The sequence below is a fragment of the Rhodococcus cercidiphylli genome, from assembly GCF_033042225.1.
GTDB lineage: Bacteria > Actinomycetota > Actinomycetes > Mycobacteriales > Mycobacteriaceae > Rhodococcoides.
In genome coordinates this window covers 461,374-519,044 of sequence record NZ_JAWLKE010000001.1, presented here as the reverse complement: position 1 = coordinate 519,044, position 57,671 = coordinate 461,374, and the positions used below count along the sequence as shown (strand labels likewise).

The window sequence follows — 57,671 nt, the reverse complement described above, 5'->3', positions numbered from 1 at the left end:
TAGGGCGAGGGTCGGTAACAAACTCCTGAGAGGTCGTTACAATGGTGTGTGCCGGTACGCAGCCGGCCGAATCCGAAGACCTCTCCGCCGGAAACAACTCTGGCGTGACGCCGCACGACTTCGTCACGAAAGGGCGTACGTGGCAGCCACCGATATCCGTCAGACCGTAGATTCCGAAACCGAGTCTGCGACACCTGCACCTGCTGTCAAGGCACCCGCTGCGAAGGCACCGGCAAAGAAGGCACCGGCCAAGCGTGCCGCAGCCAAGAAGGCCCCGGCGAAGAAGGCCGCAGCGAAGAAGACAGCAGCTGCTCCGGCTTCCGACGACGCCGACGAGAGCACTCCCGGGATCGAGGACATCGACATCTCCGAGGGCGACCTCGCCGCTGCCGCCAACGATGTCGTCGAGGTGGTCGCCGCCGGTGACGACACCGAGGAAGACGCCACCGCCGAGCCGACTGCCGAGGACAAGGCGTCCGGCGACTTCGTCTGGGACGAAGAGGAATCCGAGGCGCTGCGTCAGGCCCGCAAGGACGCCGAGCTCACCGCGTCCGCCGACTCCGTCCGCGCGTACCTCAAGCAGATCGGTAAGGTCGCCCTCCTCAACGCCGAAGAGGAAGTCGAACTGGCCAAGCGTATCGAGGCAGGCCTGTTCGCGGTCGAGAAGATGCGTGAGTCCGCGGAGAAGGGCGAGAAGCTCCCCGTTGCGCAGCGTCGCGACATGACGTGGATCTGCCGTGACGGCAACCGCGCCAAGAACCACCTCCTCGAGGCGAACCTTCGACTCGTCGTCTCCCTGGCCAAGCGCTACACCGGCCGTGGCATGGCGTTCCTCGACCTCATCCAGGAGGGCAACCTCGGTCTGATTCGCGCGGTCGAGAAGTTCGACTACACCAAGGGCTACAAGTTCTCCACGTACGCCACGTGGTGGATCCGTCAGGCCATCACCCGGGCCATGGCGGACCAGGCCCGCACCATCCGCATTCCGGTGCACATGGTCGAGGTCATCAACAAGCTCGGACGCATCCAGCGTGAGCTCCTCCAGGATCTGGGTCGCGAACCCACTCCCGAAGAGCTCGCGAAGGAAATGGACATCACGCCGGAGAAGGTGCTGGAAATCCAGCAGTACGCGCGTGAGCCCATCTCGCTCGACCAGACGATCGGTGACGAAGGCGACAGCCAGCTCGGTGACTTCATCGAGGACTCCGAAGCCGTCGTTGCCGTGGACGCCGTGTCGTTCACGCTGCTCCAGGATCAGCTGCAGTCTGTCCTGGAGACTCTGTCCGAGCGCGAGGCAGGCGTCGTTCGTCTGCGATTCGGCCTGACGGACGGTCAACCCCGCACCCTCGACGAGATCGGACAGGTCTACGGCGTCACGCGCGAGCGGATCCGTCAGATCGAGTCCAAGACCATGTCCAAGCTGCGTCACCCGTCGCGTTCGCAGGTACTGCGCGACTACCTGGACTGATTCGTTCGATCCACCTGGAACAACGACCGCCGATCATTCCGATCGGCGGTCGTTGCTTTTTGCGGCGTGGATGCCGTCACACCTGCGGCACCCCGAACGTTCCGTCCGGCCCCGGCCGATAGTCGACGACCGCAGTCACGGCCGCGATCGGTAGCGGTCCGTACAGGTGCGGGAAGACCATCGACTCCGGATCTGTCGGTACCCCCGGTTCCCACCGAACGGGTGCCGTCAGACGAGCCGGATCGATGCGCAGCAGAACCAGATCCGTGCGCCCGGAGAAGAGCCGATTCGCCGGCAGGTGCACTTGTTCGGGTGTGGACAGGTGCACGAACCCGACGGAATCGTACGAGTCCGGGGTGTAGTCGGCCCGACCGCGCATCGCGAGCCACTCCCCTGCCGTGCAGATGTGAACGAGGTCGTCTTGCTTGCTGGTCACCGTTCCATTCTGCAGTGTCGAGTGCGGCTCAGGGCGGTGGAATGTCGGCAACGCCACGATCTCTGCGGGCCGGCAGGCCACCGACGACGACGGCAGTGATGACAGCCACGATTCCCAGAGCCTCGAGAGCCGTCGGAATCTGGGTCAGCACCACGGCACCGACCACCGTCGCCGTCGCCGGAAGCAGCGCCAGCAACAATGCGAAGCGCGCCCGGCCCACTCGCACCAGGACGTACTGATCGAGCACGTAGGGAACCACACTCGACAGCAGCCCGACGCCCAATCCGAGAACCCAGATCCGCCAGTCTCCCAACGCATCCGAGTGCGCGGCCGCGAACGGTCCGAACAACGGCACGGCCAGGAGTACGGATGCGATTCCGAACCCGGCAGCCATGTCGTCGAGTCCCTGGCCTGCGTCGGCAACCGACTTGCCCAGCACGATGTAGGCAGCCCACAGGGCCGCCGAGCCCAGCGCGAACGCGATCCCGACCAGCCCCACCTCGCCGCCCTCGAACTGCGCGGAAGCGATGGCCCCGACACCGGCCACCACCAGGAGCAACGCGTACACATCGGCAGGCCTTCTCGACCCGGCAGCAGCGACCGCGATCGGCCCGAGAAACTCGATGGCCACCGCCGCGCCGAGGGGAAGCCGGGCGATCGCCTCGTAGAACATTGCGTTCATGCCGATCGTCGCACCGCCGAACGCGGCGGCCGTGATCGCCCGACGCACGGTCCACGCCCCGCCGGTGCCCGCCCTACGCCGCCACGGCCGTCGCCAGAGCACCAGCACCAGCGCCGCACCGAAGCCGCGCAGCCACGCCACCGCGGCCGGATCGACGACGTCGAACAGGAACACACCGATCGCCGCACCGACGTACATACACACCGCGCCGATGACGAACAGGGATGGAATACCGAGCTTCGATGCACCGGAGAGCGAAGTGGAAGTCGAAGACACATCGGCGACCCTACTGCCGTGGCTCGCGTGAACCGGTATCAGCTCTCAGCGAACACTCTGGGAGATGTTCCTGCTCGTGGGACATGTTTCGTGTTAGTGACAACACAAAGAAACGCGCTCGGGAACAACGCGTGACCGCCATACGTCTGACAGAGTGAACGAACCGCGCCATACCGACGCGGCGGACCGGCCCCAGGCGAACGGGACAACCCGCAAGCCAGTACGGAGGAGTCATGCCCGGAACATTGACCAGCCCACAATTGACAGCAGCGGACCGGTGCGACCGGTGCGGTGCAGGGGCTCGCGCGCGTGTCGTGCTCTCGACCGGTGGAGAACTTCTCTTCTGCGGTCACCACGCCACCGAGCACGAAGCCCGTTTGCGTGAAGTGAACGCAACGGTGATGACCGAATCGGACTCCACGGTGTAACCCACCTTTTGTGTCGGGGGAAACAGGTTCGCCACGATCGACGAACACGAAGAAGACGGACGGTCACCAGACCGTCCGTCTTTTTCGTGCCCGGTTCCGCCCGTGGCCCTACATCTTCCGCAACTGCGCGATTCGCTCGCCCAACTGATCGGCCGACGCCATCGCCGTCGGCGGGCCGCCGCAGATACGGCGCAGATCGCCGTGAATCACCCCGTGCGGCTTCCCGGTGCGGTGGTGGTACACCGCGACCAAACTGTTCAATTCACGCCGCAGGCCGGCCAACTGGCCCGCACTGGTGGCCCTGTCGTTGACGACGGCAGGAGCCGGCACCGCAGGGCCCGCAGCAGGCTTGTCGATCTGCGCTTGCTGACGCTGACGCAACAGGTCGCGCATCTGCTTAGCGTCGAGCAAGCCGGGCAGACCCAGATAGTCGGCTTCCTCGTCGCTGCCCGAGAACGTCGCGGTACCGAACGAGGAGCCGTCGTAGATCACCTGGTCCAGTTCCGCATCCGCACCCAGCGAGGTGTACGCCTTCTCTTCCTCGCCCAGTTCGTCCTTCTGCTTGTTGGCGTCGGCCAACAGCTCGTCGTCGAAAACGTCTTTCTCCCGGTGCGGTTTTCCGAGAATGTGATCGCGCTGCGCCTCGAGCTGAGACGCGAGATCCAACAGCACCGGTACCGACGGCAGGAAGACGCTCGCGGTCTCCCCCTTGCGCCGAGACCGCACGAAGCGGCCGATGGCCTGCGCGAAATACAGCGGGGTCGACGCGCTCGTCGCGTAGACACCGACGGCCAGTCGCGGAACGTCGACGCCCTCGGACACCATGCGAACCGCGACCATCCAACGCTGATCGCTCTTTCCGAACTCGGCGATGCGAGCCGAGGACGTGGGGTCGTCGGACAGCACGATCGCCGGTGTCTCCCCTGTGATCACCTCGATCAGCTTCGCGTAGGCCCGCGCCACCGTCTGATCGGTCGCGATCACCAGACCGCCTGCATCGGGCATGCCGCCTGCCCGCAGTTGCGCGAGACGCGTGTTCGCCGCCAGCAGCACGGCCGGCATCCAGTCGCCCTGCGGATCCAGTGCGGTGCGCCATGCCCTCGCGGTCTGTTCGGCATTGAGCGGCTCACCGAGCCGGGCGGTGTACTCCTCACCGGCACTGTCCCGCCAGCGCGCTTCTCCGGAGTACGCGAGAAACACGACCGGGCGGACGACGCCGTCCGCAAGGGCATCGGAGTAGCCGTACGCGTGATCGGCCTTGGACCGCATCAGGCCGTCCTGATCCGGTTCGTAGTTGACGAACGGAATGGGACTGTCGTCGCTGCGGAACGGCGTACCGGTCAGTGCGAGCCGTCGGGTCGCGTCTCCGAACGCTTCGCGAATGCCTTCACCCCAGCTCTTCGCGTCGCCGCCGTGGTGAATCTCGTCGAGAATCACGAGAGTCTTACGCGATTCGGTGCGCACCCGATGCTTGAACGGGTGCGATGCGATCTGCGCGTACGTCACGACCACGCCGTGATAGTCGCTCGAGGTCTGCCCGGTCGAGTTCGAGAAGCGCGAGTCCAATGCGATGCCGACCCTGGCCGCCGACTCCGCCCACTGGTGCTTGAGGTGTTCGGTGGGCGCGACGACGGTGACCTGATCGACGGTGCGATGGGCCAGCAGTTCGGCAGCCACACGGAGGGCGAACGTCGTCTTGCCTGCGCCGGGCGTTGCGACCGCGAGAAAGTCCTTGGGCGAGGCGACTAGGTACTTCGTCAGCGCCCGTCGCTGCCACGCGCGCAGCGGTGCTCCCCCGCTCGTGGGAGCGGCAGGCTGCTCGGTCGATGGTGGTGTCGGATCGAACATGTCAGCGCTCACTGGCCGCCGGTTCCTGGCATCGATGTAAATTCCTCGCGCTCTCGGTAGCCCTGCAGTGTCCGCCGAGGAGCCTATCGCTCCGCACCGACCGATCCCGCATCGCTGGGGCGAGTCGGATGCGACACGGCGAGTCGGCTGTTAGGCGAAGACGCCTTTCGTCAGGAATGCTGGAGGAACCATGAGCGAGTCTGCAGGCGGAACTCCACCACCGGAACGATTGTCGGCGAGAAAACCGCTACACGCGGTGTGGAAAGTGACTGTGCGCACTCTGAGCAAAGCGTGGGACGATTCGATCTTCAGCAAGGCTGCAACGGCCGCGTTCTGGCAGACGCTGTCACTGCCGCCGCTGCTGCTCGGTGTGCTGGGCAGCCTGGGACTCGTCGGCGGATGGTTCGGACCCAACACCGTCGAGATCATCGAGTCCAAGATCATCACGTTCAGCAACACCCTGTTCAGCGGCAGCGTCGTGGACCAGATCATCGCTCCGACGGTCAAGGACGTCCTCGCTCAGGGCAGCGGAGAGATCGTGTCCGTCGGCTTTCTGCTCTCGTTGTGGGCCGGGTCGTCGGCAATCTCGACGTTCGTCGATTCCATCGTGGAAGCGCACGGCCAGGCCGACGCGCGAAACCCCGTCTGGCAGCGGTTCTTCGCGCTACTTCTCTACGTGGGTTTCCTGGTGATCGCGGTCTTCGTGCTTCCGCTCGTCGCCCTCGGACCGGTGTACGTGCAGCAGATCCTGCCGGATTCGTGGATCACGGTGGGCAGCGAGCTCGTCGACTTCTTCTACTACCCGGCCGTCGGTCTACTGCTGATCATGGGTTTGACGACGCTGTACAAGGTTGCTCTGCACACCTCGCTGCCGTGGCATCGTCTCCTCGGCGGCGCTCTGCTGGCCGGGGTGTTCTTCATGATCGCGAGCGCGGTCCTGCGTCGATACCTCGGCTGGGTGACGAGCACCGGGTACACCTACGGCGCCCTGGCGACACCCATCGCGTTTCTGCTGTTCACGTTCTTCCTCGGCTTCGCCGTCGTGCTCGGGGCCGAGTTCAACGCGACGATCCAGGAGTTCTCGCCTGCACGGGCAACACGAATGGACCAGATGCGCGAGTGGATCGCAGCGCAGACCGCAACCGACGACAAGCCGTCGGGGCCGGTGACCGCTGTCGCCCGACGGCTGGCCACGGGGCCGATCAAACTGTCCGGCGACCGCGCCCGCTCGGGGCGTCCCGAGCCGACCCCCGACCGACACCCGGGAGACGGTGCTCAGTCGCCTTTCTTCAGGCCCTCGTAGACCTTCTTGCAGTCCGGGCACACCGGTGATCCGGGCTTCGCCGACTTGGTGACGGGAAACACCTCACCGCACAGCGCGACGACGTGCGTACCCATCACCGCGCTCTCGGCAATCTTGTTCTTCTTCACGTAATGAAAGAACTTCGGCCGGTCGTCTTCCGTGGTTTCGTCCGGTGCGATATCGGGACGGTCCTTCGTCTGAGTGCTCATGAACACAGATTAATCCGTGGATCCCCATCGAGGGGTAACCGGTTGCACAAGCTCGTTGCAAGCATTCTGTGAGCAGTAGTGCCACAGTGGAGGTATGACGAGAACCCCAGGGTTCGACGGAAGCGCGTACAGCGACTCGCCGGATGGGCCCGTCCTTATCACCGAGGCGCAGCAGTCGGTCGAGGAGCAGCACAAAGCTCGCGTCCGCAAATACATGTTCATCATGTCCTTCCGCATCCCGGCGTTGGTGTTGGCTGCCATCGCGTACGGGATGTGGATGAACCCGTGGATCTCCATGGCGATAGTCGGAGCGTCCATTCCTCTGCCGTGGATGGCTGTGCTGATCGCCAACGATCGGCCGCCCCGCACCAAGGACGAGATGAGCCGGTACGACTACCGGACCGTCGACCGGCCGCAACTGGAATCGAGCAACCACCGGGTGATCGAAGCGGGCGACGACTGACGCACCGGCTCTCGCCGATGCGACACTTGCGTCGTGACTGCACCGAACTCCACGTCCCCGCTCGTCCTCGCCTGCGCCGATCTTCGTGATGCCTTCGAGCGGGCGGGGTACGACGCCGACGGCGTGCTGACGCTGCTCGGGGACGACGCCCATGCTGCCCTCGGTCGCAGCGAACCGGTGCCGGTGCGCAACGCCAGTCGGGACGGCGGCGCGCTGGGTGTTCTGGTACGCCTGTTCCTGCTCGTCGACGACTGCGCCGAGTCCGACGTCGCCGACGCCATCGCGCCGTTGACGGTCGACGACGCCGTCTCGGCCGGGATCCTGACCCGTTCCGGGTCCACGGTGCGGACGCTGCTCGACATTCGACCGCTCGACGCCGGACACGGAACCCGATGGATCGTCTCCGATCCGGACGGCAGCATGCGCGTCGCGGAGACTGCTCGCGACCACGTGCTCGGCGTCGGCCAGGCCTCGTTGTCGCTGCTGAGGGGAACCCCCACGTCCCCCGTGACCAGTGTTCTCGACGTCGGTACCGGCTGCGGCGTCCAGGCCGTCCACGCCTGCGACTATGCGGCGCAGGTGACCGCAACGGACATCAGTCCGCGGTCGATGGACCTCGCGGCGGCGACGATGGCGCTCAACGGCCTCGACGTCGAGTTTCTGCACGGTTCGTGGTTCGAGCCGGTTACCGGGCGTCGATTCGATCGCATCGTCGCCAACCCGCCGTTCGTCGTCGGCCGCGCCGAAGTGCTGCATTCGTACCGCGATTCCGGCCTCGATCTCGACGGCGCGAGCGCTCTGATGATCGGCCGGGCCCCGGACCATCTGACGCTCGGTGGTACCGCTGCCATCCTGGCCTCGTGGGTGCACGTCCGCGGCGAGGACTGGCGTGCTCGCGTGGCGTCGTGGCTTCCCGCGCACGGGATCGACGCCTGGGTCGTCGAGCGTGACGTCGCCGATCCCGCGCTGTACGTGGGCACGTGGATGCGCGACGGCGGACTCGATCCCCGCGATCCCGACGCGGCCGCGGTGGCACAGTCCTGGCTCGATCACTTCGCTGCCGCCGACGTGGAAGGAATCGGTTTCGGGTTCGTCTATCTCCGCAGTACCGATGCGCCGACCGACCTTCTGGCCGAGGAGCTCACGCACGGCTTCTCCGACCCGCTGGGCAACGAAGCGATCGAGTACTTCGCGCGGCTGGACTGGCTGCGAGAGCACGACATCCTCGACTCGGTGCTGACTCTGGAACCGAACACCGCACTCGAACGGGTATATCTCCCCGGCGACGAGGGCTGGGCTCCGGTAGCGGTGCGAGTCCATCGCGGAAACGGCCCGCAGTGGCAGCACGACGTCGACGAACTCGGTGCGGCTCTGCTCGCCGGGCTGCGACCCGATGGCCTACCGGTCGGTGAACTGGTGGAGTTGCTCGCTGCTGCGCACGACGAGGACGCAGAGGAACTGGCACAGCATGCGGTGACGATGATGCAGGGGCTCGTCCGGCACGGCCTGGTTCTGCCGGCCCGATGAGTCCCGGACGTCACCCCACGAGAGCGACCGTTCCCGGCGGTTTCACTTCTCAGCAACTTCTCAGGACGAACATGACGTAATCCCTGGTCACGCGGGTATCCACCGGATCGGCGTGGGAACTTATCGGAGTCTCCCGAGCGTTGAACCCTGTGAGACACCACCGACCAGGAGGCAAGTCATGACCAGCCCCAGCACCACGATTCGTCCACGGCCGACCGACGCCGATCTGGACGCCCAGAGCCCAGCAGCCGATCTCGTTCGCGTGTACCTCAACGGAATCGGCCGCACCGCGTTGCTGACGGCTGCCGAGGAAGTAGATCTGGCCAAGAGGATCGAGGCTGGTCTGTATGCGAAGCAGGTTCTCGAGAACACGAAGAGGTTGAGCGCGGTCAAGAAGCGCAACCTCGCCATCATCGTTCGCGACGGCAGTGCCGCCCGCAGCCATCTCCTCGAAGCGAACCTTCGCCTGGTCGTGTCTCTTGCCAAGCGCTACACCGGACGCGGTATGCCCTTGCTCGACCTGATCCAGGAGGGCAACCTCGGACTCATCCGCGCGATGGAGAAGTTCGACTACGCCAAGGGCTTCAAGTTCTCGACCTACGCGACCTGGTGGATTCGTCAGGCCATCACCCGCGGAATGGCAGATCAGAGCCGCACGATCCGGCTGCCTGTCCACCTGGTCGAACAGGTCAACAAGCTGGCCAGGATCAAGCGTGAACTGCATCAGCAGCTCGGCCGCGAGGCAACGGACGAGGAGCTGTCGAGCGAATCGGGTATCGCGGTGGAGAAGATCGCCGACCTGCTCGACCACAGTCGCGACCCGGTGAGCCTGGACATGCCGGTGGGCAGCGACGAGGAAGCACCCCTCGGCGACTTCATCGAGGACTCCGAGGCGACGTCCGCGGAGAATGCCGTCATCGCCGGACTGTTGCACAGCGACGTTCGCGTCGTTCTCGGCACTCTCGACGAGCGGGAGCAGCAGGTCATCCGTCTCCGTTACGGCCTGGACGACGGACAGCCCCGCACCCTCGATCAGATCGGCAAGCTCTTCGGCCTCTCCCGTGAGCGTGTCCGTCAGATCGAGCGCGAGGTGATGGTGAAGCTTCGGCAGGGCGACCGCGCCGAGAAGCTGCGGTCCTACGCCAGCTGAACGTCACCACCGACCGGTGGCGCAGCGGTGATCATCCCCGCTCGCGTCACCTCGTGCGGTAGCCGAGTCGACGTCCTCTCCCCCTGGGACGTCGACTCGGCTTCTGCCTTTTCGAAGCCGGTCTCGGTCAGCGCAATCGACGCGGGCCCAGATCGGCCTTGGTCGGTTCCGGACCGATGCGGACGCGAGCATCGGTGATCTGTGCGCCGTCGGCGGACGCCAGAACCGGCTCGCAGGAGATCTCACGAATGTCGGCGATGTCTTCTGCCAGTGCAGATATTCGCTGTACGAGGTCGATCAATGCGTTCTTGTTGACGGGCACCGCATTGCGATATCCGGACAGCAGCGGAGCCGCCTTGGGCGCGTCGATCAGCTGCGCGGCCTCGTCCTCGGTCAGCGGAAGTACCCGATAGGCACGGTCGCCCAGCAGGTCCGAGATGACGCCGGCCAGACCGAACGAGATGAGCGATCCGAACGACGGGTCGTCCTGTACGCGTACGACGCAGCCGATTCCCTTGACCGCCATGCGCTGGACGTGCAACAACGGCTCGCCCGAGTCTGCCGCCAGATTGCGATACGCCACCCGCACCGCGGACGCGTCCGCCATGTCCAGTCGCACTCCGCCGAGATCCGGCCGGTGCCGCCACCGTTCACCGGTCGCCTTGACCGCCACCGGGTAGCCGAGTTCGTCTGCCGCTGCGACGGCCTCGTCCTCGTCGGTCACCGTCCTGAAAGCAACGACGTCGAGGCCGTAGCAGCCCAACAACTCGGCGGTTTCGAAATCGGAGAGCCACCGTCCGTGACTGCCTGCCGAACGCCAGCCCTCGACCAGCTGCTTGGCGCGTTCGGAATCGATGCTCTTGGGGCGGACCAGGTTCGACACCGGTCGCGACCGCCACGCGGAGTAGCGCCACGCGGCGGCGAGGGCAGCAACCGCTCGCTCCGGGCTCGAGTACGAGGGCACCGAACCGCGGATGGGGTATCCACCCGGCCCGCGGACCGCCAGGACGTCCGGAATGCCCTCGGTAGCGAGGAACGTCGAGAGTACGGGCTTGTCGGATCCACGGACGGCGTTGCCGAGCGCGGTCGCGAACGGCTCGACCTCCACCGCCACCGGGGGTACGAACACGACGATGACAGCGTCGATGTCCGACGCGGCCAGTGCCGACGACACCGCCGCGGCGAAATCCTCGGGACCGGCCTGCGGACCGACATCGATCGGGCTGCTCGCATGCAAGCCCTTGGCCCGCGCAGCATCGACCGCCAACACGCCGAGCGCAGTCGAGTTTCCCACTACGGCAACCCTCGGTCCGACGGGCAGCGGCTGGTTTCCGAAGAGCACCGCGCAATCGAAGAGTTCCGAGATGGTGTCGACCTGGATGACTCCGGCCTGAGCGAACAGTGCGCGCACGATCGAGTCGTCGATGTCGGCACCGATCGCGTGTGCGGGCGGCACGGCCCCGCGTCCGCTCTTGACCGCGATGATGGGCTTGCTGCGCGCCACCCGTCGGGCGATCCTGGTGAACTTCCTGGGATTACCGAAGCTCTCGAGGTACAGCAGGATCACCTCGGTGGCCGGGTCCGAATCCCAGTACTGCAATAGATCGTTACCGGACACATCGGCGCGGTTTCCGGCCGAGACGAAGGTCGACAGTCCGAGCCTGCGGTTGGCGGCCTCGTCCAGAATCGCGATGCCGAGGGCACCGGACTGACAGAAGAACCCGACGTTGCCCGGAGTGGGCAGATGCGGAGCCAGAGTGGCGTTCAGACCGAACTCGGGATCGGTGTTCGCCACACCGAGCGCGTTGGGCCCGATCAACCGCATTCCGTGCGCCCTCGCCGCGAGCACCAGCCGTCGCTCGCTCTCCTGCCCCGCAGGTCCGGTCTCACCGAATCCACCCGACACCACCAGCAACGCTTTGACGCCCTTGTCGAGGCAGTCGTCGAGTACCGCGTCGATCGCATCGGCCGGTACCGCGGCGATCGCAAGATCGACCGGATCCGGGATGTCGTGCACCGTGGCGTAGGCGCGGACCCCGCGAACCGAACGATGGTCGGCGTTGACGGGATAGACGGGCCCGGTGAAGTTGCCCGCCAGCAGATTCGCGAGAACGGCGTTGCCCACCTTCGAGCTGTCCGTCGACGCTCCGATCACGGCCACCGATCGTGGGCTCAGTACGTTGCGCACACTGCGGGCCTCGGCGGCACGCTCACGGGAATTGCGCACCGACAGCAGAGCTTCGCTGGGGTCGATGGCGAACTCCAGTCGCAGCACACCACCCTCGAAGGACCTGCTGACCTGGTACCCCGCCTCCCGGAAGACGGTGACCATGTTCCGGTTCTCGGCGAGCACCTCGGCGACGAACATGTTCACCCCGTTCTCGGCGGCCGCTCCCGCGAGGTGTTCGAGCAGGATCGGACCCAGCCCGCGGCCCTGGTGCGCGTCGGCGACGACGAAAGCCACCTCGGCGGAGTTGCCGTCCCCCTCGGGCAGTCGCTCGTAGCGGCCGACCGCAATGATGTCGTCACCGAGCACTGCGACGAACGCCACCCGGTCGTGGTGATCGACCGTGGTGAAGTTGAGCACGTCACGCTGCGGCATCGTGGGGTACGGGCCGAAATACCGCAGGTATCTCGTCCGCTCGGACAACCGGCCGTGGAATGCGACGATCCGTTCGGAGTCCGACGGGACGATGGGACGCAGGTGCACCACACCGCCGTCGGAGGTCAGGACGTCGGCAACCCAGTGCCGCGGAAAGGATGTTTCCGCTCGCTCCCTGGCCAGGTCCTTGTCGCTCGGTTCCTGGTCGCTCGGTTCCTGGTCACGCGGTTCCTTGTCACTCGGGTCCGACGCCGCAACGGCCGGCTCCTCGTCCGAGGGGCTGTCGGTCGGATCAGTCACGCGGGTCCTCCGGATCGAGTCCGAGCAGTGGAAACACTGCTCGACGGGTGGCGATGATGGCCGAGTCGACGCGTTCGAGCGCCCTGTCGGTGCCGTCGGTCCCGGCGAGGGATCCCCCGGGTCCGTCCCAGGCGGGATAGTCGACGTCTCCCCCGTCACCCATCGTCTGCGGGAGGTCGACACTCGGTGCCATGGTCCGTACTCGCTCCCGCCACGTGTCCGGCAACGCCGACATCGGGTCGATGTCGCGACCGAGCGCGGCAGCGATGAGGTAGGTCCAGGCCCGTGGAACGACGCGCACCAAGCCGTACCCTCCGCCGCCGACGGCCAACCACCGACCCTCGGAATGTTTGTCCGCCAGATCACGCATGGCCAGGAATGCCGCATTCTGGCCGTCGACGGTCAGGGCCAGGTCCGCGAGGGGATCCTCGCGGTGGCTGTCGACACCGCACTGGCTGACGATGATCTGAGGCGCGAACGCGGCGATCGCACCCGGCACGATCGCGTGGAACGCGCGCAGCCACAACCGATCCGCGGTGCCGGGCAACAATGGAACGTTGATCGAGGTTCCCTCACCGCGTTCGGCTCCCACCTCGGTCGACCATCCGGTGTTCGGCCACAGCGTCGCCGGATGTTGGTGCAACGAGACGGTGAGCACCCGCGGGTCACCGAGGAATGCCGCCTGAACGCCGTCCCCGTGATGAGCGTCGACGTCGATGTAGGCGATCCGGTCGAACCCGTTGTCCAGCAACCACGAGATGGCGATCGCGGCGTCGTTGTAGACGCAGAAGCCGGAGGCCCAGTCGGCCATCGCGTGGTGCATGCCGCCGCCGATGCTCACCGCGCGTCGAGCACGTCCCGACGCGATTTCGCGGGCGGCGGCCAGAGAGCCACCGGCGAGCATTGCGCTCGCCTCGTGCATCTGCGGAAACACCGGGTTGTCGTCGGAACCCAGTCCGTGGACGACGTCGTCGGGATCACGCAGAGCCGGGCCCTGCGACGGTGCCTGTTTGACGGCCTCGATGTAGGCGCTGGTGTGAAATCGGAGGAGCTCGGAATCCGGCGCGGCAGTGGGCTCGACGAGTTCGACGCCCGCGAGCAGGCCGATGTCGGTGGCGAGTGCCATTGTCAGATCGAGTCGAGTCGGATTCATCGGGTGGTCGTCGCTCCACCGGTAGCCGAGGTAATCCGCGCTCCACACGACGATGTCCTCGGGGCGGTTCGGGATGGACGCGGCGGCGCGTGTCGCCTGATCAGACATACGGACAAAACTACGTTGTCGGACGGGATGGTGTTGCCGGGTTCCGGTGTTGTCCCCACAGTCCCCTTGTGAGAAGCCATGGGAAACGGCGTACGCCGTTGTGGTGCGCCGCGCCCGCTGCGGCTGGGTGCAGCGCTCATTTCGGGGCGCTGACGGTAGGATCGAGCCCGACGAAGGGGTTGAGTGTGAAGGATCTGGTCGACACCACGGAGATGTACCTCCGGACGATCTACGATTTGGAAGAAGAGGGCGTGATTCCGCTCCGCGCGAGAATCGCCGAACGGCTCGAACAGAGTGGTCCCACCGTCAGCCAAACCGTTGCTCGGATGGAGCGAGACGGGCTGTTGTCCGTCGCAGGCGATCGACACCTCGAGCTGACCGAGAAGGGCCGAAGCCTGGCGGTCGCAGTCATGCGCAAACACCGTCTGGCCGAGCGTCTGCTCGTGGACATCATCGGTCTGCGCTGGGAAGACGTGCACGCCGAGGCGTGCCGTTGGGAACACGTGATGAGCGAGGAGGTCGAGCGACGTCTGGTCACCGTCCTGAACAACCCGACCACTTCGCCGTACGGCAACCCGATCCCCGGTCTGGAGGAACTCGGTCTCGGCCAGTCGACTCTGGCACCGGAAGCTCTCATCCGCCTCACGGATATGCCCGTCGGCCAGCCGACCGCTGTCGTCGTGCGACGCCTCGCCGAGCACGTTCAGTCCGACCCGGAGGTCATCGCTCAGCTTCGCGAAGCAGGCGTGGTCCCCGATGCTCGGGTTACAGTCGAAGCCAAGCCCGGGTCGGTCACGATCACGGTGCCAGGACACAGTGGTGTCGACATATCCGAGGAAATGGCGCACGCCGTCCAGGTGAAGAAGGTCTGACCTCACACCGACGACGGCTTCGGACGCGTGTGAGGGAGAACGAACAGTGAAGCTTCTGGTTACCGGTGGTGCCGGTTACGTCGGCAGCGTCTGCGCGGCTGTGCTCGTCGAGCGCGGTCATGAGGTCGTGGTCGTGGACAACCTGTCCACCGGTAACCGGGAAGCCGTGCCCGGTGGTGCCACATTCGTGGAAGGCGACATCAAGGACGTCGCTGCGGACGTACTGATCGGCGGTGAGTTCGACGCTGTCCTGCACTTCGCCGCGCAATCTCTCGTCGGCGAGTCGGTGGTCTCGCCCGACAAGTACTGGAGCGGAAACGTCGTCACCTCGCTGGCGTTGCTCGATGCCATTCGAGCATCCGGTACCGCGAAGCTGGTGTTCTCCTCGACCGCCGCCACGTACGGCGAGCCCGAGAAGACCCCCATCACCGAGGACGCACCCACCCGCCCCACCAACCCTTACGGTGCCACCAAACTCGCGATAGATCACGCGATCACGTCGTACGCCGCGGCCTACGGCCTCGCCGCCACGAGCCTTCGGTACTTCAACGTCGCCGGTGCCTACAACGGTTTCGGAGAGAATCGCGTCGTCGAGACCCACCTGATTCCGCTCGTGCTCCAGGTCGCACTCGGGCAGCGCGAGAAGATCTCGGTGTTCGGCACCGACTGGCCCACTCCGGACGGTACGGCTGTTCGCGACTACATCCACGTTGCCGATCTCGCCGAGGCGCACATACTCGCTGTCGATGCCGCACAACCGGGCGAGCACACCATCTACAACCTCGGCAGCGGCACCGGATTCTCCGTGCACGAGGTCATCTCGTCCTGCGAGCGCGTCACCGGTCTGCCCATCGCCGTCGAACATGCTCCCCGTCGTGCCGGTGACCCTGCCGTCTTGATCGCCTCGAGCTCGCGCGCAGTCGAGGAGTTGAAGTGGACGCCGGAGCTGACCGATCTCGATCGGATCGTGGCCGATGCGTGGACATTCCTGCAACAGCTCGGCGATCGGTCGCACGCGGCGCGCTGACCCACTCGCCTGCCGATCGTCGATGTGCTCGACTGCTGTCACCGTCGCCCGAAGGGGTCGCCGGGGAGCCGAACTCCGCAGGCGCGAGCACACGCGAAGCCGCTCTCGGCCACTTCCCGAACGAGCTCGGGACCTGCGCCGGCGCTGAGCGACCGGTCCAACAGTCGCGCCAGCGAGTAGTTCTCGTCGGCTTCCAGTGCCGCATCGATCGCGATGCGGGCCATCGGTCCGTCTCCGCGGACGTACGCGCTGAAGGCCAGAAGTGTTGCGGCGATGGCTCGTTCGGCCTTCGGCAGGACGCAGGACATCCTCGCCCAGAACTCTTCGACGAATCCCGCGTCGTCACCGAGAGTCAGGGCCAGCAGTGCGTCTCGCACCTGGACATGACCGATCGCGAGTGCGATCCGAGCGATGTCGGTCGGATCCAATTCGCTGTCGTACGGCGCTCGCGCGACGTACGACAGCACCGACGTCAGCTCGTCGGTACGAGATCGAACCCCGTCCCGTCGTTGTCGCGCGATCTCGGCGGCAACGGCCCGCACGGTCGCGTCGGGGCCCGGCACGATGGTCTCGGCCAGCTCGGACCTGGATCGTCGGACGGAGTAGCCGTCGAGCACGCGGGCCACGGTCATCGGCGACGCCGACGGATCGGACATCAGGCCGTGCCGCTGTGGTCCGCGCAACGTCCACCAGTCGGCGGATTCCGCGATCTCCGACGCCGCAAGGGCCTCACCGAGCTGCACTCCGAACGAAGCGAGTGTGGCGTCGAGTTCGGTCACCAACGCTTCCACGTCGAGTAGATGCGGTGTCCGGACGGTTCGATCGAGTCTGTCGTCGACGAACACCGCCATCACGGCGGGAATGTTCTCCATCGCGCAGTAGCCGGCCAGGTAGGCGATGACGTCGAGCATCTCCGGGGTCGCGCGAGTGTGACTGCCCGCGCGCCGATCGATGTGATCGCCGGCCAGGACGAGGTCGTGACGCATCGTGGGTCCGACGCTCGCACCGCCGTCCTTGACCGCGATGAGCACCATCGATCGGTGCGGGTGGAACCCGAGCATGGCCGGTACCGCTGTGATCAGGTCGCTCGGGTGACCGAGCCGTACGCGATGGCGGGAGTCGAAGTTGCCGTGAGAGTTCGTCGGTGTGTACATACCGGAGAATCCTGGCCGGGGTCCCGACGATCGAAAGAGTCTCGACCTGGGCTTTCGTACTGCCCTGTGGAGAACTGCCGCGCTGTGGATGAATCGCGACGCCGGCGCTGTGTCCGACCGATTCGTGTCGGTGCCGTCTGCTAGTGCTGCGTCAGCTCTGGCCGACTTTCTGGACTGCCGCGGTGAACAGCTCGTCGAGGGTCATCGCATCGGGCGTGCCCGAGCCGAACGACATGAACGTGGCCGATACTCGCACTCCGTCGACCTGGGCCATCAGTGTCAGCATCGACTGGGTGACGGCGTCGCCGCCTGCTCCCGATGCGACGGTCTGCCGGACGGCCAATGTGTCGTCCGCATCGATGGGCGGTGCAGGCGTCAGAGTGGAGGTCACCGTCGAGGTCGCGCCGGACTTGGTTGCGGTCACCTCGCCGCACTGTTCGAGCTGCTCCTTGCGCGCCGAGAGCGGTTCGTCCACCGCGGTCAACTCGATCGAGATGGTGGACCGGCTGTCGTTGTCGGTGCCGACGATCATGGCCGTGCCCGTCGGGCCGAAATCTTGGTCGGCGGGCTTGCATCCCGCCGGGCTGACCTCGGCACCGGCAGGAATTCCGCTGAGATCGGGTGCGGCTTGCGAGATCGCCTGCTGGGGCAGCACCAGGGCGTCGTACGGTGCCGGGAAGCTGGACGGGTCGATCAGCAGCGTGTTCAGATCCACGCCGGACTGCGGCGACGAGGTGGTGGCACCTGCACTGGGCTCGGGAGAGCCGGTGACGGTCGAGCTGCAGCCGGCCAGCACGAGAGCTGCGCTCGCCGCCGAGGTCACGGCGATGGACAGGCGGGTTCTGCGTGCGGCGGGGCTCACAAGACGTCCTCTTCGGGTCGATGGGACGCCGAAGCACACGCTCCGGCGTCCCACCACTGTCTCATTCCGACCACCTCGAACGCGGCAGGCGACCTACCGCAGTGTCGCGAATTCAGCTGCCGCGGGCGATCCACTCCTCGAGGTGCGGTGCTTCGTCGCCGATGCGTGTGCCGTCACCGTGGCCGGTGTTGACTCGGGTGTCGACAGGCAGGGCGAAGAGCCGATCTCGGATGGACCCGATGATGGTCGGGAAATCCGAGTACGACCGTCCGGTGGCACCCGGGCCGCCGGAGAAGAGGGTGTCGCCGCTGAACAACTCCCCCGCTTCCGGCAGGTACAGGCACGTCGACCCGGGTGAGTGCCCGGGCGTGTGCAGCGCCAGGATGTCGGTTCCGGCCACGGTGATGCGCTGACCGTCCTCGAGGGTCGAGTGCCCGACGCCAGGGTGCGTCTGCTCCCACAGCATGTCGTCGGCGGGGTGCAGCAGAATCGGCGCGTCCAAGGTCTCGGCCAGTTCCGGTGCCACGGTCACGTGGTCGTTGTGGCCGTGGGTGCAGATGACGGCCTTCACCGTCCGGCCGGCAACCGCGTCGACGATCGGCGCCGCGGTGTGCGCTGCGTCGACGATCACCACCTCGTCGTCGTCGCCGATCAGCCAGATGTTGTTGTCGACGTCCCAGGTGCCACCGTCGAGGCTGAACGTGCCCGAGGTGACGACGTTCTGGACGCGGAACTGCCCGCTCACAGGACGACCACCGAACGCAGGACGGTGCCCTGATGCATCTTCTCGAAGGCGGCTTCGACGTCGTCGATGGTGATGCGTTCGGTGACGAACTTCTCGAGCGGCAGACGGCCCTGCTGATACAGATCGACCAACTGCGGGAAGTCGCGCTCGGGCAGGCAGTCTCCGTACCAGGAGGACTTGAGCGATCCGCCGCGGGAGAAGAAGTCGATCAGCGGCATCTCGAGGGTCATCTCGGGTGTCGGCACGCCGACGAGCACCACGGTTCCGGCGAGGTCGCGGGCGTAGAACGCCTGCTTCCAGGTCTCCGGGCGACCGACGGCGTCGATGACCACGTCGGCACCGAAGCCTCCGGTGAGCTCCTGGACTGCTTCGACGGCGTCGACCACCGACGAGTCGACGGTGTGGGTGGCTCCGAGGCCCAGTGCCCATTCGAGCTTGCCGGGGTCACGATCGACCGCGATGATCGTCGACGCGCCGGCCAGGCGTGCTCCGGCGATCGCGGCATCGCCCACACCGCCGCAGCCGATCACGGCCACCGAGTCTCCGCGCGAGACGTTGCCGGTGTTCATCGCCGCTCCCAGACCGGCCATCACGCCACAGCCGAGCAGTCCGACCACGGCGGGATCGGCGTCTGCGGCGACTTTGGTGCACTGGCCCTCGTGGACCAGGCTCTTCTCGGCGAATGCGCCGATGCCCAGCGCCGGGGTCAACTCGGTACCGTCCTCGAGGGTCATCTTCTGTGCTGCGTTGTGGGTGTCGAAGCAGTACCACGGAGTGCCGCGCTTGCAGGCTCGACATTCGCCGCACACGGCGCGCCAGTTCAGTACGACGAAGTCTCCGACCTCGACGTGCTCGACGCGGTCGCCGATGGTCTCGACGATTCCGGCCGCCTCGTGTCCGAGCAGAAACGGGAATTCGTCGTTGATGCCGCCTTCGCGGTAGTGCAGGTCGGTGTGACACACCCCGCAGGCCTGGATCTTCACGACGACCTCGTTGGGCCCGGGATCGGGGATGGTGATCGTCTCGATGGAGACGGGCTCGCCCTTGCTCTTGGCGACGACGGCGCGGACCTGCTGCGGCATGTGTTCCTCCACTGAAAATCGGGTGTTTCGTGCTCTGTTCAGCCTCGCACAACGCATCAGCACGTGGCGACATCTGCATGGGTTCGACGCACCGAATCGTGGAGTTCACAAGGTTGTGACCGGGTGGGCACGCAGTCTTTGCGTGCGAGCGGTAACTATGACGAATGTCTGAACCCATGCAGTACGACCTGGTGGTCATCGGCTCCGGCCCCGGTGGGCAGAAGGCGGCCATTGCGGCTGCGAAGCTCGGCAAGCGGGTGGCGATCGTGGAGAAGGGCCACATGCTCGGCGGGGTCTGCGTCAACACCGGGACCATTCCGTCCAAGACGCTGCGCGAGGCCGTTCTGTATCTCACGGGCATGAATCAACGGGAGCTGTACGGGGCGAGTTACCGGGTGAAGGCCGATATCACTCCTGCCGATCTGTTGGCCCGAACCCAGCACGTGATCGGCAAGGAGATCGAGGTGGTGCGTTCGCAGCTGCTCCGGAACCGCATCGAGTTGATCACCGGCGTCGGCAAGTTTCTCGACGCGCACACCATCGTCGTGGAGGACGAGACGCGGGGTGAGCGCATCACTGTCGCGGCCGCCAACGTGGTGATCGCCACCGGCACCGCTCCTGCCCGTCCGGCCGACGTCGCGTTCGACGACTATCGAGTGCTCGACTCGGACGGAATCCTCAATCTCGAGTTCATTCCGGCGTCGATGGTCGTCGTCGGGGCCGGCGTCATCGGAATCGAGTACGCGTCGATGTTCGCTGCCCTGGGAACGAAGGTCACCGTCGTCGAGAAGCGGGATTCGATGCTCGACTTCTGCGATCGAGAGATCATCGAGTCGTTGCAGTTCCACCTCCGCGATCTCGCGGTGACGTTCCGATTCGGCGAGGCGGTGACCGCGGTCGACGTCGGGCCGAACGGGACCGTGACCACGCTGGCGAGCGGTAAGCGCATCCCGGCGGAGACGGTGATGTACTCGGCCGGTCGGCAGGGGCTGACCACGGCGCTGGATCTCGAGAACGCAGGTCTCGAGGCGGACGCCCGAGGGCGGATCTTCGTCGACGAGCATTTCCAGACCAAGGTCGATCACATCTATGCCGTCGGCGATGTCATCGGGTTCCCGGCGTTGGCCGCGACGTCGATGGATCAGGGCAGGTTGGCCGCGTATCACGCGTTCGGCGAGTCCGACGCGAAGTTGACCGACGTTCAGCCCATCGGCATCTACTCCATCCCCGAGGTCTCGTACGTCGGAGCCACCGAGGTCGACCTGACGAAGGGATCGATCCCCTACGAGGTCGGTGTATCGAGATACCGCGAACTCGCCCGGGGTCAGATCGCCGGCGACTCGTACGGGATGTTGAAGTTGCTCGTCTCCACCGAGGATCGGTCGATTCTGGGCGTGCACATCTTCGGTTCGGGTGCGACGGATCTGGTGCACATCGGGCAGGCGGTGATGGGGTGCGGCGGCACCGTCGACTATCTCGTCGATGCCGTGTTCAACTACCCGACGCTGTCCGAGGCGTACAAGGTCGCAGCCCTCGACGTCACCAACAAGATTCGTGCACTGGCCAACTTCGACCGCTGATCGGCTCGAGTCACCGAGAGCCCCTCGGCGCAGAATCGGCGACCGTCCGGGAATGAACGGCGGGCAACCGGTTGTTCTTGTCGGTAGTGATTCGCCACGTTCGACGTCGGCGCGTACACGGCGCGAGCCGAGGGTCGGCGTATTCTGGCTCGAATCTCGCGTCGAGGTACCGACGAGTCGATCCGAAAGGGGCCAGGCCATGACCGAACAGTCGAAGATGTACGAGCTGGAGTTTCCGGCACCGCAAATCTTCTCCAACGACGGCGTCGGACCCGTCCTGGTGCACGGCCTGGAGGGTTTCTCCGACGCGGGTCACGCGGTGAAGTTGGCCACCACCCACCTGCGCGAGAGTCTGGAGTCGGAGCTGGTCGCGTCGTTCGACGTCGACGAGTTGATCGACTACCGGTCCCGGCGGCCGACGATGACGTTCAAGTCCGATCATTTCTCGGACTACGACGCTCCCGAGCTGAACCTCTATGCCGTCAAGGACAAGTCGGGGACTCCGTTCCTGCTGCTCGCCGGTATGGAACCGGATTTGCGATGGGAGAAGTTCACCACCGCTGTCAGGCTCCTCGCCGAACAGCTCGGTGTGCGCCGCACCATCGGTCTCGGCTCGATCCCGATGGCCATTCCGCACACCCGGCCACTCGGTGTGACGGCTCACGCCAGCGACAAGGAGCTGGTCAAGGAGGGCAACAGCTGGGCGGGTGATCTGCAGGTGCCGGGCAGCGCCTCGTCCCTGCTCGAGCTTCGGATGGCGCAGCACGGTCACGAGTCCATGGGCTTCTCTGTGCACGTCCCGCACTACCTCGCACAGACGGACTACCCCGGTGCGGCCGAGACGTTGCTCGAGAACGTCGGTGAGGCCGCCGACCTGGATCTGCCGCTTGCCGCCCTGGGTGAGGCCGCGGCGCGAGTTCGGGAACAGGTGAACGAGCACATCACCGGGAACGAAGAGGTCCAATCGGTGGTGCAGGCGCTGGAGCGTCAGTACGACACGTATGTCGCCGCGCAGGAGCAGCAGTCGACGTTGTTGGCCAGTGACGAGCCACTGCCGAGCGGCGACGAACTCGGGGCCGAGTTCGAGCGCTTCCTGGCCGAGCAGGCAAATCTCGACGAGGGTGAGGGCAACACCGAGCAGTGACAGTGTGAGTGGTCACAGAAGATGATCGATTCGGCGGGCATATAGGACAGTCCGGGCCGATCGAAACATACCTGTAACCGCAAATACGCTCGATGTTCTGCCCCGAGCGTCATCTCGTGCGAGAGTCGTAGCAACACGTACTCCGGTACGTACGTCCACACACTCGTGCACGGCGTCGCCGTTCTGTGCCGCATCGCGCGGTGCACCAGGGAATTTCAGGAGGCGCAGATGAGCACCAATCCGCGCAGTCGCAAGCTCCGTCCGGTTCCCGACGAAGAACCACGGCTGATCTTCCGGACCATTCACGGATACCGGCGGGCATTCCGCATGGCCGGCGAAGGTCCGGTGCTGCTGTTGATCCACGGTATCGGTGACAACTCCGAGACGTGGAACGAAGTCATCCCGCACCTCGCGAAGAACTACACCGTCATCGCTCCGGATCTGCTCGGTCACGGTCGCTCGGACAAGCCGCGTGCGGATTACTCCGTCGCCGCGTACGCCAACGGCATGCGCGATTTGCTCTCGGTGCTGGGCATCGAGCACGTCACCGTCGTCGGGCACTCACTGGGCGGCGGCGTCGCCATGCAGTTCGCGTACCAGTTCCCGGGCATGGTCGACAGGTTGGCTCTGGTGTCCTCCGGCGGCGTCACCAAGGACGTACATCCCATTCTTCGACTGGCGTCCATGCCGTTTCTGAGCGAGGCCGTCAAACTGCTCCGCCTGCCCGGCGCGATCCCGGCGGTGAAGCTGGCGGGCGGCCTGCTGAGCAAACTGCACAGCTCTCCCCTGCGACCCGGATCGCTCCTGCACGACACTCCGGATCTGATCCGCGTGCTGAGCGAGCTCCCGGCCCCGACGACGTACGAGGCGTATCTGCGGACCCTGCGCGCCGTCGTGGACTGGCGCGGCCAGGTGGTCACGATGCTGGACCGCTGTTATCTCACCGAGAACCTTCCCGTTCTGCTCGTGTGGGGTGATCAGGACTCGGTGATTCCGGTCAGTCATGCGCGCCTCGCGCACTCGGCCATGCCCGGTTCCACGTTGGAGGTGTTCGAGAATTCCGGACACTTCCCGTTCCGGGACGATCCGATGCGCTTTCTGCAGGTCGTCGAGGACTTCATCGATTCCACCCCGTCGCTGACTTTCGACGAGGTGCGGTGGCGCAACCTGCTCATCACAGGTGTCGGTGAGGACATGATCACCGGAAGCGCCAGCACTCGGATGGCCGTTCTCGGTGCGATGGGTTCCGACGAGCGCAGCGCGACCTGAGGCGTCGCGACGGCCGCTCGGTGTCGATGCGGGTTCGGCCGTCGATCCCACATAGCCTGTGGAGGTGCTTCTCACCGAACTGATTCCCGATGCCGCCGCCGCTCGGTCCGACGGCGTCGACCCGGACGTCCTGTTCGACACGTTCACCACCTGGACTGCCGATCGCGGTCTGACCCTGTATCCCGCGCAGGAGGAAGCTCTCATCGAGCTGGTCTCCGGCTCCAACGTCATCCTGGCCACGCCGACCGGATCGGGCAAATCGATGGTGGCCATCGGAGCCCACTACGCCGCGATGGCCGCAGGCGTTCGGAGTTTCTACACCGCGCCGATCAAGGCACTCGTCAGCGAGAAGTTCTTCGCCCTGTGCGAGATCTTCGGCGCTCAGAACGTCGGCATGATGACCGGCGACGCGTCGGTCAATTCCGGTGCTCCGATCATCTGCGCCACCGCCGAGATCGTCGCGAACCTCGCTCTGCGCCAGGGTGCCGACTCCGACATCGGCCAGGTGATCATGGACGAGTTCCACTACTACTCCGAGCCCGATCGGGGGTGGGCCTGGCAGGTTCCGTTGATCGAACTGCCGAACGCTCAGTTTTTGTTGATGTCGGCGACTCTCGGCGACGTCTCGTTCTTCCGGGACGATCTGACCCGACGCACCGGACGCACGACCACCGTGGTCTCGGGCACCGAGCGTCCGGTTCCCTTGATGTTCTCCTACGTCACCACTCCGATCAGCGAAACCATCGAAGAGTTGGTGCAGACGCACCTCGCGCCGGTCTACGTCGTGCACTTCACCCAGGCTTCGGCACTCGAACGCGCTCAGGCATTGACGAGCGTGAACGTTGCGTCCAAGCAGGAGAAGGCCGAGATAGCCGAGGCCATCGGTGCCTTCCGCTTCACCACCGGATTCGGCAAGACGCTGTCGAGGTTGGTTCGGCACGGCATCGGGGTGCATCACGCAGGCATGCTGCCCAAGTATCGACGGTTGGTCGAGAAGTTGGCGCAGGACGGGCTGCTCAAGGTGATCTGCGGAACGGACACCCTCGGTGTGGGCATCAACGTCCCCATTCGCACCGTGTTGTTCACCGGACTGACCAAGTACGACGGCGTCCGCACCCGCAAGCTCCGGGCCCGCGAGTTCCATCAGATCGCGGGCCGCGCGGGGCGAGCCGGATACGACACCCTCGGCACCGTCGTGGTCGAGGCCCCCGAGCACGACATCGAGAACGCCCGTCTGGTGGCCAAGGCCGGCGACGATCCGAAGAAGCTCAAACGCGTACAGCGCAAGAAGGCACCCGACGGTTTCGTCTCGTGGGGCGAGCCGACGTTCGAACGGATCATCACCGCAAGTCCTGAGCCGCTCACCTCACGGTTCTCGGTGAGCAACGCCATGCTGCTCAATGTCATTGCCCGGCCGGGCAATTGCTTCCATGCCATGCGTCACCTGCTCGAGGACAATCACGAGACCCGGCCCGCTCAGCGCAAGCACATTCTGCGGGCACTCTCGCTCTACCGCGGTCTGGTCGATGCGGGCATCGTCGAACAACTCGACGAGCCGGATGCCGACGGGCGACACGCTCGACTGACCGTGGACCTGCAGCCGGACTTCGCGCTCAATCAGCCGCTGTCGACGTTCGCGGTCGCGTCGTTCGATCTGCTCGACGCCGAATCACCGACCCATGCCCTCGACGTCGTCTCGATCATCGAATCGACCCTCGACGATCCGCGTCAGATCCTGATGGCCCAGCAGCACGCGGCGCGCGGCGAAGCGGTCTCGCAGATGAAGGCCGACGGCATCGAGTACGACGAGCGAATGGAACTGCTCGAGGAGGTCATGTGGCCGAAACCTCTTGCGGAGCTGCTCGTTCCGGCATTCGAGATCTATCGCGGCACGCATCCGTGGCTCTCCGAGGTCGGCCTGTCCCCCAAGTCCGTGGTCCGCGACATGGTCGAGCGCGCGATGACGTTCGCAGAATTGATCAGCCACTACGGTCTGATGCGGTCCGAGGGGCTCGTCCTCCGCTATCTCGCCGACGCCTATCGCACACTGCGCCAGACGGTTCCGCCGGAGTCTCGAACCGAAGAGGTACAGGACATCACCGAGTGGCTGGGTGAACTCGTGCGGCAGGTGGATTCGAGCCTGCTCGACGAATGGGAGAACCTGACGGACCCGGGTGCCGAGCCGGAGGCGCTCGTCGAGGCGTACGGATCCGATGTGCCGCGTCCGATCTCGGCCAACCCGCGGGCCTTCCGAATTCTCGCGCGCAATGCGATCTTCCGCCGAGTCGATCTGGCGGCGCGCCGACAGTGGAACGCCCTCGACGACCTCGACGACGGCCCGGACTGGGAGACGGAACTGGAACCGTTCTTCGCCGAGTACGGCTCGATCGGAACCGGACCATCGGCCCGCGGCCCCGCGCTGTTCACGCTGAACGTCGGTGCGGAGTCCACCACGGTGCGTCAGGTGTTGGAGGATCCCGACGGTGACCACGGCTGGTCGCTCGACGCCGTCGTCGATGTGCCGGAGTCCGATGCGGCAGGCGAGATCGTGTTCGACGAGATCGTGATCACGCCCGGCTGAGTCCACGTGCGTTGTCGGCGAGGACCTCTGCGGCGAGAAGACCTGCGAGCGCACTGTATTCGGCGGCGCGCGCACTCGAAGCTCGGTGCACGAGACCGATGGTGCGGCCGGGAGCAGGGTGGGCGAACTCTGCGGTGGACAAGCCCGCACGAGCGACCTCGACCTCGACGGCGCTGCGCGGCAGCAGCGTCAGGCCGAGCCCTCCTGCAACGCACTGCACCACCGTGGTCAGCGACGTTGCCCGGGTATCGCTCGCATCGGGTGCGGTGTCGACCGAGCGGCACAGATCCAGGGTCTGCTCGCGCAGGCAGTGCCCCTCGTCGAGGAGGAGCAGTGGGAGACCGCGGAGGTCGGCGACCGTCAGATCCCGACGCCCCGCGAGAGGGTGCTCGGCAGGGAGCGCGAGCACGAAATCCTCGGTGTACATGGCCGTTTCGATCAAACCCGGATCGGCGAGGGGCAGCGCGAGAACGGCGACGTCGAGTGCACCGGACCGGAGTCCGTCGAGCAGTCGAGCGGTGTGATCCTCCACTATTCTCGGTACGAGGTCGGGGTACTCGACGCGCACGGCCGGGAGCACTGCGGGCAGCACGTAGGGCGCCACGGTGGGAATGATCCCGAGCCGCATACCACCGGTCAGCCGACCGCCCAATCCTGCTGCGGTAGCGACCAATCCGTCCACGGCGTCGAGTGCCGCAGTCGCCCGACCGAGTAACTGACCACCGGCCGACGTCAGCAAGACCCTGCGGGTGCTGCGCTCGATCAACTGCACCCCCAGCCCCTGCTCCAGCGTGGCGAGAGCCTGCGACAGAGACGGTTGAGTGATGTTCAGTTGCGTTGCTGCACTGCCGAAATGGCGATGTCGGGCGACCGCGACGAAGGCACGCAGATGCGACAGGGTCGGCTGATAGCTTCGATCGGTCACGCCTATCAGTCTAGTGCCACTCATCACGTTTACCTTTCACCACATTTTTGGCACACTCGTACCGGTCGGCCGGGCTCGTACGGCTGCATTCACGCCACCGATCCGAACCGCCCACATACGGAACCGACGCGATCATTCGACACGAGGAGACCACATGGCACTGTTGACAATTGGCGACCAGTTCCCTTCATACAACCTCACCGCCGTCATCGGCGGAGACCTCTCCAAGGTGAACGCCCAGCAGCCCGACGACTACTTCACCACCGTCACCAGTGACGATCACGCGGGCAAGTGGCGCATCGTCTTCTTCTGGCCCAAGGACTTCACGTTCGTGTGCCCCACCGAGATCGCCGCGTTCGGCAAGCTGAACGAGGAGTTCGAGGACCGCGACGCACAGGTCCTCGGCGCGTCGGTCGACAACGAGTTCGTTCACTTCCAGTGGCGGGCACAGCACGACGAGCTCAAGACGCTTCCCTTCCCCATGCTGTCGGACCTCAAGCGCGAATTGGCTGCTGCCACCGGTGTTCTCAATGCCGACGGTGTGGCCGACCGTGCCACCTTCATCGTCGACCCCAACAACGAGATCCAGTTCGTGTCGGTCACGGCAGGCTCGGTGGGGCGCAACGTGGACGAGGTCCTGCGAGTTCTCGACGCCTTGCAGTCCGATGAGCTGTGCGCCTGCAACTGGAAGAAGGGTGATCCCACCATCGACGCAGGCGAACTGCTGACGGCGAGCGTCTGACATGACGATCGACAACCTCAAGAACGCCGTCCCCGAGTACGCCAAGGACCTCAAGCTCAATCTCGGTTCCATCGCCCGCTCCACGGTGCTCAGCGAGCAGCAGCTGTGGGGCACCCTGCTGTCGGTGGCCGCAGCGTCGAAGTCCGCGACGACGTTGAAGGAGATTGCCGAGGACGCAGCCGATTCACTGTCGGCCGAGGCGTACAACGCCGCCCTCGGTGCCGCGTCGATCATGGGCATGAACAACGTCTTCTACCGAACCAAGGGATACCTGGACGGCAAGTACGACGATTTGCGCGCCGGTCTGCGCATGAACATCATCGGCAACCCCGGTGTGGAGAAGGCCGACTTCGAGCTGTGGTCGCTCGCGGTCTCGGCCGTCAACGGGTGCAACCACTGTCTGGAGGCACACGAGAAGACGCTGCGCGCCGAGGGCGTCGACCGCGAGAAGATCTTCGAGGCCATCCGCGCCGCGTCGATCGTCGCGGGTGTCGCGCAAGCGATCGAAGCAGGGCGAATCCTCGACGGTGCCGCCGTCTGAGCGTCGACCCGACCTGATCACCGAACGAGGGATCCGCGACCGCGGGTCCCTCGTTCGGCGTTTGGTACCGTCCGGGCATGGCTACCGACGTGTCCGTCGTCCGAGTGTTCACCGATGCCGACGGCAGGTTCGGCAACCCCCTCGGCATCGTGGCTGCGGATGACGTCGCCGAGGCGGACCGACAGCAGTTCGCCACCGAGCTCGGCTTCAGCGAGACGGTGTTCGTCGATCGCACCGACTCCGGTACAGCCTCGGCCACCATCTACACGCCCGCCGTGGAATTGCCCTTCGCCGGGCATCCCACGGTCGGACTCTCGTGGTGGCTGCGCGAGCAGGGACACCCGATCGATGTGCTCACAGTTCCTGCCGCGCCGCTGAACATCCGCTACGAGGGCGAGCACACCTGGGTTCGGGCCCGAGCCGACTGGACTCCGCACTTCACCTTTCATCAGGTCCAGGACGCGGCCGAGGTGACGGCAGCGGACCCGAGTGCGTACGACAGCGGGCACCACTACGTCTGGGCCTGGACCGACGAGGAGCACGGCGCGCTGCGATCACGCATGTTCGCACCGATGATGGGTATCGCCGAGGACGAAGCGACCGGCGCTGCCGCCGTCCGGCTGACCGGTGAACTCGGCCGGAGCCTGAACATCCTGCAGGGAGCCGGATCTCGATTGCACACCACCTTCGAAGCCGGATGGGTGGAGCTGGGCGGACGTACCGCGGCGGACGCGTCGATCAGCCTCTGACGGGTACGTCCACCTCGATTTCCTCGCCCAGACGAACACCGTCGGCGAGTGGGAGTCGATCGCCGCTCCAGAACTTTCCTGGGTCGAACCAGTTGGCTTTCTTGTTGCCGGTGAGCAGACCCATCGCGTCGTAGGTCATGGCCACCACCTCTGCGCAGTAGGCGGTTTCGAGGGCTGCTCCCTCGCGTTGGCTGCGACGCAGTGTGGGGACTCGGCCCCGGAACCAACGACCGGCGAGCGAGGCGGTGGTCGGAAAGGCTGTGCCGTCCAAGCGGGCGATGGTGCGAAGCAGGGCGTCCTCCTGCTCTTTCGTCACGGACGGGGTGGAGCCTGCAGAACGACCCGCGTATCCGTCCAATTGTCGCAGCCAGCACCGCTGTTCGTACTTCGTGGCCCACTGGGTCACGGCCGCTCGCAGATCGTGCAGCTGCACTCCGCGCTGGAAGTTGCCGGTCCACATGTCCTGCAACGACTTCCCCAGTTCGGCGTGCCACATCAGCGGAGGCAGGTCGTCGATCACGACGGACATGCCGACGTGATTGACCGGACTGTTGGTCAGTGCCTGGATTGCGCGATCGGCGTTCGACTGTCCGCGGAAGATCCAGATGTCCCCCGTTCTGGTGGCCTCGACTGCGGTATCGAGGCTGATTCGCGACGGATTCATGGTCCACACCCTAGATCTCGTGACGGTACGGTGGCCGGATGAACGTGTGGAAGGCTGTCGGTCTCGCCGGGATGGTCGGTGTCGCGGCCACCGGGGCGTTGGTGGTTCGATCCGAGCGCAAGCGTCGTGCCTACGCGCCCGAGGAAGTGCGCGAGCAGCTGCACCGTCGTTTCGCGGCTGTCTCCGACGAGCCGACACCGGCACCCGCTCCCCCGCTGTCGCGAGGGAAGCAGCTGCTCGGCAGACTTCGGTTCAGCCGAGCGCGCTGAGGATCCGCGCGGCCAGCTCTTCGATCTCGGCGTCGGTCATGACGAATGCGGGCGAGATCTGCATCGCACCCTGGCCGGCGGCGCGGCCGGAGACCCCGTGTGCCCGAAGCGTTTTGACGAAAGGCAATGCTTCGGCCGGGTCGGCGAGCTGCACGGCGGCAACAGCACCGATTCCGCTGCGGATCTCCGATACTCGTTCGTGTGCGGCCAGTGGCGCGAGGTGGGTGTGCAGGGCCGCCTCGATGCGCTTGGAGTGCGAGAGCAGCTCTTCGCGCTCGATGATGTCGAGGTTGGCCATCGCTGCCGCCGCCGCTCCGGCGTGGCCGCCGTAGGTGTACCCGTGTCGCCACCACACGCCGCCCGCGAAGAACGGCTCGGCGATCTTCGGGGCGATGAAGACAGCACCCATCGGTACGTACCCGGACGTCAACCCCTTGGCGGTCGTCATCAGGTCGGGTTCCAGCTCGAACCGGGTGGAGGCGAACCAGCTGCCGCCGATCCGACCGAACCCGGTGACGACCTCGTCCGCGACGAACAGCACGTCGTTGTCGCGACAGATCTGCCGCACCTCGCGCAGGTAGCCCTCCGGCGGCAGGTAGATTCCGCCGGCACCGATCACCGGCTCGCAGAAGAATGCGGCCACGTTCTCGGCACCGACCTCCTCGATCAGCGCCAGCAGCGACTTCGCGTCGTCCCACGCCACTGTCCTGGCGTCGGGCATCAGCTCACCGTAGTTCTCCTTGTTGACCGGGATACCGGCCAGCGCGGTGCCGGCGACGTGCATGCCGTGATAGGCCTTCTGCCGTCCGACGATGATCTTCTTGGCCGGTTGTCCCATTTCGACCCAGTAGCGGCGCGCGAGCTTCGCGGCGGTGTCGATGGAGTCCGAGCCACCGGAGGTGAAGAAGATCTTGCTACCCGGAACCGGTGCGATGGCAGCGAGACGATCGGCCAAGGCCAACGTGGTCTCGGGTACGAAGTCGCCGAAGTTCGAGTAGTGAGCGATCGAGCTCAGCTGTGTGGCAACGGCATCGGCGATCTCGCGTCGGCCGTGACCGACGTTGGTGAACCACAGACCGGCGGTCGCGTCGAGATACTTCGTTCCCTTGTTGTCGAAGATGTACGCACCCTCGCCTCGCGAGACGACGAACGGCCCGCTGGCGGTGACGTTGCCCATGTCGGCGAAGCCGTGCCACAGCGCGGAGGAGTGTGTGGTGGCCGCTGGATCGAGGTCGGAAGACATGCGCTACACAGTAGTGGAGTCCGTTTCGCTCGAGACCGATCCGTGCCTCCACCGTCCCGCGAGCCGTCCGAGAGCATTCACTGCCAGCGCCATGAGCGCGAAGGCGACGGTCAACACCACCAGCCCGACGGCAAGCGCGGGGTATCCCCGTTCCCTCGGATCGAGGAAGGGATAGGGGTACCAGTCGACAACGGGTCCACGGATCAGGGTGTAGATCCCGTAGACCAGCGGGAAGAGCAACCACGTCAGGCTGCGTGACTCGGAGATCTGCCGACGCGGTGGAGCGAGAATCCAGTCGAGCAGAAGGACCACGGGCATGATTCGATGCACCACGTTGTTGGTCCACGGATCCGCGACACCGACATCGATGTTCGCAAGCAACACCGCGTAGATGATCCCGGTGATCACCATGTAGAGCGTCACCGCTCCGCGAAAGAGCTGCCATCCCGAAGTCCGCGGATCGATCACGCCGCCGATCGTGAGGACGAGCACCGTCAGGACGTTGCTGATCACGGTGAAGTAGCTGAAGTAGTTGACCAACGAGAACGTCGGGGCGGCAAGTCCGTCCAGAACGATCGAGACGAGCGCTGCGGCGGTGAGCGCGGCGAACAGCACCCGCAGCGTCCTGATCGGTACCGGCGTACGCGGTTCGGCAGTGACATCGTGCACGATGCTCATACGGCGATCCTGGCACAGTCTCGGCCGGCATTCACGGCGGTTGCGTCGATGCGGATATCCTGGACAGAGTATGTCTAACTCGAATTTGTCCGGTCAGCGAAAATCTCTCGCCACACGTCTGGCAGACGTCACGATCCGGGACGAGAACCGGCTGCGGCGGCGACTGGACAAGGCTCGTACCGACGACGCGTTCGCCGCTCTCGAACGCGATGTCGCCCGCGCCGAGACGGTAGTGGCCAATCGCCGGGCGGCGGTGCCGACCCTCGAGTTCCCCGAGTCGCTTCCGGTCAGTCTCCGCAAGGACGACATCGCAGCCGCCATCGCCGAACACCAGGTCGTCATCGTCGCCGGTGAGACCGGTTCGGGTAAGACCACTCAGATTCCCAAGATCGCTCTCGCACTGGGCCGCGGAATTCGCGGTTCGATCGGCCACACTCAGCCTCGACGCCTCGCTGCCCGCACGGTGGCCGAACGCATCGCCGAGGAGGTGGGCGAGCCCCTGGGTGAATCCATCGGCTACAAGGTGAGATTCACCGACCAGTCCTCGGATTCGACCCTCGTCAAGCTGATGACAGACGGCATCCTGCTGGCGGAGATCCAGCGAGACAGACTGCTGCGACAGTACGACACCCTGATCATCGACGAAGCGCACGAGCGCAGCCTCAACATCGACTTCATCCTGGGTTACCTGGCGCAGCTTCTCCCCCGGCGTCCCGACCTCAAGATCGTCATCACCTCGGCGACGATCGACCCCGAACGGTTCGCCCAGCACTTCGCGCGGGACGGCGTGCCTGCCCCGATCATCGAGGTCTCCGGTCGCACGTTCCCGGTCGAGATGCGCTATCGGCCACTGACCGTCGACGCCGGGGACACCACGATCGATCTCGACCCCGTCGACGCGACCTGTCAGGCCGTCGACGAGCTGATGGCCGAGGGCGACGGCGACATTCTGGTGTTCCTGTCCGGTGAACGCGAGATTCGCGACACCGCCGACGCCCTGAACGATCGCAATCTCCGCAACACCGAGATCGTTCCTTTGTATGCGAGACTCTCTGCGGCCGAACAACACCGAGTGTTCTCCCCGCACTCGGGCCGACGCGTGGTGCTCTCGACGAACGTCGCGGAAACATCGCTGACGGTCCCCGGCATCCGCTACGTGGTCGACCCCGGTACCGCTCGAATCTCGCGATATTCGTTGCGCACCAAGGTGCAACGACTCCCCATCGAGCCGATCTCCCAGGCGTCGGCGCGGCAGCGGGCCGGCCGCTGTGGCCGCGTCGCCGACGGCATCTGCATCCGGCTGTATTCCGAAGAGGATTTCGAGTCGCGTTCACAGTTCACCGAGCCGGAGATACTGCGCACCAACCTGGCGTCGGTCATCCTGCAGATGACTGCACTCGGGCTGGGCAAGATCGACGCGTTCCCGTTCGTCGAACCGCCCGATCCGCGCAGTATCAGGGACGGAATCGGACTGCTCGAGGAACTCGGGGCGCTGAAGCCGGCCACCAAGGACGGCACTGCAGAGCTGACCCCGATCGGCCGGGAACTCTCGGCACTGCCGGTCGATCCTCGGATGGCTCGGATGCTCGTCGAGGCCAACGGCAACGGCTCTCTTCGCGACGCGTTGGTGGTCGTGGCGGCCCTGTCGATTCAGGACGTTCGCGAGCGGCCCGCCGAGCATCAGCAGGCAGCGGACGAGAAGCATGCACGCTTCGCAGTCGAGAACTCCGACTTCCTGGCGTACGTGAAACTGTGGACATATCTGCGCGAGCAGCGAAACGAATTGTCCTCCAACCAGTTCCGACGCATGTGCCGAACAGAGTTCCTGCACTACCTACGTATTCGTGAGTGGCAGGATCTGCACGGCCAACTGCGTCAGATCACCCGCGGGCTCGGGTGGACGGTGCCCGACGCCGATTCCACCGAGACCGCCCTGCATCAGTCGCTGCTGTCCGGACTGCTCTCGCACGTCGGGCTCAGGGAGGGGGACAAACGCGAGTTCCTCGGCGCGCGCGGAGCTCACTTCGCGATCTTCCCGGGTTCGGGTCTGTTCAAGAAGCCCCCGCGGTGGGTCATGGCCGCCGAACTGGTCGAGACCGGACGCCTGTGGGGCCGCATGGCCGCCCGCATCGAACCGGAATGGGCCGAGCGACTCGCACCGCACCTGGTCAAGCGGACGTACTCGGAACCGCATTGGTCGATCAAGCGTGAATCCGCGATGGCCTACGAGCGGGTGACGCTGTACGGCATTCCGTTGGTGACGCAACGTCCGGTGAACTATCACCGTATCGACCCCGAGGCGTCCCGAGAGCTGTTCATCAGACATGCGCTGGTAGAGGGCGAATGGAAGACCCAGCACGCGTTCTTCCACAAGAACAGGGCGCTGCTCGACGACGTGGGTGAACTCGAACATCGCGCCCGACGGCGCGACATCGTCGTCGACGACGACGCTCTGTTCGACTTCTACGACGCCCGTATCGCCCCGGAGGCGGTCTCGGCACGACACTTCGACACCTGGTGGAAGAAGGCCCGCAGGCAGGATCCGGCCCTGCTCGACTTCACCACCGACACGGTCGTCAACTCCGACGCGGCCTCGGTACTGACCGGCGCGTATCCCGACGCATGGCGACAGGGCGAGATCCAGTTTCCGCTGACCTACCAGTTCGAGCCGGGCACGGCGGCCGACGGAGTCACCGCACGAATTCCGATCGCTCTGCTCGCTCAGGTACAGCCGGTGGGCTTCGACTGGCTGGTCCCTGGGATGCGCGGCGAGTTGGTGGCCGCACTGATCAAGACGCTTCCGAAAGCGTTGCGCCGCAATGTCGTGCCGGCCCCCGACTTCGCAGCCGCGGCATTGGCGGTCATGCGGCCCCGCGCCGAAACGTTGGTGACGGCATTGGCCCGTGAGCTCTCGCGGGCGGCCCAGTGCCACATCACGGCGAAGGACTTCGATGTTGCGGCACTCCCCGAGCACCTGAGAATGACGTTCGCGGCCGTCGACCCGTCCGGAAAGGTGTTGGGCAGCAACAAGGATCTGACCGCTCTGCGTACCGGTTTGTCCGGTGAGGTCGGCCGCCAGGTGGCCAGCGCGGTGGGCGACGCCGAGCGTGCGCCCTCGCTGGCGTGGACCTCGAGCACGCTGGGACGGTTGGAGTCGACCGTCACCCGAGATGTGGGAGGCCAGAAGGTCACCGGCTATCCGGCTTTGGTGCCGGAAGGACCGGGCGTGGCGGTTCGAGTCCTGAGCACCCCTGCTCAGCAGCGGGCAGCGATGCGTTCCGGAACCAGGGCTCTGCTGCTGTCGACTGCGCCGAAGGGCACCAAAGCACTGTTGGCCGGATTACCGACGGCGGAACGGCTTGCCCTCGGCCAGAATCCGTACGGCGGAGTCGATGCACTGCTCGAGGAATGCCGGGTTCTCGCGGTCGAGGAAGCAATGGACGCGCACGGTGGACCGGTACGAGATCCCGAGGCTTTCGACAAGCTCAGGGCGCTCGTGCACGCGGAGGTCCCGCAGCGTACCGCCGCGGTCCTCGCCCTGGTTCGTCCTGTGCTGACCGCTGCCCTGGCTTTGTCGGCGCAACTGCAATCAGCCTCGGGTGAGCCGGCAGACGATGTTCGGGAGCAGCTCGACGGCTTGATCTTTCGCGGATTCGTCACCGAGTTCGGTTCTCGCAGATTGGCGGACCTGCCGCGCTATCTCGCGGCGGCGACGAAGCGGTTGGCCACTCTGCCGAGCAGCGCAGGCCGTGACGCGGCGGCGATGGATGTACTCGATCGGGTGTACGCGTCGTACGGACGACTGCTGGATTCGCTTCCGGAGAGCAGAAAGAACAGTTCCGGGGTGCAGGAGTTGTTCTGGATGATCGAGGAGCTGCGCGTGGGACTGTTCGCCCAAGGGATTCGTACGGCGTATCCGGTCTCCGAGAAGCGTATCGAGAAGGCGATCTCGGACCAGAGCCGCTGACGGGCGGAACTGTCAGTCGATGTCGGCGGACTCGCGGTGCTTACGCAGTTCGTGGATTTCCTTCTCGAAGTCCTCGGCCGAACTGAACGAGCGGTACACGGAAGCGAAGCGCAGGTACGCCACTTCGTCCAGATCACGGAGCGGACCGAGAATGGCCAATCCCACCTCGTTGCTGGGGATCTCCGCTGATCCCGCTGCACGGATTGCGTCCTCGACCTGCTGTGCCAGCAGGTTGAGCGCATCGTTGTCGACATCTCTGCCCTGGCACGCGCGTCGAACTCCCTTGACGACCTTCTCGCGGCTGAACGGCTCGGTCACGCCGCTGCGCTTCACGACTGCAAGCACTGCTGCCTCGACGGTCGTGAAACGACGACCGCACTCCGGGCAGGAGCGACGCCGCCGGATTGCCTGTCCCTCGTCCATCTCACGCGAGTCGACCACGCGTGAGTCGGGATGCCTGCAGAACGGGCAATGCATGAGGGACCCTCCGTCGTAGCCGATGCTCCGACGACGAGCACGCACATCGGGGCAGTCCACCGAGGATACTCAGCCTTCTCGAACCCGACGGGGGCGGTGGTCATCTGCCGGTCGTGTACTCGACGAGAGCTCCGTCGTGCACTTCGACCACACCGGCCGGCTGCACACCTGCATCGGGTGCGACGGCTCGCAGGTTCGCGATGCCGATCAGACCACCGGCCACGACGACCACTGCGAGCATCCACAACACCAGCGATCGCAGTCGAACCGGCTGGCTCGCGAAGTGCGCGGAGGTCGCGTCGAACTCGCGATCGGCCTCCTCACGATCGGTGACGTCGGTCCACGACGGGTCGAGGACCGGAACGCACGGTGCGCTCTGCGTACGGGGCACCGTGGTGACACCGTGCATCCCGAGGGGACTCCGCAGAACGGGACGGGCCCGGCGACGACGCTCGACGACGGTCGACCGGGCACGGACACCGGCGGCGGTGGGGCGATCGGTGATGATGGTCATCGGAACCTCGACTTCGCTCGTTGGATCGATTGTTCGATCAGGCGTTCGATGGACGCTTGTTCGAAGTTCTATCACGAGCCTCCGACAAAGTCTGCAGAAAACGCGACACGAGTCGAACAGATGTTTGATTCAACAGCTGATACACGCTAGATTCGTGTCAGAAACCACACGCCACACGAGTCGACACCATCAACTCCAGTCCGCGCAGACCTACCCCGCAGACCGGATCCCAGGACACCAGCAGGAGGCCGACAGCATGAAGGACGAGACCTCGACGAGGTCGACCACGCGTTCCACGACGACGGGTTCCAGGACGACCGGAGCCAAGGCCACCGCCACCAAGGCCGCAGCAGGAAAGTCGGCTGCGGAACCCACGTCAAAGGCCATGGAGGTCGGCACCGACATCAGTGCGGGTCTGACCGAGCGGCAGCGGAAGGTACTCGAGGTCATTCGCGCGTCGGTCACCGAGCGCGGCTACCCGCCCAGCATCCGCGAGATCGGCGATGCGGTCGGTCTGACATCGACCTCTTCCGTTGCTCACCAGCTGCGCACCCTCGAGCGCAAGGGCTTCCTCCGGCGCGACGCCAACCGTCCCCGTGCCGTCGACGTCCGGGGTCTCGACGAGGTGCAGGCCGACCAGGCTGCCGCCGCGGTCGACGGTTCGCCCGCGTCCGAGGAACAGGATCGGTTGCCGACCCCGACGTTCGTGCCGGTGCTGGGCCGGATCGCCGCCGGCGGTCCGATCCTGGCCGAAGAGGCCGTCGAGGACGTGTTCCCGCTCCCCCGCGAGCTGGTCGGTCAGGGCTCTCTGTTTCTGCTGAAAGTGGTCGGCGAGTCGATGATCGACGCGGCCATCTGCGACGGCGACTGGGTGGTGGTTCGTCAGCAGTCCGTGGCCGACAACGGTGACATCGTCGCTGCGATGATCGACGGGGAGGCCACCGTCAAGACGTTCAAGCGGTCCAAGGGCGAGGTGTGGCTGCTGCCGCACAATCCGCTGTTCGAGCCCATTCCGGGCAACAACGCCGCGATCCTCGGCAAGGTCGTGACCGTGATGCGCAAGCTGTAGAGATCGTCACGGCAGTGACATGCGAAGGGCCGCAGCACATGTGCTGCGGCCCTTCGCGTTCTTCGGATCAGCGGATCACAGATTCAATCCGCGGCCGATGATCTCCTTCATGATCTCGGTGGTGCCGCCGTAGATGGTCTGCACACGGGAGTCCATGTACGCCTTGGCGATCGGGTATTCCTTCATGTAGCCGTAGCCACCGTGCAACTGCAGGCACCGGTCGATCAGTTTGACCTGGTTCTCGGTGGTCCACCATTTCGCCATGGCAGCTTCTTGGACGGTCAGCTTGTCTTCGTTGAGCAGTTCGATGAACTTGTCCACCATGATGCGGGTGGCGGTGGTCTCGGTGGCCAACTCCGCCAACACGAATCGGGTGTTCTGGAACTTGCCGATCGACTTTCCGAAGGCCTTACGGTCGCGGCAGTACTGGATCGTCATCTCGAGCGCGGATTCCATCGCGGCGGCCGCGACGACGGCGATCGACAGGCGTTCCTGGGGCAGATTCTGCATGAGGTAGATGAAGCCCATGCCTTCCTCGCCCAGCAGGTTGGCGGCGGGCACGCGCACGTCGGTGAAGCTGAGTTCGGCGGTGTCCTGAGCCTTCATGCCGATCTTGTCGAGGTTGCGGCCGCGCTCGAATCCGGGCATGTCGCGTTCGACGACCAGCAGGCTGAAGCCCTGTGCGCCCTTCTCGGGGTCGGTGCAGGCCACGACGATGATCAGGTCGGCGTTGATTCCGTTGGTGATGAACGTCTTCGAGCCGTTGAGCACCCAGTCGTCGCCGTCACGGACAGCCTTGGTCTTGATGCCCTGCAGGTCGCTTCCGGTGCCGGGCTCGGTCATCGCGATCGCGGTGATCAGTTCGCCGGAGCAGAATCCGGGGAGCCAGCGCTGCTTCTGCTCGTCGTTGGCAAGGTCGATGAAATACGGCGCGACGACGTCGTTGTGCAGGGTGAAGCCGATACCGCTGTATCCGCCGCGGGTGGTTTCCTCGGTGACGATGGCGTTGTAGCGGAAGTCCTTGACTCCGCCGCCACCGAATTCCTCGGGCGCTGCCGTTCCGAGGAAGCCCTGCTTACCGGCCTCGACCCAGACGTCGCGGTCGACGATGTTCTGCTCTTCCCACTTCGCATGGTTCGGCGCTACGTGCTGATCGAGAAATTTCCGGTACGACTCCCGGAACAACTCGTGCTCGGGCTCGAAAAGTGTGCGTTCCACGCAGATCTCCTTGTTCGGTGCATACCGACATCGACCTGTGAACGGTGTCATTCGCGGTCGTCGGTACGACTGACATCACGCTCCAACAGTACGTTCGGGACGTCACGGAGGTCGATGACCAAAACGCGCGCGATTCGTGACCGACCCCGCTACCGTGCGCGTTTGCCCGCCCTTCTCGCGAGCGCCGAGACGATCGGGTACCCGAGAAGGATGCCGACGGAACCCCACGCGATACCGCCGAGCTCGACCGATCCGACGGACAGCGTCAGGTCACCGATTCCGGCGACGAGCGCTGCAGCGACGACCATGAGATTGACCGGATCGGTGAAGTCGACCTTGGCGTCGGTCCAGATGCGTACGCCCAGCAGCCCGATGAGGCCGTACAGAACCAGGGTTGCGCCGCCGATGACCCCGTCGGGCACGGTGAAGATCAGTGCACCGAACTTGGGCGAGAACGCGAGCACCGTCGCGGTGATCGATGCGACCCAGTACGCGGCGGTCGAGTAGACACGAGTGGCCGCCATGACGCCGATGTTCTCCGCGTAGGTGGTGGTTCCCGAACCGCCGCCCGCTCCGGCCAGCGTGGTCGCCAGCCCGTCGGCGATCAAGGCGTCGCCGGCCACATCGTCGAGGTTCTTGCCGGTCATCGCGGCGACGGCTTTGACGTGCCCCACGTTCTCGGCGACCAGGACGATCACCACCGGCAGCGCCACGAGGATCACCGACAGCTCGAACGACGGTCCACGAAACTCGGGCAGACCGATCCAGCTCGCAGCGCTCAATGCGTCGAGCCGCGGTTGCGCGATCCCTCCGGTGACTGCGGCGAACACCCAACCCACGACGACGCCGAGCAGGATTCCCAGTCGCCCGATCAGGCCAGGTCCTACCGCTGTCGCCAACAGAATCGCGACCAGGGTGATGGCTGCGATCAGCGGCTGTGCCTCGAACGACGTGGTGGCGGCCGGTGCCAGGTTCAGCCCGATGAGTACCACGACGGCACCGGTCACGACGGGCGGCATCGCCGCGTCGAGTACCCGCTGCCCTGCGAACTTCACCACGAAGCCCACCGCTGCCAGTACGACGCCCACACACAGCACGGCTCCGAGCTGGGCGGCAGGTCCGTCGGCTTGGGTGGCACCGAGCGGGGCCAGAAACGCGAAGGAGGAACCCAGGTAGCTGGGCACCCGGCCTCGGGTGATGACCAGGAACAGCGCCGTCCCTATGCCCGAGAACAGCAGTGTCGTCGACACCGGAAATCCGGTGATCGTCGGAACCAACAGGGTCGCGCCGAACATCGCGACCACATGCTGCATTCCGATACCGATGGTACGGGGCCACGTCAATCGCTCATCGGGCGAGACCACCGCCCCGGCGTCGACGGTCTTTCCGTTTCCGTGCAGCGTCCAACCGAGAGTTCTCATGATGGAAGGCAACACTATTGGATCAGCCGAGAATCGCGCTCACTGCCTCGCGGGCAGCGGCGGTGCTGTCCGTTTTCAGGGCGGCCGCGGCCGCTTCCTTGCACTGAGCGAGCGTGACCGTTGCCAGTTTCGACCCCACGTGCGCGACGGCAGCCGACGCAGCCGAGAGCGAGGTGATGCCCAGCCCTACCAGCACGCAGGCCAGCAGCGGATCGGCAGCGGCCTCACCGCAGACTCCGACGGGCTTGCCCGCCTTGGCTCCCGCGGCCGCGGTGTGCGCCACCAGCGCCAACACGGCCGGCTGCCACGGATCGGTCAGGCCGGCGAGCTGAGCGGACATGCGGTCGGCGGCCATCGTGTACTGCGCCAGATCGTTGGTACCGATGGACAGGAAGTCCACGTGCTCGAGGATGTGTTCGGCGAGCAGAGCGGCGGCGGGGATCTCGATCATGACCCCCGGAGTGAGTCCGCGCTCGCGGACGTCGGCAGCGAAATCCTTTGCCTCCAGCGCCGTCGCGATCATCGGAGCCATCACCCACGGGGAGGAATCGGTCGCCTTGGCGGCTGCTGCGATGCCGTCGAGCTGGCGGTACAGAATCCCTCGATCGGCCTCGGCGATGCGGATGCCGCGAATGCCCAGGGCCGGGTTGGCCTCGTCGGGATGAGTGGCGAACCGAAGTGGCTTGTCCGAGCCGGCATCGAGAGTCCGAACGACGACCTTCTTGCCTGCGAACGCGTCGAGTACCTGTGCGTAGATCTCGGCCTGCTCGTCGACGGTGGGTTCGGAGTCGCGGTCCAGGAAGCACAGCTCGGTACGAAACAGACCGACGCCGTCCGCTGCGCTCGACCGCGCCGCGCGAGCACCGGCACCGTCCTGGACGTTGGCGAGAATGTCGACTGCGTGGCCGTCGGCGGTGGTTCCGGGACCGACCCACTGGGATACCCGGTCGAGCTCGTCGCGGGCAGACACCACGGCAGCGCGGGCCGAGTCGGCGTCGGGTTCGAGATCGATGCGGCCGCTGGTTCCGTCGACCGATGCGTTCGTACCCGCTGCGATGTCGTCGAGCCCAGCCACGGCGACGATGCACGGAATGCCCAGCTGGCGCGCAATGATCGCGGTGTGACTGGTCGGACCGCCCAGCGAGGTGGCGAGTCCCACGATCAGGGTGGGGTCCAGGCCGGCGGTGTCGGCGGGCGCAAGGTCGTCGGCGAACAGCACCGACGGTTGGTCCGGTACCGGAACACCGGGCTCCGGAACGCCGAGGATCTCGGCGATGACGCGATCGCGAATGTCGCGCAGATCGGTCACACGCTCGGCCATCAGCCCGCCGAGCTGGGTGAACATCGCGGCGAACTTCTCCGTTGCCGCCGCCGTTGCCGTGACGGCAGAACTGCCCTCGGCGATCGAGGAGCGAGCGGCCCCGAGCCATCCGCGGTCGGTGGCCATCGCGGCGTTGGCAGACAGAACCTCCGAAGCAGCGCCGGTCGCGAGCTCCGCGCGACCGCGTAGTCGGGAGGCGACAGCATTCGCTGCGGCGTCGAAGACGGCCTTCTCGGACTCCCGATCGGCCTCGGCGACCTCGCCGGTGTCGGCCGGGATGGACGGGCGGGCACCGGGACGAATGACGGGTCCGTATCCGACGCCGGGCACGACGGGTGTGCCGCGCAGTGTCGTCTGCGCTGCTCCGGCCCCGGCTGCATCGACTGTCGTGTCGGTGTGTCCGGTCGAAGCGGTGCTAACCGATCCCGTCATGTGGTCCTCCTCGGATCCTGCGTGAACAAAGGTCATCGCATCTGTTCGGCGAGCTGTGGCGTACTCACTCACTTGCCTGTGTTGTGACCGAGATTACTCCAAACCCTTGACATGTCAACACACACGGGCGTAAAACAACATAAAGCAACATCAACCGGGAAGGAGACGCAGGTGTACGCCGAAGAACGCCAACACGCCATCGCCGAACTGATCAGCACGCACGGCCGCGTCTCCGTCAACGATCTGTCTGCAACGTACGGCGTCACCACCGAAACCGTGCGACGCGATCTCGCCACCCTCGACCGAATGGGAGTCGTCCGCCGCGTCCACGGTGGAGCAGTACCCGCGTCCGCACTGACCACACTCGAGCCCGGCGTCTCCGAGCGAGAGTTCACCCGCGCCGACCAGAAGGACGCCATCGCAGCCGCGGCGTTGTCCTTCCTGCCACCGGTGGGCGGCAGTGCGGTGTTCGACGCGGGCACCACGACGGGCCGGTTGGCGGGCCTGCTTCCCCACGACCGCGAGCTGACTCTGGTGACCAACTCGGTGCCGATCGCCGCCCGGGCCGCAACCATGCCGAGCGTGAGTCTTCGACTGCTCGGCGGGCGGGTGCGCGGAACGACCCAGGCTGCCGTCGGCGACGAAGCACTGCGCGCCCTCGAATGGCTACGGGTGGACGTCGCGTTCATCGGTACCAACGCCATCAGCGTCGGGCACGGCCTGTCCACCCCGGACAGCGACGAGGCAGCCGTCAAGCGCGCGATGGTCGATGCAGCCAACCACGTTGTGGTGCTCGCAGATTCGTCGAAGATCGGACGCGAGCACCTCGTCAGCTTCGCCCGAGTGCAGTCCATCGACGTCATCGTCACCGACAGCGACATCTCGAACAACGACCGTAAGAAGCTCAGCGACAAAGGAATCGAGGTGGTGATCGCATGATGGTCACACTCACGGCCAACCCGAGCATCGACCGCACGGTCACGCTCGACACACCACTGGTTCGCGGGGGCGTGCACCGGGCATCGACGTCGGTCTCCGACCCGGGTGGCAAGGGCGTCAACGTCGCTCGTGTCCTCGGCGGATCCGGAATCGACGCGATGGCCGTACTCCCGGCCAATGCCGGAGACCCCCTGCTCGACGCGATGTCCGACAAGGGCGTGCGGTACTCCGCCGTTCCGACGTCGGGGCCGGCCCGTACCAACATCACGGTGAGCGAGGTCGGTGGCACCACCACCAAGATCAACGAGCCCGGTGCGACGGTGTCGGAGCAGACCCGCACCGAGCTGCGGGAGCGAATCCTCTCTCTCGCAGTCGATGCCGAATGGGTGGTGCTCTCCGGTTCGCTTCCGCCCGGTCTGCCCGTCGACTGGTACGCCGAGCTCGTCACGGCGCTGCGTGCCACGTCGGCGAAAGTTGCGGTGGATACCTCCGACGAGCCACTGCTCGCTCTCGCGGCGGCCTTCCCGGCGTCGGCACCCGATCTGATCAAACCCAATTCCGAGGAACTCGCCCAACTCACCGGGTACGATTCCGAAGAGTTGGAAAGCGCAGCGGCGCAGGGTGATCCGACGGCTGCGATCGCAGCCGCCACCATCCTTCTCGGCCGAGGTGTCGGCGCGGTGTTGGCCACTCTCGGCAGCGCCGGAGCCGTTCTCGTCACCGAGGACGGATCCTGGTACGCCAGCCCACCCCCGATCACCGCGGTCAGCACGGTCGGCGCAGGCGATTCCTCGCTCGCCGGCTACATCCTCGCCGACGCCGAGAACTGTTCCGACGCAGACAAACTTCGCCGCGCCGTCGCCTACGGAACGGCGGCAACCGCGCTTCCAGGCACCACGCTTCCACTGCCCGAGCAGACCCACCCGAATTCGGTGACGGTCCGTGCGCTCGACATCCCCACCTCCGTCACCCCGTCCACGCTCTCCCCTTCTTCGAATCGTCTCTAGGAGCCTGCAATGTCCACCCCCACCGAAGATCAGCAGATCATCGCCGAGGATCTGATCCTCCTCGACGCCGATCTCGGCGAATCCAAGGAAGCCGTCATCGAACGCCTCGCAGGCGTTCTGGCTTCCGCGGGTCGCGCAACCGAGACCGATGCTCTGCGCGACGCCGCTCTGGCCCGCGAAGCGCAGTCTGCAACAGGCCTGCCCGGCGGCATCGCCATCCCGCACTGCCGCTCCGAAGCGGTCACCTCGGCCTCGCTCGGATTTGCCCGACTGAATCCCAAGGTCGATTTCGGTGCCCCCGACGGCCCCGCCGACCTCGTGTTCCTCATCGCCGCGCCGGCCGGTGCCGGATCGGCACACATGAAGTTGCTCTCCAGCCTGGCGCGCGCCCTGGTCAAGCCGGAGTTCGTCACCTCGCTGCGCAACGCGTCCTCGGCAACCGAGATCGTCACGCTCGTCGACGGCGTCATCAACCCTGCTGCCAAGCCGGCCGCTACGACCACTGCGGCAGCTCCCGTGTCGACCGCCGAGCACAGCGCGGCCGCCACCCCGGCCGAGGCCACTGCCCCCAAGCACATCGTCGCAGTCACCGCCTGCCCCACCGGAATCGCGCACACCTACATGGCTGCCGATTCCCTCGTCGCCGCCGGTGAGCGCGCCGGAGTCACGGTGCACGTCGAGACCCAGGGCTCGAGCGGCAGCACGCCGCTGGACCCGAAGATCATCGCCGGAGCCGAAGCAGTCATCTTCGCCACCGACGTGGGCGTCAAGGGCCGCGAGCGTTTCGCCGGCAAGCCCGTCATCTCCTCGGGCGTCAAGCGCGCCATCAACGAGCCCGACGTCATGCTCACCGAAGCCCTACGCGCTGCACTGAACCCGGACGCAGCTCGCGTCGGCGGTACCGCAGTGGCTGCCGGCTCGAACGACTCCGCAGGTGAACTCGGCTGGGGCACCCGCATCCGCCAGATCCTGCTCACCGGCGTCAGCTACATGATCCCGTTCGTCGCTGCCGGTGGTCTGCTGATCGCTCTCGGCTTCCTGCTCGGCGGATACGAGATCTCCGGAGTTGCCGAGGACATCGTCGTCAACAACTCCATCACCTCGCTGCCCGAAGGCGGAATCGCCGCCTACCTCGGTGCCGTGCTCTTCCAGATCGGCGCGCTGTCGTTCAGCTTCCTGGTGCCCGCACTGGCCGGCTACATTTCCTACGCCATTGCCGACAGACCAGGTCTGGCACCGGGATTCACCGCAGGTGCGGTGGCCGTTCTGGTGGGTGCAGGCTTCATCGGCGGTCTCGTCGGTGGTCTGATCGCCGGCTTCGTCGCACTCTGGATCAGCAAATGGAAGATCCCCGCAGTTCTGCGCGGACTCATGCCGGTCGTCATCATTCCGCTGTTCGCCACACTCATCGTCGGCGCAATCATGTTCCTGCTGCTCGGCAAGCCGCTCGCCGCGATCACCAGTGGACTCACCGACTGGCTCAACGGCCTCAGCGGTTCCTCGGTCATCATCCTCGGCATCATTCTCGGCCTGATGATGTGCTTCGACCTCGGCGGACCGGTCAACAAGGCAGCCTACGCATTCGCCACCGCAGGCCTGTCTGTCACCGACACCGCGTCGCTGCGCATCATGGCAGCGGTCATGGCCGCAGGAATGGTGCCGCCACTGGCCATGGCACTCGCCTCGACCGTTCGCGCACGCCTGTTCACCGAAGCCGAGCGCGAGAACGGCAAGGCCGCATGGTTCCTGGGAGCTGCATTCATCTCCGAGGGCGCAATCCCGTTCGCCGCAGCCGACCCCTTCCGTGTCATCCCCTCGATGATGGCCGGCGGCGCAGTGACCGGTGCGATGATCATGGCGTTCGACGTCACCCTCAGCGCACCGCACGGCGGCATCTTCGTGTTCTTCGCGATCGGAAACATCCTGTGGTTCATCCTTTCGCTGGCAGCGGGCACCATCGTCTCCGCGTTCCTGGTCGTCTCGGCCAAGCAGTTCGTCAAGGGCAAGAACGCCCCGTCGGACGCCGAACTCGATCCCGCACTCGCCACCGTCTGACACTCGCTACGATCGCAACAACCCCACTACGAAGGAGCACCATGCCCAGCACCACAGTCGCCGTCGGATCCTCGATCGGTCTGCACGCCCGCCCCGCAGCCCTGATCGCCGACGCCGTCGCCGAAGCCGGCGTAGACGTCACCCTCGCAGTGGCCGACTCGGAGCCGGTGGATGCAGGTTCGGCCCTGATGATCATGACGCTCGGCGCCACCAAGGGCACCGAAGTCACCGTCAGCAGCGACGACCAGGCAGCACTCGACAAGGTGGTCGCACTCGTCGAAGCAGACCTGGACGCTTAGGTCGTTCCGCAGGCTCCACTCCTGCGACGCCTAACGAGAACGCATCGATCGCCGGACGGTGAATCCCACCGCTCCGGCGATCAGCACCACACCGGCAGCGACGGCCGCTCGGAATGACCATTCCGAGTCCGTCGCTGCTGGCGTTTGCGGCGACTGATCTGCGCTCGAGGTCGGCGACACCGACTCCGGCGCACTGGATTCGGCGGCGGTGGGCTCCGGAACAGCGAACTCGAGAGACAACGCATCCGTGAATCGAAGAATCGGCGGAAGGCTTCCGTCCGTCGGAGCGAAACCCGCTTCCGATGCGAGGAGCAGACTTCCGTCGTCGAGGAACGCCAGTGCCTCGCCCTGCGGTTGATCGGGCAATGCCATCACTGCCCGTGGCGTGGCAGGATCGACCAGCGCGGACGCGATATCGCCAGCGGAAGAATCGAACAGGTACGCGTCGGTGTACGTGCGCACCGCGGCGACGCTGCCGTCGGCGCTCACCGCTCCCCCGGTGGCCAATATCGATCCGACCACGAACGGCGGCCCACCGACCGTGTCCGTTGCGGTGAACGCCAGGTCTCCCACCTTGCGCATCGGCGTCGGCCCGGGGCTGCTCAGATCGGTGACCGATTCGTCGCCTGCAGGTACGTACACCCCGCTCACGCCCGAGAGTTCCTTGGTGACGATCACCGGTCTACCACCGGGCTCGATCAGGATCGCCTCGGCGTCATGTGCGCCGTCCGGGTAGGTCAGTCGGTACAGTTCGCCCGCACCCGATGCCGGGTCCATGCGCGTCAATGCCACTGTGTCGCGTCGCATCTGATTGTCGCCGATGTCCGCCAACCACAGCGAGCCGTCGTACGAGGTCAGGTCTTCGACGTCGTACGGGTCGACGGGAACGTCGATCCATCGCTCGACCGTGCAGTCGGCACCGAGCGCCGCGACCCGATCATCGGCTCCGCTGTCGCCGATTGCGTAGAGGACCCCGTCGATCGAGGTCAGGCCTGACAACTCGGCGAGACCAGGATCGGTTGGTCGACAATACGTTTCGGTCTCGATCGGAGCGGCGAAGGCAGGCACCGACAACGCGACCGTCGTGGCGACCGCAGCCGCGGCCGCTCCGCACACCACCAGCCGTGGCCCCACCGAGATCAGGCGGTGGGAACGGTTGCCGTGAACTCGACCAACGCCGCCGCGAGCGATTGCGGCACACGCGCTTCCACGCGCGTGCCCTCTTCCTCGTGGGTGGATTTCACGATCCGGCCGTCGGTGTGGATGCGCGCGACCAGATCGCCACGGGTGTACGGCACGAGTACGTCGACCAACACGTCCGGCTCGGAGAGGATCTCGGCCAGGTGATCTCGCAGGGCGTCGATTCCCTCGCCGGTCTTGGCCGAGACGAACCGGGCGCCGTCGAGCAATCCGCGCAGCTGGGTCAGCTGCACCGGATCGGCAGCGTCGATCTTGTTGACCACCAACAACTCCGGCGGCATCTTCGCATCCTGCTCGCGAACCACCTCGGTGATCACCTCGCGCACGGCCTTGATCTGATCGATCGGAAGAGGATCCGATCCGTCGACCACGTGCAGCAGCAGGGTTGCATCGGTGACTTCCTCGAGTGTCGAGCGGAACGCTTCGACCAACTGAGTCGGAAGGTGCCGAACGAAGCCGACGGTGTCGGTCAGCACGATCTCGCGGCCGTCTTCGAGGGTCGACTTGCGCGTGGTGGGATCGAGGGTGGCGAACAACGCGTTCTGGACCAGCACACCGGATCCGGTCAGTGCATTCAGCAGACTCGACTTGCCCGCGTTCGTGTATCCCACGATCGCGATGGACGGCACCGTACCGCTCAGGCGCTGTTCGCGTTTGGTGTCGCGGGCCTGCTTCATGCCCTTGATCTCGCGGCGCAGCTTGGCCATTCGCTCACGAATGCGTCGACGGTCGGTCTCGATCTTCGTCTCACCCGGTCCGCGCAGACCCACACCACCGTTGCTGCCCGCACGTCCACCGGCCTGCCGCGACATGGATTCACCCCAGCCGCGGAGCCTGGGCAACATGTACTCCATCTGGGCGAAGGCGACCTGCGCCTTGCCTTCTCGCGAGGTCGCATGCTGGGCGAAGATGTCGAGGATCAGCGCGGTGCGGTCGATGACCTTGACCTTGACGACCTTCTCCAGCGCATTGAGCTGAGCAGGCGTCAGTTCACCGTCGCAGATCACCGTGTCGGCACCGGTCGCGAGGACGATGTCACGCACTTCCTTGGCCTTGCCGGAACCGATGTACGTCGCGGCGTCGGGCTTGTCGCGTCGCTGCATCAGCGCTTCGAGTACCTCCGAGCCGGCGGTCTCGGCGAGTGCAGCCAGTTCGGTCATGCTGGACTCGGCCTGCGCGGCCGTGCCGGTGGTCCAGACTCCGACCAACACGACGCGTTCGAGGCGCAGCTGCCGGTACTCGACCTCGGTGACGTCGGTGAGTTCGGTGGACAGTCCGGCCACTCGACGCAGCGCGGTGCGGTCTTCGAGCTGCATGTCGCCGGACGACGGGGAGTTCTCGTCGTTCAGCGGAGACCGAGCCAGTCGCCTCGACCACGCGTCGGACTCTTCGCGAGTCCAGGCGGATTCGGTTTCGGGAGCACCGTCGACCTCGTCGCGACTGTCGTCGACCGGTTCGCCCGCAGGGGATGTTTCATGTGAGTTCGTCATACGTCACCCATGATCCACGAAAAGCCCAGCGTATGCACGCGGGTTTCGGTCCGGGCGGATGCCGAGGCCGGGGCGATCGTCAGGACTGAGCCTTCAGCCACCGGTCGTCGATCTCGCCGCGGGCCAGCAGCACCGACGGTCCGCGCAGAGTGGCACCGACGTGATCGATGTTCACGCGCACCCGACCGCCGAGCACACCGACGCTCACCTCCCCGGTCTCGAGACCCTCGTAGGACAGCGCCGCCGCGGCCGCCGCCACGGTTCCGGTTCCACACGATCGCGTCTCCCCGACGCCACGCTCGAACACACGCATCTCGACGGCACCGTCGTCGAGCCTGGTCAGGATCTCGACGTTCGCGCCGCGGGGAAAGAACTCGGAGTCCAGTGTCGGCGGTGCGGACAGGTCGAGGGCACCGAGAGATGCGCGCGTCAACGAACCGTCGACACAGGCCAGGTGCGGATTGCCGACGTCGATTCCGACGCCCTCGTACGTTCCGCCCGCGAGGGTCACCGAGCTCGAGCCCATCAGAGTGACGTCACCCATCGCCACGGTGACATCGGCGTCGGTGTCGTCGAACGAGTGAACGGTCACAGCGCGTGCGCCCGCACGCGAACCCACCACGAACTGATCGCGTTGCTCGAGGTCGTGTACCCGCAGGTAGTGCGCGAACACGCGGACGCCGTTGCCGCACATCTCGGCGATGGTGCCGTCGCCGTTGCGGTAGTCCATGAACCAGTCCTCGGGCTCGACACCCGACGGAATGCGATCGAGTACGCCTGCATCGCGGAGCACCCCGGCCCGGGCAACGCGAAGGATGCCGTCGGCACCGAGGCCCTGGCGTCGATCACACAACACCGAGACCGCCGACCTGGTGAGTTCGAGCTCGGCTGCCGGATCCGGCAGTACGACGAAGTCGTTCTGAGTTCCATGGCCTTTGGCGAAGTGCATGGCCGCGAGTCTACGGGGGTTCCGTTACGCGGGGTCGATCGCGGACAGGGCGTCCGACATCAGCGTGGGCGACGCACCGTCGAGCCAACGGACACGGTCGTCGCGGCGAAACCACGAGCGTTGGCGTCGCACGTAGCGTCTGGTTCCGATGAACGTCCGTTCCCGCGCGAACTCGACGTCGTACTCCCCCGCCAACACGTCGAGAGCCTGCGCGTACCCGATCGCGCGCGACGCGGTGACGCCCTCACGCAGCCCCAGACCGAGCAGCCCTTCCACCTCGTCGAGCAGTCCGGTCTCGAACATCTGTCGCGTGCGCTCGGCGATCCGCTCGTCCAGTTCGGCCGTGTCGCGGTCGACTCCGAGCACCACCGTGCCCCAGCGAGGTGCGCCGATCTTCGGAGCCGAGGCCGCGAACGGCTGCCCGGTCAGCTCCACCACCTCGAGCGCCCGGACCATGCGCCTGCCGTCGGTGGGCAGTATCGATGCGGCAGCCTCGGGATCGGCGGCCGTCAACGCGCGATGGATCTCCTCGACACCGTTGCGATCGAGGACTGCTTCCCACTTCGCCCGCACGACGGGGTCGGTTGCCGGAAAGGCCCACTCGTCGAGCAACGATTGCACGTACATCATCGACCCCCCGACGATGATCGGTCGCAATCCGCGCGATCGAATGTCCTCGACGTCGGCGACCGCAGCCGCTTGATACCGCGCGACGGTGGCGATGTCGGTGACCTCGAGCACATCGAGTTGATGGTGCGGAATCCCGCGCCGCTGAGCGACTGGCAGTTTCGCGGTCCCGATGTCCATTCCCCGGTACTGCTGCATCGCGTCGATATTGACGATTTCACCGCCGAATGTCTCGGCCAGATCGAGAGCCAGGTCGGATTTGCCTGCGGCCGTCGGGCCGATGATCGCGACCGGAGTCGTGGCCGGATCGCTCGCCCCATCAGTCACGAGACCAGGTCCCCACGAAGTATCCGACGCCGAAAGGGGCACCTCGGTAGAGCTCCGTCGTCGTCTTCGCATCGGCTCCGGCGAGTGCTGCCAGCACCTGCCACGCCGGTCGGCCGCTGACACCGAGCGATGCGCACAGGTCCGGTTCCAGACCGGCCAACGCGTCGACGTCCGCTGCCGCGAGGGCATCGTCGATCCGGCGCTGGACCTCCTCGGCGCGCTCGTCGAACGATCCGGGGGCCTTCGGAGTCAGCGTGTTCGCCCCGTCTGCCAGCACCAGAACGCCCCAGCTCTCCGCCGAGGCGTCGAACTCTCGGCGCAGCTCCTCGCCGAACTCCGCGCACCACTCGGGGCTCGCATCGGCCGGGATCGTGCGGACCTCGACCGGATCGTCGGGCGCAGCCTGTCCTCGCAGCCACCCCGCGATCAGAACGGCCAGCGGCAGGTCCGGGTCTGCCCCAGTCTGATCCGCGGCGCTGGACAGGCTCACGACCACGTCGACTCCGAAGCCCCGAAACGTGCCGATAGTGGCCTCGCCGAACGTGGAGGACGTGCGATCGACGCCGACGGCGATCCAGCGGTCGACCGTCGACGTCAGGTGTGTCGTCGCGCTGACGGCGGCGACCCGAAGATCTGCTGTCTCGGCCTCCCCCGCGCCCATCAGTTCGGGGACCAACAACGGCGGAGAGGGCACCAGGGCCGCGGCACGAAACACGAGCACCACGCTAGTCGCTGGTGCGACTTGGCCGGACGGGTCCACCTCGAGTCGTCTGAGCTGTTTCAATGGTCCGATCGGTCGTCACCTAGTTCAATGGTGTCCAGATCGCGATTGAGGCAGCCGTGACGCGCGGCAGAGATGAGGAACAATGACCGACCCGAACGCCGGTACCCCCACCACCCCCGAGGCTCCGTCCTCGGATGCACCCGCCCAGCCCCCCGGTGCCACCGCTCCCGATGCGGCGAACCACGGCGGACCCAAGCCCGGAGGTGGACCCAAGCCGGGCGGTGGACCGAAGCCCGGTGGTGGACCCAGGCCCGCGGGCCCAGGTGCCGGTTCTCCTCGGCCCGGCAGTTCGGCCGGTGCCAAACCTCACCCCACGCCCTCCCACGTCCCCACGGCAATCCCGGCGGTCACGCCTGCGAGCGATCCCAGCAAGTTCGGCAGAGTCGACGACGACGGTACGGCGTGGGTGACCACCTCCGACGGCGAGCGGCAGATCGGGTCCTGGCAAGCCGGAGACGCAGCGGAAGGGCTCGCCCATTTCGGTCGGCGTTACGACGATCTGGCCACCGAGGTCGGTCTGCTCGAAGCTCGATTGACCTCCGGTACAGGCGATGCCAAGAAGACGAAGGCCGCAGCGTCCGCGCTGCTGGAGAGCCTGCCGACTGCGGCAGTGATCGGTGACCTCGATCTGCTCGCGAGGCGACTCGACGCGGTCGTCGAGCATTCGGATGCCGCAGCAGCGGTGGCCAAGCACGAGAAGGAGCTCGAACGCGCCGAACACACGGCACGCAAGGAAGCTCTCGCAGTCGAAGCCGAACAGATCGGCAGCGAATCGACCCAGTGGAAGCACGCGGGAGATCGGCTACGCGAAATCCTCGACGAGTGGAAGACGATTCGCGGGGTCGACCGCAAGATCGACGATGCCCTGTGGAAGCGGTACTCGAAGGCTCGGGAAAACTTCAATCGTCGCCGCGGCGCGCACTTCGCCGATCTCGATCGTGAGCGCGGTGCGGCCAAGACTCGCAAGGAAGAACTCGTCGAGCGGGCCAAAGCCCTGTCGTCGTCCACCGATTGGGGTCCCACCGCAGCTGCGTTCCGCGATCTGCTGGTGGAGTGGAAAGCATCCGGCCGCGCTCCTCGTGATGCCGACGACGCTCTGTGGAAGAACTTCAAGGCCGCACAGGACGTGTTCTTCGCCGCCCGTAACGCCGCGGCCTCCGAGCGGGACGCCGAGTTCGAGGCCAACGCCGAGGCCAAGGAAGCCCTGCTGGCCAAGACCCACATCGACCCGAGCAAGGACCTCGACGCTGCCCGCTCGGCGCTGCGCGATCTGCAGGACAAGTGGGATGCAATCGGCAAGGTCCCGCGCGAGAAGATGCAGGAACTCGAAGGCAAACTGCGCGCGATCGAGAAGTCGGTGCACGACGCGGTCGAGTCGCAGTGGCGTCGCTCCGACCCCGAGGCCGTTGCCCGCGCGGCCCAGTTCCGCGAACGGGTGGCTCAGTTCGAGGATCAGGCTGCGAAGGCGACCGCAGCAGGCAAGACCAAGGATGCCGAGCGTGCGCTGGCACAGGCGCAGCAGTGGCGCGAGTGGGCCGACGCAGCGGAGAGCGCCGTCGACGAGCTGTGAGTCGACGAACTGTGATTCGCTGACCGAGGACGGCCGTTCGGGCCTACGGGGCCGAGTGGCCGTCCCACAGTCGTAGCTTCTGTTCACCCGACGCCGCCGCGATGCGTCGCTGCTCCTGGGCGGCGAGTTGGGCGTTCGTCTTCTTCCACACGGCCTTGAGCCAGTGGAACGTCAGAGCGATGACGGTGATCCACGCGATGATCAGGCCGATTCCCGGTCCGGCGCCCTGCACGTTGTCCGGCACGGTCTGCCGCGTCCAGATCGAGAACATTCCGTACACCGACGACACCGCGCACCCTGCCAGGGCAGCCCAGGCCAGCGCCCAGATGCGGGTGACGAGTGCGAGCACCGACATCACCACACCGAACGTGAGCACGAGCACGACGAAGACGCGCGACGGCAGCGCGATCGATTCGGCAACTGCGGCATCGCTGCCCGTGAGCACGTCGAACCCGCTGGCCGATCCGGTGTGCGGCAACGCGAACGTGAACAGCAGGACCATGACCAGCCCGGCCACCACCATGGCCCGCGCGCCCGGATCCAGTTCGGTCATCACCGCCCTCTCGGTCCGTCCGAGTTCCTCTGCGGATCGAGAGGGTACGACGCGATCGGGTCCGTCTGTCTCTGTCATGCGGTGCATCCTGTCTCTGGCGTCAGCGGCGCCGGTGCGCCGATCGAGGGAAGTCCGAGGCCGACGCCGATCGGTGCCGTCTTCGGCATCACTCCGCGTTCGTGGGCATCGCCTGCTGCCGTACGCCTGTGGGTGAGCACGCCGGCATCGGCGATGAGGTGGTACGGGGCGGCTGCAGTGAGTGTGGTCGTGACGACGTCACCCGGACGAATCTCGCTCGCCCTGTCGGCGTCCACGGCGAAGTGGACGAGTCGGCCGTCCCTGGCTCGCCCGCTCATCCGATGGGTTGCTGCGTTCTTGCGACCTTCACCGGTGGCGACGAGCAGTTCGACCTCGGTACCGATCAGCGCCTGGTTGGCCGCGAGAACGATCTCCTCCTGCAACGCGATCAGCCGCAGATACCGTTCTTGCACAACCTCTTTGGGAACCTGGTCGGGCATGTCGGCCGCCGGGGTGCCCGGACGCTTCGAGTACTGGAACGTGTAGGCGTTGGCGAACTTCGCCCGTCGCACCACGTCGAGGGTCTGCTCGAAGTCCTCTTCGGTCTCGCCGGGGAAGCCGACGATGATGTCGGTGGTGACGGCCGCGTGCGGCATGGCCGCACGCACCTTGTCGATGATGCCCATGAACTTCGTCTGCCGGTAGGACCTGCGCATGGCCTTGAGGATTCGGTCCGATCCGGACTGCAGCGGCATGTGCAGGGTGGGGCAGATGTTCGGGGTCGACGCCATGGCCTCGATGACGTCGTCGGTGAACTCGGCGGGGTGCGGTGACGTGAAGCGCACCCGCTCCAGCCCCTCGATCGAGCCGCAAGCGGTCAGCAGCGAGGCGAACGCGCCGCGATCACGGGGCATGTCCGGATCGGCGAACGAGGCACCGTACGCATTGACGTTCTGGCCGAGCAGAGTCACCTCGAGGACGCCCTGATCCACCAAAGCCTGTACCTCGGCGAGGATGTCACCCGGCCTGCGGTCGATTTCCTTGCCGCGCAATGCGGGGACGATACAGAACGTGCAGGTGTTGTTGCAGCCCACCGAGATCGACACCCAGCCGGCGTAGGCGGATTCTCGCTTCGCGGGGAGGGTGGAGGGAAAGGCCTCGAGGGATTCGAGGATCTCGACCTGCGCCTGTTCGTTGTGCCGGGCGCGCTCGAGCAGAACCGGCAGCGACCCGATGTTGTGGGTGCCGAAGACGACGTCGACCCACGGTGCCTTCTCCACGACGGTGTTGCGGTCCTTCTGCGCCAGGCAGCCACCGACAGCGATCTGCATGTTGGGATTGCGCGTCTTCGCAGGCCGCAACATGCCCAGGTTGCCGTAGAGCTTGTTGTCGGCGTTCTCGCGCACCGCGCACGTGTTGAACACGACCAGATCCGCGTCGGTGCCCGAGTCCGCCGGCACGTAGCCCGCTTCCTCGAGCAGTCCGGACAGCCGCTCCGAATCGTGGACGTTCATCTGACAACCGTGCGTACGCACTTCGTAGCTGCGGGCACCTGCCGCCGACCCGTCGGTGAGCGGTACGGGCTCGGTAACCCCGCGTTCGGTCACGTCCATGGTCGGAAAAACACTCGTTTGCACCCCTCCAGGGTACGTCCATCGCACCGACCGACACGCCGGGGTCGAGGGCTCCACCGGAGACTGTCCAGGGCCGATGCAGACCGGCAGTAAAGTTTCCATTACATAATCGAAGATGACGGGCGAAAACACCGGTCGGCGAGGAAACTACGCATAGGGTTTCGATCTATGACGCACGCCACCGACGCGCCGGCATCGACTCCCCCGCCGGGCGCACCTTCGATGATCTCGCTCAAATCCGTCGACAAACATTTCGGTGATCTGCACGTCCTCAAGGACATCAACCTGGAAGTGCCGGCCGGACAGGTCGTCATCGTCGTTGGTCCTTCCGGATCGGGCAAGTCGACCCTGTGCCGAACGATCAATCGGTTGGAGCCGATCGACTCCGGTGCCATCGAGGTGGACGGAGAGCTGCTCCCCGCCGAGGGCAAGGCTCTGGCCGCACTGCGTGCCGACGTGGGCATGGTGTTCCAGTCGTTCAACCTGTTCGCGCACAAGACGATTCTGCAGAACGTCATGCTCGCGCCCATGAAGGTGCGCAAGCAGAAGAAGGACGAGGCGGAAAAGAGCGCGTTGGCTCTGCTCGAACGCGTGGGTATCGCCAACCAGGCCGACAAGTACCCCGCCCAGTTGTCCGGTGGTCAGCAGCAGCGTGTCGCCATCGCTCGATCTCTCGCCATGAACCCCAAGGTGATGCTCTTCGACGAGCCCACCTCGGCCCTCGACCCCGAGATGGTCAACGAGGTACTCGACGTCATGACCTCGCTTGCCAAAGAGGGCATGACGATGCTCGTCGTCACCCACGAGATGGGCTTCGCCCGCAAGGCAGGCGACCGCGTCATCTTCATGGCCGACGGAGCCGTCGTCGAGGACACCGATCCGGAGACGTTCTTCAAATCCCCCAAGTCCGAACGAGCCAAGGACTTCCTCGGCAAGATTCTCGGCCACTGACCCGCTGCACCGTTCATCCCGTTCACCCCACCCGATCCTTAAGGACATTCACAGTGAGAATCACCCGCCCGATCCGCCTCGGAGTTGCCATTGCAGCTCTGTCCATCGTTGCGACCGCCTGCGGCGGCGGCGAGGAAGCTCGCACCATCTCGACCAGCGCCGAGTCCGGCAACCTCATCGTCGGCATCAAGTTCGACCAGCCCGGCCTCGGGCTGCGCAACCCCGACGGCACGTTCAGCGGATTCGACGTCGAGGTGGCCAAGTACGTTGCCGGTCAGCTGGGTGTCGACGAAGCCAACATCGAGTTCAAGGAATCCCCCTCGGCCCAGCGCGAGACGCTGATCGAGAACGGTGAGGTCGACTACATCGTCGCCACCTACTCGATCACCGATACGCGCAAGGAAAAGGTCGGTTTCGCCGGACCGTACTTCGTGGCGGGACAGTCACTGCTGGTGAGCCAGGACAACACCGACATCACCGGTGCCGATTCGCTCGAGGGCAAGCGTCTGTGCTCGGTCACCGGCTCCACCCCGGCCCAGAACATCGCCGACGAGTACCCGGGTGTGCAGCTCCAGCCCTTCGACACGTACTCCGCCTGCGTCGAGGCACTGCGCAACGGCACCGTCGATGCGGTGACGACGGACGACATCATCCTCGCCGGCTACGCCGCACAGTCTCCCGGACAGTTCAAGGTGGTCGGTGAGCCGTTCACCACGGAGAACTACGGCATCGGCCTGAACAAGGACGACACCGAAGGACGCAACCAGAT

51 protein-coding genes (1 of these 51 running past the window's edge) are annotated in these 57,671 nt (G+C 65.8%); 25 read left to right on the top strand and 26 right to left on the bottom strand.

Annotation, left to right across the window (positions count from 1 at the left end):
* Positions 1-139 precede the first annotated feature (139 nt).
* Positions 140-1,468 carry an RNA polymerase sigma factor gene (locus R3P95_RS02485; RefSeq protein ID WP_068050647.1) on the top strand — a complete coding sequence of 443 codons (1,329 nt, stop codon included), beginning with the start codon at positions 140-142 and terminating at the stop codon, positions 1,466-1,468.
* A 76-nt stretch (positions 1,469-1,544) separates the two neighbouring features.
* On the opposite strand, the gene R3P95_RS02480 is transcribed toward R3P95_RS02485, so the two are convergent.
* Both R3P95_RS02480 and R3P95_RS02475 read right to left on the bottom strand, forming a co-directional pair.
* Positions 1,545-1,904 (bottom strand): DUF952 domain-containing protein, encoded by a 360-nt coding sequence (locus R3P95_RS02480; protein WP_269596111.1) that lies wholly within the window; start codon positions 1,902-1,904, stop codon positions 1,545-1,547.
* Between the two features lie 28 nt (positions 1,905-1,932).
* The gene (locus R3P95_RS02475; RefSeq protein WP_317547229.1) at positions 1,933-2,862 is read right to left on the bottom strand and encodes an EamA family transporter; all 930 of its coding nucleotides are present in this window, start codon (positions 2,860-2,862) and stop codon (positions 1,933-1,935) included.
* 233 nt (positions 2,863-3,095) lie between these two features.
* Between R3P95_RS02475 and R3P95_RS02470 the strand changes: the two genes are divergently transcribed.
* Complete coding sequence (locus tag R3P95_RS02470; protein WP_027496884.1) at positions 3,096-3,290, top strand: DUF7455 domain-containing protein; 195 nt, start codon at positions 3,096-3,098, stop codon at positions 3,288-3,290.
* Positions 3,291-3,398: 108 nt separating this feature from the next.
* On the opposite strand, the gene R3P95_RS02465 is transcribed toward R3P95_RS02470, so the two are convergent.
* Entirely contained in the window at positions 3,399-5,138 is a 1,740-nt protein-coding gene (locus R3P95_RS02465) for a DEAD/DEAH box helicase (RefSeq protein WP_317547324.1), read from the bottom strand.
* Positions 5,139-5,328: 190 nt separating this feature from the next.
* Between R3P95_RS02465 and R3P95_RS02460 the strand changes: the two genes are divergently transcribed.
* The gene (locus R3P95_RS02460; RefSeq protein ID WP_068050651.1) at positions 5,329-6,441 is read left to right on the top strand and encodes a YihY/virulence factor BrkB family protein; all 1,113 of its coding nucleotides are present in this window, start codon (positions 5,329-5,331) and stop codon (positions 6,439-6,441) included.
* On the opposite strand, the gene R3P95_RS02455 is transcribed toward R3P95_RS02460, so the two are convergent.
* On the bottom strand, positions 6,414-6,650 hold the full coding sequence (locus tag R3P95_RS02455; RefSeq protein ID WP_068050652.1) for a DUF3039 domain-containing protein: 237 nt from the start codon (positions 6,648-6,650) through the stop codon (positions 6,414-6,416). The genes R3P95_RS02460 and R3P95_RS02455 overlap by 28 nt on opposite strands.
* A gap of 94 nt (positions 6,651-6,744) precedes the next feature.
* Between R3P95_RS02455 and R3P95_RS02450 the strand changes: the two genes are divergently transcribed.
* The 3 genes from R3P95_RS02450 to R3P95_RS02440 all read left to right on the top strand — a co-directional run bounded on the left by R3P95_RS02450 (position 6,745) and on the right by R3P95_RS02440 (position 9,790).
* The gene (locus R3P95_RS02450; protein WP_068050653.1) at positions 6,745-7,113 is read left to right on the top strand and encodes a DUF3099 domain-containing protein; all 369 of its coding nucleotides are present in this window, start codon (positions 6,745-6,747) and stop codon (positions 7,111-7,113) included.
* Positions 7,114-7,146: 33 nt separating this feature from the next.
* Positions 7,147-8,640, top strand: coding sequence for a DUF7782 domain-containing protein (locus tag R3P95_RS02445; RefSeq protein ID WP_317547228.1), 1,494 nt, complete (start codon positions 7,147-7,149; stop codon positions 8,638-8,640).
* A 178-nt stretch (positions 8,641-8,818) separates the two neighbouring features.
* Positions 8,819-9,790, top strand: a complete 972-nt coding sequence (locus R3P95_RS02440) for a sigma-70 family RNA polymerase sigma factor (protein ID WP_032377730.1) — start codon at positions 8,819-8,821, stop codon at positions 9,788-9,790.
* Between the two features lie 127 nt (positions 9,791-9,917).
* Here R3P95_RS02440 and R3P95_RS02435 read toward each other — a convergent pair whose 3' ends face one another.
* Together R3P95_RS02435 and R3P95_RS02430 are read right to left on the bottom strand one after the other, a co-directional pair.
* Positions 9,918-12,575, bottom strand: a complete 2,658-nt coding sequence (locus R3P95_RS02435; RefSeq protein ID WP_094642396.1) for a bifunctional acetate--CoA ligase family protein/GNAT family N-acetyltransferase — start codon at positions 12,573-12,575, stop codon at positions 9,918-9,920.
* A 109-nt stretch (positions 12,576-12,684) separates the two neighbouring features.
* On the bottom strand, positions 12,685-13,953 hold the full coding sequence (locus R3P95_RS02430; protein WP_149405898.1) for an acetoin utilization protein AcuC: 1,269 nt from the start codon (positions 13,951-13,953) through the stop codon (positions 12,685-12,687).
* Between the two features lie 185 nt (positions 13,954-14,138).
* On the opposite strand from R3P95_RS02430, the gene R3P95_RS02425 reads away from it, so the two are divergent.
* Complete coding sequence (locus tag R3P95_RS02425) at positions 14,139-14,825, top strand: metal-dependent transcriptional regulator (protein WP_317547226.1); 687 nt, start codon at positions 14,139-14,141, stop codon at positions 14,823-14,825.
* Positions 14,826-14,871: 46 nt separating this feature from the next.
* Complete coding sequence (gene galE / locus R3P95_RS02420) at positions 14,872-15,852, top strand: UDP-glucose 4-epimerase GalE (protein WP_317547225.1); 981 nt, start codon at positions 14,872-14,874, stop codon at positions 15,850-15,852.
* Between the two features lie 38 nt (positions 15,853-15,890).
* Here galE and R3P95_RS02415 read toward each other — a convergent pair whose 3' ends face one another.
* The 4 genes from R3P95_RS02415 to R3P95_RS02400 form a co-directional block, all read right to left on the bottom strand.
* Positions 15,891-17,006: a DUF4192 domain-containing protein gene (locus R3P95_RS02415; RefSeq protein ID WP_317547224.1), complete on the bottom strand. Its 1,116-nt coding sequence runs from the start codon at positions 17,004-17,006 to the stop codon at positions 15,891-15,893.
* Positions 17,007-17,157: 151 nt separating this feature from the next.
* Positions 17,158-17,868, bottom strand: coding sequence for a DUF5642 family protein (locus R3P95_RS02410; RefSeq protein WP_317547223.1), 711 nt, complete (start codon positions 17,866-17,868; stop codon positions 17,158-17,160).
* A gap of 112 nt (positions 17,869-17,980) precedes the next feature.
* Positions 17,981-18,613, bottom strand: a complete 633-nt coding sequence (locus tag R3P95_RS02405) for an MBL fold metallo-hydrolase (RefSeq protein WP_149405902.1) — start codon at positions 18,611-18,613, stop codon at positions 17,981-17,983.
* Complete coding sequence (locus tag R3P95_RS02400) at positions 18,610-19,695, bottom strand: S-(hydroxymethyl)mycothiol dehydrogenase (protein ID WP_317547222.1); 1,086 nt, start codon at positions 19,693-19,695, stop codon at positions 18,610-18,612. Before R3P95_RS02400 ends, R3P95_RS02405 begins: the two co-directional genes overlap by 4 nt.
* 164 nt (positions 19,696-19,859) lie before the next feature.
* Between R3P95_RS02400 and sthA the strand changes: the two genes are divergently transcribed.
* The 4 genes from sthA (at position 19,860) to R3P95_RS02380 (ending at position 26,269) form a co-directional block, all read left to right on the top strand.
* Complete coding sequence (gene sthA / locus R3P95_RS02395) at positions 19,860-21,275, top strand: Si-specific NAD(P)(+) transhydrogenase (protein WP_149405903.1); 1,416 nt, start codon at positions 19,860-19,862, stop codon at positions 21,273-21,275.
* A 199-nt stretch (positions 21,276-21,474) separates the two neighbouring features.
* Positions 21,475-22,419 carry a proteasome assembly chaperone family protein gene (locus R3P95_RS02390; RefSeq protein ID WP_149405904.1) on the top strand — a complete coding sequence of 315 codons (945 nt, stop codon included), beginning with the start codon at positions 21,475-21,477 and terminating at the stop codon, positions 22,417-22,419.
* 228 nt (positions 22,420-22,647) lie between these two features.
* The gene (locus R3P95_RS02385; protein WP_037190102.1) at positions 22,648-23,688 is read left to right on the top strand and encodes an alpha/beta fold hydrolase; all 1,041 of its coding nucleotides are present in this window, start codon (positions 22,648-22,650) and stop codon (positions 23,686-23,688) included.
* Between the two features lie 64 nt (positions 23,689-23,752).
* Positions 23,753-26,269, top strand: coding sequence for a DEAD/DEAH box helicase (locus R3P95_RS02380; RefSeq protein ID WP_317547221.1), 2,517 nt, complete (start codon positions 23,753-23,755; stop codon positions 26,267-26,269).
* Here the strand turns inward: R3P95_RS02380 and R3P95_RS02375 are convergent.
* Positions 26,256-27,194: a hydrogen peroxide-inducible genes activator gene (locus R3P95_RS02375; RefSeq protein WP_317547219.1), complete on the bottom strand. Its 939-nt coding sequence runs from the start codon at positions 27,192-27,194 to the stop codon at positions 26,256-26,258. The genes R3P95_RS02380 and R3P95_RS02375 overlap by 14 nt on opposite strands.
* A gap of 154 nt (positions 27,195-27,348) precedes the next feature.
* On the opposite strand from R3P95_RS02375, the gene R3P95_RS02370 reads away from it, so the two are divergent.
* From R3P95_RS02370 to R3P95_RS02360, 3 genes are all read left to right on the top strand, one after another.
* The gene (locus tag R3P95_RS02370) at positions 27,349-27,936 is read left to right on the top strand and encodes a peroxiredoxin (RefSeq protein WP_032397906.1); all 588 of its coding nucleotides are present in this window, start codon (positions 27,349-27,351) and stop codon (positions 27,934-27,936) included.
* A gap of 1 nt (position 27,937) precedes the next feature.
* A complete protein-coding gene (locus R3P95_RS02365) occupies positions 27,938-28,477 on the top strand; it encodes a carboxymuconolactone decarboxylase family protein (protein WP_094642035.1) in 540 nt (179 codons plus the stop codon).
* Between the two features lie 77 nt (positions 28,478-28,554).
* Positions 28,555-29,226, top strand: coding sequence for a PhzF family phenazine biosynthesis protein (locus R3P95_RS02360; RefSeq protein WP_149405907.1), 672 nt, complete (start codon positions 28,555-28,557; stop codon positions 29,224-29,226).
* On the opposite strand, the gene R3P95_RS02355 is transcribed toward R3P95_RS02360, so the two are convergent.
* Positions 29,216-29,890 carry a hypothetical protein gene (locus tag R3P95_RS02355; RefSeq protein ID WP_317547218.1) on the bottom strand — a complete coding sequence of 225 codons (675 nt, stop codon included), beginning with the start codon at positions 29,888-29,890 and terminating at the stop codon, positions 29,216-29,218. The two genes, R3P95_RS02360 and R3P95_RS02355, sit on opposite strands and share 11 nt — an antisense overlap.
* 38 nt (positions 29,891-29,928) lie before the next feature.
* On the opposite strand from R3P95_RS02355, the gene R3P95_RS02350 reads away from it, so the two are divergent.
* Positions 29,929-30,159, top strand: a complete 231-nt coding sequence (locus tag R3P95_RS02350) for a hypothetical protein (protein ID WP_068050670.1) — start codon at positions 29,929-29,931, stop codon at positions 30,157-30,159.
* Here R3P95_RS02350 and R3P95_RS02345 read toward each other — a convergent pair.
* Both R3P95_RS02345 and R3P95_RS02340 read right to left on the bottom strand, forming a co-directional pair.
* Complete coding sequence (locus tag R3P95_RS02345) at positions 30,143-31,402, bottom strand: aminotransferase family protein (RefSeq protein ID WP_269596126.1); 1,260 nt, start codon at positions 31,400-31,402, stop codon at positions 30,143-30,145. The genes R3P95_RS02350 and R3P95_RS02345 overlap by 17 nt on opposite strands.
* Positions 31,403-31,405: 3 nt before the next feature.
* Positions 31,406-32,080 (bottom strand): Pr6Pr family membrane protein, encoded by a 675-nt coding sequence (locus R3P95_RS02340; protein ID WP_149405910.1) that lies wholly within the window; start codon positions 32,078-32,080, stop codon positions 31,406-31,408.
* A gap of 70 nt (positions 32,081-32,150) precedes the next feature.
* On the opposite strand from R3P95_RS02340, the gene hrpA reads away from it, so the two are divergent.
* Positions 32,151-36,047, top strand: coding sequence for an ATP-dependent RNA helicase HrpA (gene hrpA / locus R3P95_RS02335; protein WP_317547216.1), 3,897 nt, complete (start codon positions 32,151-32,153; stop codon positions 36,045-36,047).
* Positions 36,048-36,059: 12 nt separating this feature from the next.
* Here hrpA and nrdR read toward each other — a convergent pair whose 3' ends face one another.
* The gene (gene nrdR, locus R3P95_RS02330; RefSeq protein ID WP_008716872.1) at positions 36,060-36,524 is read right to left on the bottom strand and encodes a transcriptional regulator NrdR; all 465 of its coding nucleotides are present in this window, start codon (positions 36,522-36,524) and stop codon (positions 36,060-36,062) included.
* 100 nt (positions 36,525-36,624) lie between these two features.
* Entirely contained in the window at positions 36,625-37,038 is a 414-nt protein-coding gene (locus R3P95_RS02325; protein ID WP_317547213.1) for a hypothetical protein, read from the bottom strand.
* A gap of 385 nt (positions 37,039-37,423) precedes the next feature.
* On the opposite strand from R3P95_RS02325, the gene lexA reads away from it, so the two are divergent.
* Positions 37,424-38,107, top strand: a complete 684-nt coding sequence (gene lexA, locus R3P95_RS02320; protein ID WP_149406047.1) for a transcriptional repressor LexA — start codon at positions 37,424-37,426, stop codon at positions 38,105-38,107.
* Positions 38,108-38,182: 75 nt separating this feature from the next.
* On the opposite strand, the gene R3P95_RS02315 is transcribed toward lexA, so the two are convergent.
* The 3 genes from R3P95_RS02315 to ptsP form a co-directional block, all read right to left on the bottom strand.
* On the bottom strand, positions 38,183-39,325 hold the full coding sequence (locus R3P95_RS02315; protein WP_068050674.1) for an acyl-CoA dehydrogenase family protein: 1,143 nt from the start codon (positions 39,323-39,325) through the stop codon (positions 38,183-38,185).
* A 149-nt stretch (positions 39,326-39,474) separates the two neighbouring features.
* A complete protein-coding gene (locus R3P95_RS02310; protein ID WP_283346946.1) occupies positions 39,475-40,746 on the bottom strand; it encodes a uracil-xanthine permease family protein in 1,272 nt (423 codons plus the stop codon).
* 22 nt (positions 40,747-40,768) lie between these two features.
* On the bottom strand, positions 40,769-42,499 hold the full coding sequence (gene ptsP / locus R3P95_RS02305; RefSeq protein ID WP_317547212.1) for a phosphoenolpyruvate--protein phosphotransferase: 1,731 nt from the start codon (positions 42,497-42,499) through the stop codon (positions 40,769-40,771).
* Positions 42,500-42,670: 171 nt separating this feature from the next.
* Here ptsP and R3P95_RS02300 point away from each other — a divergent pair, with 171 nt between their 5' ends.
* The 4 genes from R3P95_RS02300 to R3P95_RS02285 are packed head-to-tail and all read left to right on the top strand — an operon-like array spanning position 42,671 to position 46,799.
* Positions 42,671-43,438 (top strand): DeoR/GlpR family DNA-binding transcription regulator, encoded by a 768-nt coding sequence (locus R3P95_RS02300; RefSeq protein WP_068050675.1) that lies wholly within the window; start codon positions 42,671-42,673, stop codon positions 43,436-43,438.
* Positions 43,435-44,445, top strand: a complete 1,011-nt coding sequence (locus tag R3P95_RS02295) for a 1-phosphofructokinase family hexose kinase (protein WP_149405912.1) — start codon at positions 43,435-43,437, stop codon at positions 44,443-44,445. The genes R3P95_RS02300 and R3P95_RS02295 overlap by 4 nt, the downstream gene beginning before the upstream one ends.
* A 9-nt stretch (positions 44,446-44,454) precedes the next feature.
* A complete protein-coding gene (locus tag R3P95_RS02290) occupies positions 44,455-46,500 on the top strand; it encodes a PTS fructose transporter subunit IIABC (protein WP_149405913.1) in 2,046 nt (681 codons plus the stop codon).
* A 41-nt stretch (positions 46,501-46,541) separates the two neighbouring features.
* On the top strand, positions 46,542-46,799 hold the full coding sequence (locus R3P95_RS02285; protein ID WP_068050678.1) for an HPr family phosphocarrier protein: 258 nt from the start codon (positions 46,542-46,544) through the stop codon (positions 46,797-46,799).
* 30 nt (positions 46,800-46,829) lie between these two features.
* Here the strand turns inward: R3P95_RS02285 and R3P95_RS02280 are convergent, their stop codons facing one another.
* The 5 genes from R3P95_RS02280 to R3P95_RS02260 form a co-directional block, all read right to left on the bottom strand.
* Positions 46,830-47,933, bottom strand: a complete 1,104-nt coding sequence (locus tag R3P95_RS02280) for a hypothetical protein (RefSeq protein WP_149405914.1) — start codon at positions 47,931-47,933, stop codon at positions 46,830-46,832.
* Between the two features lie 5 nt (positions 47,934-47,938).
* Positions 47,939-49,489: a GTPase HflX gene (hflX, locus tag R3P95_RS02275; RefSeq protein ID WP_094642047.1), complete on the bottom strand. Its 1,551-nt coding sequence runs from the start codon at positions 49,487-49,489 to the stop codon at positions 47,939-47,941.
* 79 nt (positions 49,490-49,568) lie between these two features.
* Positions 49,569-50,438, bottom strand: a complete 870-nt coding sequence (gene dapF, locus R3P95_RS02270; RefSeq protein WP_149405915.1) for a diaminopimelate epimerase — start codon at positions 50,436-50,438, stop codon at positions 49,569-49,571.
* Between the two features lie 24 nt (positions 50,439-50,462).
* Positions 50,463-51,392 carry a tRNA (adenosine(37)-N6)-dimethylallyltransferase MiaA gene (gene miaA / locus R3P95_RS02265; RefSeq protein ID WP_149405916.1) on the bottom strand — a complete coding sequence of 310 codons (930 nt, stop codon included), beginning with the start codon at positions 51,390-51,392 and terminating at the stop codon, positions 50,463-50,465.
* Positions 51,385-52,107, bottom strand: coding sequence for a class III extradiol dioxygenase subunit B-like domain-containing protein (locus R3P95_RS02260; RefSeq protein WP_317547211.1), 723 nt, complete (start codon positions 52,105-52,107; stop codon positions 51,385-51,387). The genes miaA and R3P95_RS02260 overlap by 8 nt, the downstream gene beginning before the upstream one ends.
* A 151-nt stretch (positions 52,108-52,258) precedes the next feature.
* On the opposite strand from R3P95_RS02260, the gene R3P95_RS02255 reads away from it, so the two are divergent.
* On the top strand, positions 52,259-53,746 hold the full coding sequence (locus R3P95_RS02255) for a DUF349 domain-containing protein (protein ID WP_149405918.1): 1,488 nt from the start codon (positions 52,259-52,261) through the stop codon (positions 53,744-53,746).
* Positions 53,747-53,789: 43 nt separating this feature from the next.
* Here R3P95_RS02255 and R3P95_RS02250 read toward each other — a convergent pair whose 3' ends face one another.
* A complete protein-coding gene (locus R3P95_RS02250; RefSeq protein WP_068050689.1) occupies positions 53,790-54,377 on the bottom strand; it encodes an Rv2732c family membrane protein in 588 nt (195 codons plus the stop codon).
* Positions 54,374-55,930 (bottom strand): tRNA (N6-isopentenyl adenosine(37)-C2)-methylthiotransferase MiaB, encoded by a 1,557-nt coding sequence (gene miaB / locus R3P95_RS02245; RefSeq protein WP_223145642.1) that lies wholly within the window; start codon positions 55,928-55,930, stop codon positions 54,374-54,376. The genes R3P95_RS02250 and miaB overlap by 4 nt, the downstream gene beginning before the upstream one ends.
* 243 nt (positions 55,931-56,173) lie before the next feature.
* Between miaB and R3P95_RS02240 the strand changes: the two genes are divergently transcribed.
* Both R3P95_RS02240 and R3P95_RS02235 read left to right on the top strand, forming a co-directional pair.
* Positions 56,174-56,902 (top strand): amino acid ABC transporter ATP-binding protein, encoded by a 729-nt coding sequence (locus R3P95_RS02240; protein ID WP_188078645.1) that lies wholly within the window; start codon positions 56,174-56,176, stop codon positions 56,900-56,902.
* A 53-nt stretch (positions 56,903-56,955) separates the two neighbouring features.
* Positions 56,956-57,671: the 5' portion of a glutamate ABC transporter substrate-binding protein gene (locus tag R3P95_RS02235; RefSeq protein WP_094688752.1), read on the top strand. 115 nt of this gene lie beyond the right edge of the window; 716 of the gene's 831 nt are visible here — the first part of the coding sequence; its start codon is at positions 56,956-56,958; its stop codon lies beyond the right edge, outside the window.

Coding starts and splice junctions, on each gene's coding strand:
- R3P95_RS02470 (WP_027496884.1), top strand. CDS start 3,096: ATGCCCGGAACATTGACCAGCCCACAATTGACAGCAGCGGACCGGTGC.
- R3P95_RS02465 (WP_317547324.1), bottom strand. CDS start 5,138: ATGTTCGATCCGACACCACCATCGACCGAGCAGCCTGCCGCTCCCACG.
- R3P95_RS02460 (WP_068050651.1), top strand. CDS start 5,329: ATGAGCGAGTCTGCAGGCGGAACTCCACCACCGGAACGATTGTCGGCG.
- R3P95_RS02455 (WP_068050652.1), bottom strand. CDS start 6,650: ATGAGCACTCAGACGAAGGACCGTCCCGATATCGCACCGGACGAAACC.
- R3P95_RS02450 (WP_068050653.1), top strand. CDS start 6,745: ATGACGAGAACCCCAGGGTTCGACGGAAGCGCGTACAGCGACTCGCCG.
- R3P95_RS02440 (WP_032377730.1), top strand. CDS start 8,819: ATGACCAGCCCCAGCACCACGATTCGTCCACGGCCGACCGACGCCGAT.
- R3P95_RS02430 (WP_149405898.1), bottom strand. CDS start 13,953: ATGTCTGATCAGGCGACACGCGCCGCCGCGTCCATCCCGAACCGCCCC.
- R3P95_RS02415 (WP_317547224.1), bottom strand. CDS start 17,006: ATGTACACACCGACGAACTCTCACGGCAACTTCGACTCCCGCCATCGC.
- R3P95_RS02400 (WP_317547222.1), bottom strand. CDS start 19,695: ATGCCGCAGCAGGTCCGCGCCGTCGTCGCCAAGAGCAAGGGCGAGCCC.
- sthA (WP_149405903.1), top strand. CDS start 19,860: ATGTCTGAACCCATGCAGTACGACCTGGTGGTCATCGGCTCCGGCCCC.
- R3P95_RS02390 (WP_149405904.1), top strand. CDS start 21,475: ATGACCGAACAGTCGAAGATGTACGAGCTGGAGTTTCCGGCACCGCAA.
- R3P95_RS02385 (WP_037190102.1), top strand. CDS start 22,648: ATGAGCACCAATCCGCGCAGTCGCAAGCTCCGTCCGGTTCCCGACGAA.
- R3P95_RS02370 (WP_032397906.1), top strand. CDS start 27,349: ATGGCACTGTTGACAATTGGCGACCAGTTCCCTTCATACAACCTCACC.
- R3P95_RS02365 (WP_094642035.1), top strand. CDS start 27,938: ATGACGATCGACAACCTCAAGAACGCCGTCCCCGAGTACGCCAAGGAC.
- R3P95_RS02360 (WP_149405907.1), top strand. CDS start 28,555: ATGGCTACCGACGTGTCCGTCGTCCGAGTGTTCACCGATGCCGACGGC.
- R3P95_RS02355 (WP_317547218.1), bottom strand. CDS start 29,890: ATGAATCCGTCGCGAATCAGCCTCGATACCGCAGTCGAGGCCACCAGA.
- R3P95_RS02350 (WP_068050670.1), top strand. CDS start 29,929: ATGAACGTGTGGAAGGCTGTCGGTCTCGCCGGGATGGTCGGTGTCGCG.
- R3P95_RS02345 (WP_269596126.1), bottom strand. CDS start 31,402: ATGTCTTCCGACCTCGATCCAGCGGCCACCACACACTCCTCCGCGCTG.
- R3P95_RS02340 (WP_149405910.1), bottom strand. CDS start 32,080: ATGAGCATCGTGCACGATGTCACTGCCGAACCGCGTACGCCGGTACCG.
- hrpA (WP_317547216.1), top strand. CDS start 32,151: ATGTCTAACTCGAATTTGTCCGGTCAGCGAAAATCTCTCGCCACACGT.
- nrdR (WP_008716872.1), bottom strand. CDS start 36,524: ATGCATTGCCCGTTCTGCAGGCATCCCGACTCACGCGTGGTCGACTCG.
- R3P95_RS02325 (WP_317547213.1), bottom strand. CDS start 37,038: ATGACCATCATCACCGATCGCCCCACCGCCGCCGGTGTCCGTGCCCGG.
- lexA (WP_149406047.1), top strand. CDS start 37,424: ATGGAGGTCGGCACCGACATCAGTGCGGGTCTGACCGAGCGGCAGCGG.
- R3P95_RS02310 (WP_283346946.1), bottom strand. CDS start 40,746: ATGAGAACTCTCGGTTGGACGCTGCACGGAAACGGAAAGACCGTCGAC.
- ptsP (WP_317547212.1), bottom strand. CDS start 42,499: ATGACGGGATCGGTTAGCACCGCTTCGACCGGACACACCGACACGACA.
- R3P95_RS02295 (WP_149405912.1), top strand. CDS start 43,435: ATGATGGTCACACTCACGGCCAACCCGAGCATCGACCGCACGGTCACG.
- R3P95_RS02290 (WP_149405913.1), top strand. CDS start 44,455: ATGTCCACCCCCACCGAAGATCAGCAGATCATCGCCGAGGATCTGATC.
- R3P95_RS02285 (WP_068050678.1), top strand. CDS start 46,542: ATGCCCAGCACCACAGTCGCCGTCGGATCCTCGATCGGTCTGCACGCC.
- hflX (WP_094642047.1), bottom strand. CDS start 49,489: ATGACGAACTCACATGAAACATCCCCTGCGGGCGAACCGGTCGACGAC.
- dapF (WP_149405915.1), bottom strand. CDS start 50,438: ATGCACTTCGCCAAAGGCCATGGAACTCAGAACGACTTCGTCGTACTG.
- R3P95_RS02255 (WP_149405918.1), top strand. CDS start 52,259: ATGACCGACCCGAACGCCGGTACCCCCACCACCCCCGAGGCTCCGTCC.
- R3P95_RS02250 (WP_068050689.1), bottom strand. CDS start 54,377: ATGACAGAGACAGACGGACCCGATCGCGTCGTACCCTCTCGATCCGCA.
- miaB (WP_223145642.1), bottom strand. CDS start 55,930: ATGGACGTGACCGAACGCGGGGTTACCGAGCCCGTACCGCTCACCGAC.
- R3P95_RS02240 (WP_188078645.1), top strand. CDS start 56,174: ATGATCTCGCTCAAATCCGTCGACAAACATTTCGGTGATCTGCACGTC.